We start from the raw sequence: 57,671 nt of genomic DNA on the forward strand, positions 1-57,671 counted from the left end.
TCGCCCAGGCGGGCGGGGTTGGCCGGGTTGGCTTGAGGTCTCTGCTGGCTGGTTCAGGTTCCCTCCCTTTGGCTGATCGAGGGAGCGGATGAATGCCAGTGGAGCGGATTGCGATGCGCGATGTGCGCGAGATTGTCAGATTGAGGATGGCGGGGCTTTCGACCCGCCAGGTGGGGATCCGGGTCGGGGTTGCGGCATCGACGGTGCGCTTGACGCTGCGGCGACTGGAGGCGGCCGGGCTCGATGGGCCAGGGGCTCTGGCGCTGTCCGAAGCGGCATTGGAAAGGCGCTTGTTCGACGGCGCGGTGGGCAAGCGGCCGGGGCATCGACGTGTGGATGAGCCGGACTGGGGGCGTATCCGCCGCGAGTTGCAGCGCAAGCACGTGACGCTGTCGATCCTGTGGGACGAGTATATTGCCGAGCACCCGGATGGGTATCGCTACAGCCGGTTCTGCGAGCTCTACCGGAGCTGGGAAGCCCGGCTACCGGTGACGATGCGCCAGACCCACGCATCGGGCGAGAAGCTGTTCGTCGATTATGCCGGCGACACGGTGCCGGTGGTGATCGACCGGCTCACCGGCGAGACGCGTGCGGCCCAGATCTTCGTCGCCGTTCTCGGCGCATCGAGCTTCACCTATGCTGAGGCGACCTGGACCCAGACCCTGCCGGACTGGATCGAGGCGCATAATCGCACTCTGGCAGCAATTGGCGGCGTGCCGGCGCTGCTGGTGCCCGACAACGCCAGGGTCGCGATCATCCGCGCCTGCCTCTACGATCCACAGGTCAACCGGACCTACACCGATATGGCGCGCCATTACGGCACGGCCATTCTCCCGGCGCGGCCGCGGCGGCCGCGTGACAAGGCGAAGGTCGAGGTGGCGGTTTTGCTGGCGGAGCGGTGGCTGCTGGGCAAGCTGCGCAACCGGGCATTTTACGGCCTCGCCGAACTGAATGCCGCGATCGCTGAATTCTGCCGCTGGCTGAACGAGGAGCGGGTCGTCCGTCGCCTGGGGGCGACAAGACGGCATCTGCTGGAAACACTCGATCGTCCCGCGCTGAAGGAACTGCCGGCCGAACCCTATGTGCTGGCGCAATGGCGGCGCCGGCGGGTCGGCATCGATTATCACGTCGAGATCGAGAAGCATTTTTACTCCGTCCCCTACCGGCACGCCCGCGCCGAGGTCGAGGCCCGGTTCACCGTGCGCACGGTCGAGATCTTTCTCCGTGGCGAACGGATCGCCGTGCACGCACGCAGGCCGGGTAACGGCAAACACACGACGATCGCCGAGCACATGCCCTCGAGCCACCGGCGTTATGGCGACTGGACCATCGCACGGATCCATCAGGAAGCCGCACGGCTTGGTCCCTCGGTCGCGACACTCTGCACCCTGATCCTCGAACGCCGGCCTCATCCGGAGCAGGGGTTCCGCGCCTGCATCGGCATCCTTCGCCTGGCCCGCAGTGTTGGCGCCGACCGGCTCGATGCCGCGGCCGAGCGCGCGCTCACCATCGGCACCCTGACCTACGGCTCGGTCAAATCCATCCTCGATAACCGGCTGGAGCGAGCCGCCGGCACCGCCAGTCCCGATCCCACCCCGATCCGCCACCCCAACATCCGGGGCGGCGGATATTTCCACTGATGACAAGGAGAAGCCTCATGCTGAACCATCCGACCCTCGATCAGATCCACCAGCTCGGTCTTGCAGGCATGGCCCGCGCGTTCACCGAGCTGCACGCCAATCCCGAAACCCCCAGCCTCAGTCACGCCGAATGGCTCGGTCTTCTGCTCGACCGCGAGATCACCGTCCGACGTGACAAGCGGTTGAGCACAAGGCTGCGCCATGCCAGGCTGCGCCATGACGCTGCAATCGAGGATGTCGATTACCGGAGTGCCCGCGGCCTCGATCGGGCTCTGTTCCAGAAGCTGATCCAGGGTGAGTGGATCGACGCGCACGACAATCTCGTCCTGAGCGGGCCGACAGGGGTCGGAAAATCGTGGCTGGCCTGTGCCCTCGGTCACAAGGCATGTCGCGATGACAGGACCGTGCTCTATCAGCGCGCCCCCAAACTCTTCGCAGAACTCGCGGTCGCCCGCGCCGAAGGGCGTCACGGCCGGATGATCCGCACCCTCGGTGCCGTCAATCTACTGATCCTCGACGACTTCGGCCTTGCTCCACTCGACGCCGGCGCCCGTCACGACCTGCTCGAGATCGTCGAGGATCGCTACGGCCGCCGCGCCACCATCATCACCAGCCAGATCCCCCCGGCGCATTGGCATGAGCTGATCGGCGATCCGACCTACGCCGACGCCATTCTCGACCGTCTGCTCCACAATGCCCACCGCATCGAACTCACCGGCGAAAGCCTGCGCAAGATCCGCAAGCAAACCCCAAAAACCGCTTGACCCAACGAGAACAGGAGAGCAACGAAATCAACAGCCACAGAGACCGCTACCCGGGCGAATAAATCTCGGAATCCCCGGGCGAATAAACGTCGGAATCGTGGGCGAATTAAAATCGGAATCCATGGGCGAATTCTCCGGAATCCGCATATGGCAGTGGTGGGTGAGGCGATCGAGGAGCGCGGTGGTCATCTTGGCGTCGCCGAAGACGGCGGACCATTCGCTGAAGCTCAGGTTGGTGGTGATGACGACGCTGGTGCGCTCGTAGAGCTTGCTGAGCAGATGGAACAGCAAAGCTCCGCCTGAGGCGCTGAAGGGCAGATAGCCAAGCTCATCGAGGATGACGAGGTCGGCATGGATCAGACGGCCGGCTGTTGATTTCCGCTGAGATCTGACCCGGGAAGGCCGGATTTTTCCACTGAGATTTGACCCATGTTTGACTGTTTCCCCGTCTGGAAGAGGCGGGGGCGAACGGAGTGTTGGACATGGCGTTTTTGAGCATTATCCGCCGGTGGCATAAGCGTGAGCATGTGCCGATCCGAGAGATTTCCCGGCGCACAGGCGTGTCGCGGAACACGATCCGCAAATATCTTCGGTCTGATGTGATTGAGCCGAAGTTTCAGGTTCCGGACCGGCCGAGCAAGCTTGATCCTTATGCCGAGAAGCTTTTGGCGTGGCTGCGCCGTGAAGCTGGCCGGCCGCGCAAGCAGCGGCGGACGGTCAAGCAGCTATACGGTGATCTCGTCAGCCTGGGCTATGACGGTTCCTACAATCGTGTGGCGGCCTTTGCCCGGGCTTGGAAGGGGGAGTGCCAACGGCTGCAGCAGACCGCCGGCCGGGGAACCTTCGTGCCCTTGGCCTTTGCGCCTGGCGAGGCGTTCCAGTTTGACTGGAGCGAAGATTTTGCGATCATCGGTGGCGTCCGCGTCAAGTTGCAGGTGGCGCACACCAAACTGTCGCATAGCCGGGCGTTCATTGTTCGGGCCTATCTGCTGCAGACACATGAGATGTTGTTCGACGCGCATAACCACGCCTTCCAAGCTCTCGGCGGCGTACCGCGGCGCGGGATTTACGACAACATGCGCACCGCCGTTGACAAGGTCGGCCGTGGCAAGGAGCGCAGCGTCAACGCCCGCTTCCTGGCGATGACCAGCCATTATCTCTTCGAGGCCGAGTTCTGTAATCGGGCCGCCGGTTGGGAGAAGGGGCAGGTTGAGAAGAACGTCCAGGATGCACGCCACCGCCTGTGGCAGTCCATGCCTCCGTTCGAAAGCTTGGACGCCCTGAACGACTGGCTGGAGCGGCGCTGCCGGGAGCTGTGGGAGCAGACCGCGCATGGCAACGAGCCGGGAACCATTGCCGATGTCTGGGCCAGCGAGGTTGAGAGCCTCATGCCTGTGGGCCGTCCGTTCGATGGGTTCGTGGAACACACCAAGCGGGTCTCCTCGACCTGCCTGATCCACTTGGAGCGTAACCGCTACAGCGTGCCGGCCTCTTTTGCCAACCGGCCGGTCAGCCTGCGGGTCTATCCCGACAGGCTGGTGGTGGCGGCGGAGGGGCAAATCATCTGCGAGCATCCGCGCATCATCGACCGGACGCACAACGGCCCAGGGCGCACTGTGTATGACTGGCGGCATTATCTGGCGGTGATCCAGCGCAAGCCGGGCGCCTTGCGCAACGGTGCGCCGTTCCTGGAATTGCCCGATGCCTTCAAGCGGCTGCAGCAACATCTCCTGCGCCGTCCTGGCGGTGACCGGGAGATGGTGGAGATCCTGGCCCTGGTGCTGCACCATGACGAGCAGGCGGTGTTGGTGGCGGTGGAACTGGCGCTGGAGGACGGCGTGCCGTCCAAGACGCATATCATCAACCGGCTCCACCGGCTGATCGACGGCAAACAGGCTCCGCCTCCGGTCATCACCGCGCCACAGGCACTGACATTGGCCAATGAACCCAAGGCTGACGTCGAGCGCTACGATAGCTTGCGCCAATCTGAGGAGGCCCGCCATGCGTCATGATCCCGCCACCGGCGCGCTCGTCATCATGCTGCGCAGCCTCAAAATGCACGGCATGGCACAGGCCGTCGATGAACTGGCCCAGCAGGGTGCCCCGGCCTTCGAAGCCGCCATCCCGGTACTCTCCCAGTTGCTCAAGGCCGAGACCGCTGAGCGCGAGGTCCGCTCCATGGCCTATCAGTTCAAGGCCGCCCGCTTCCCGGCCTATCGCGACCTGGCCGGCTTCGACTTCGCCAGCAGCGAGGTCAATGAGGCCCTGGTCCGCCAGTTGCATCGTTGCGACTTCATCGAACCCGCCGACAATGTCGTGCTCGTCGGCGGCCCGGGCACGGGCAAAACCCACATCGCCACCGCGCTCGGCGTGCAGGCCGTCGAGCATCACAAAAAGCGCGTCCGCTTCTTCTCCACCGTCGAGCTGGTCAATGCTCTGGAGCAGGAAAAAGCTCAGGGAAAGGCTGGGCAAATCGCCGGCCGTCTGATCCATGCCGACCTCGTCATCCTCGATGAGCTTGGCTATCTGCCCTTCAGCGCCTCAGGCGGAGCTTTGCTGTTCCATCTGCTCAGCAAGCTCTACGAGCGCACCAGCGTCGTCATCACCACCAACCTGAGCTTCAGCGAATGGTCCGCCGTCTTCGGCGACGCCAAGATGACCACCGCGCTCCTCGATCGCCTCACCCACCACTGCCATATCCTCGAGACCGGAAATGACAGCTTCAGGTTCAAAAATAGCTCCGTGCAGAAATCCCAAAAACGAAAGGAGAAAAATCCAGCCTTGACCCCATCATGAAACTCAAATCATAAACTATGGGCGGGTCAAATCTCGATGGAATTCCCGGGTCAGATCTCAGCGGAAATCAACAGCATCGGGCAATTCCAGGAACGGCGCACCGTTGCGCAAGGCGCCCGGCTTGCGCTGGATCACCGCCAGATAATGCCGCCAGTCATACACAGTGCGCCCTGGGCCGTTGTGCGTCCGGTCGATGATGCGCGGATGCTCGCAGATGATTTGCCCCTCCGCCGCCACCACCAGCCTGTCGGGATAGACCCGCAGGCTGACCGGCCGGTTGGCAAAAGAGGCCGGCACGCTGTAGCGGTTACGCTCCAAGTGGATCAGGCAGGTCGAGGAGACCCGCTTGGTGTGTTCCACGAACCCATCGAACGGACGGCCCACAGGCATGAGGCTCTCAACCTCGCTGGCCCAGACATCGGCAATGGTTCCCGGCTCGTTGCCATGCGCGGTCTGCTCCCACAGCTCCCGGCAGCGCCGCTCCAGCCAGTCGTTCAGGGCGTCCAAGCTTTCGAACGGAGGCATGGACTGCCACAGGCGGTGGCGTGCATCCTGGACGTTCTTCTCAACCTGCCCCTTCTCCCAACCGGCGGCCCGATTACAGAACTCGGCCTCGAAGAGATAATGGCTGGTCATCGCCAGGAAGCGGGCGTTGACGCTGCGCTCCTTGCCACGGCCGACCTTGTCAACGGCGGTGCGCATGTTGTCGTAAATCCCGCGCCGCGGTACGCCGCCGAGAGCTTGGAAGGCGTGGTTATGCGCGTCGAACAACATCTCATGTGTCTGCAGCAGATAGGCCCGAACAATGAACGCCCGGCTATGCGACAGTTTGGTGTGCGCCACCTGCAACTTGACGCGGACGCCACCGATGATCGCAAAATCTTCGCTCCAGTCAAACTGGAACGCCTCGCCAGGCGCAAAGGCCAAGGGCACGAAGGTTCCCCGGCCGGCGGTCTGCTGCAGCCGTTGGCACTCCCCCTTCCAAGCCCGGGCAAAGGCCGCCACACGATTGTAGGAACCGTCATAGCCCAGGCTGACGAGATCACCGTATAGCTGCTTGACCGTCCGCCGCTGCTTGCGCGGCCGGCCAGCTTCACGGCGCAGCCACGCCAAAAGCTTCTCGGCATAAGGATCAAGCTTGCTCGGCCGGTCCGGAACCTGAAACTTCGGCTCAATCACATCAGACCGAAGATATTTGCGGATCGTGTTCCGCGACACGCCTGTGCGCCGGGAAATCTCTCGGATCGGCACATGCTCACGCTTATGCCACCGGCGGATAATGCTCAAAAACGCCATGTCCAACACTCCGTTCGCCCCCGCCTCTTCCAGACGGGGAAACAGTCAAACATGGGTCAAATCTCAGTGGAAAAATCCGGCCTTCCCGGGTCAGATCTCAGCGGAAATCAACACATGGCGACGTGAGCGGTTTCCTGAAATCGCCAGGCAGGCCAAGTCCTGTGGCGGCGAGGTCTTTTTCTGGGACGAGTCCGGCTTTCGGGCCGACGCCGTGCATGGCAAGACCTGGGGCGTGAAGGGACAGACGCCGATCGTCGAGCGTCCGGGCCAACGGCAATCGATCAGCGCCGCCTCGGCGGTGACAGCCCGCGGCGGGTTCTGGTATTGCACTTATGAAGGCGGCCTGAATGCTGAGTTGTTCGTAGCGCTGCTACGCCGGATGATGCGGCACCGCACGAGGCCGGTGCACCTGGTCCTCGACGGGCTGCCTGCCCACAAAACAGCGCTGGTGAAAGCCTACGTGGCGTCGACCAATGGAATGCTGACGTTGCATTTTCTGCCAGGCTACGCCCCTGACCTGAACCCAGATGAACTGGTCTGGAGCCACATGAAGCGGACGGGCGTCGCCCGGACTCCGCTACGCCAAGGCGAAAAGCTTCAGGACAAAATCGAAGCCCAACTCGCCGCCATCAAGCGCAAACCACGTCTCGTGCAATCATTCTTCAAAGCACCAACTGTCGCCTATATTACCGACTGCTGAGTAATATTAACCGATACCTGAATCCTATGCCAATTCGACAAAGTCTGATTGATCACCCTGGCGTTGCACCCGAAAGATCGGGTTGCGCATCAAATCTCGCGCTGTGACTTGGATGGCGAACGGGAACAAGGCTGGGTGGTCGATGAGATGAGAGAACGGCAAACCCTTCCCGTGCGCCAGCAAGACGGCGTGTAGAAGCAACTGGCCGATGTCATCTCCCAGACTAATTCGGTAGGCCGGGCCAACGATGGCCCCATGCTCTTCGCCGGCCCGAAGCAGCCCCCAGTGAGTCAAAGACCGGAGTACATGCTGAATGGTGCGCTCAAGCGTAGAGCGATCTCCCCAGGTCTCAGTCATGCGTCGTTTGATTTGCGATCGATTAGCTTGGCCATGTAGTTTGATCAGTTTCCCGACCTGGGTCGCTACATCGAAAAAGAAGGGATGAGTGCCAGCAACCATCGCCCAATGGATCCCGATCCGCTTTTCGCCAGACGCACTGGTCACGCATTGCAACGCGGCACGCTTTAGGGGTTCAGACGGTATTGGCACGGACACCCAGATCCGGGTCAAAACAGTGAGAGTCTTTCCGCGACTGCTATTGTTGGTCGTGCCCGATTCAACACCTTCCAGAAATTCCCAGAGAAATTTCCTCGTGGCATCTGGCGACTCTCCAGTCAGCACTCGGGCGACAGCGGCGTCCAGCCACTCAGCAGCAATCGTTCGGTCAAACCCGATTCTTCGTCTTTCGGGCATGCTCATTCCGCCTTTGCGATGGTGATAAACGGAACAATCACCTCCTCAATACATATCCCGCCATGCGCCACTGTTCGCTTTCCCTCGCCGATGAAAGCACGGAGCGCTGGAGCAACTAGAGCAAGGTAGTCCTCAGGCAATCCGATGCATGGCCATTCCAGTGAGCCCGGATATTTCTCACCGACATTCGACCGCAACAGCGCGTCCGAGAAAACATGCACGCGTTCGCCACGTTCATCGGCGGTCGCACCCACATTTGGTTTACCGATACCTACGCCCTCGACGTTTCCGTGATCAGCGGTCAGGATCAACTCAAAGCCACGTTCGAGCATCGCGTCCAGGAGCCGCCAGAGGGATCCTCGCTTCGCCCAATGTCGGACCCCCGCGTGCATCCCATCGGTTCCATTGACGATGCCGTGGAGCATCTGATCAATGGTCCCGACGACGATGCCGGCGACTCTGCATCTGGGCTGATCGATCTTTTCAATTACCCTTTTTATGAACGCATCGTCGTCTTCAAGGGTACCCTGGCAGGCATAGACGGCGTCGCCCTTGCGAACGCCGCGATCGTCCCAGAACCGCGTCCAATGCTGCTCTTCCTTGCGCGTCGTATCCAGGCTTTGGCCGAAAAAGAAGGGCGGATCACCCGCGAAGATTGATTGACGAGATACAGAGGTCAGCGTCGGCACCCAGGCGAAGAGGCCGAATTCCTCCGTGAGCCATTTTCGTGACGGCATCTCCTGGCGGACAACTGCCCACTGGTCCATGGCGAGGCCGTCGATAACGATCACGGCAAGCTTCCGCGCCGGCCCCTTCGCCGCCATCCGATGGGCCATGTACCGCGGTATCTGATGAACCATGGCCGGCCGCGGTAGATACGACAGACTGTGCAGGGCGCCATAGTGCGCTACCATCCATTCCTGGAAGCGCTGCTCGATCTCGCGGTGTGCCGTCTCGAACCGTGATTTGTCCTCTGGTGGCAAATCCTCGGGCAGTGACCAGCGGAGCGCCACGACCTCGGCCCATCGTGTCGCGGCTTGAATCCACACCTGGTGATCGCTGTTAGGCAACGGGCTATCAGCCTGCAGAAGCTGCAGGAGTTTTCGGAAGCGCGAAGTCAGGTCCGCGCCTGTAGACCCCGCGACACCAACAGCCATCCATGACCCTGCGACGAGTGAACGGGAGATGCCGTCAACTGGCGTCAGCAGGCCATCGGTAAATAGGTTATCGACATAGACACGAACGTCGTCGTGGTCGAACGGTAGATCCACGGGACCGGAGAACTGAAGACCGTAGGGCTCGGCTTCTTCGCGCAGTCCGCTTGGCGGCAATGCCAAGCGCTGACGTACGAATATCGGCCACCGTTCCTGCAAAAACTCCAGGAAATTTGCTCGATTTGGGACGATCTGATCGAGCGGCCATTTCAGCCATCGATCCGTTGATCGCAACAAATGGATCAGTCGGTCGTCCAGAGACTTTGGAATGATCTTCCCGCTATAATGCCGTCGCAGGAGCGCACGAAGGAGCTCCGCGTCATCCTGGATCTGCGCAGGATCGAGTCGGAATACGTGGCGCAGCAGAAAGTCACGCGTGGCGTTCTCACCCAGGGGCTCGGGTTTGAAAAGTTGCTGGGCCGCGGAAACTGCATCGAGGTCACCCCGATCCAACTCTGACAGCACATGCGGAGCTAAGGACGGGAACAGTTCCGCAAGACTGAACGAGAGCAGACGGCGGTCGCGTTTGGCCTGCTCAAGGAGGTCGAACGGAAGGCCACTCACATCCGATCGCGTCGCTCGCAAAACGACAACGAGGTTGGTGTCCCTCCCATTGTCCCAAACCTCACGAAAGCGCCGCTCATAGGCGTAGCGGAACGCGACGTGATCCTCGAACGGGACAATCTCGAATCCGCGCTGGCGAATACCGTCAATAACGCCCTGCTCGGTCAGCAGCTCATCCGGGTCGGCGACGACGGTGAGGCGTGCGACCGTGGCGATGTCGGGCGTGAACTGGGCAAGTATGGGATCTCGCCAGGTACTGGCGGCGGCATGAGCGATCATATGCTCTTGCCTATCGGTGACACGCGGGCCATCAGAACGGCCGCGAGATCCGGTAGAGCGGTTTCCCTCACTGAAAGCTCTCGGGTCCAGGCCTGCTCCTCGTCAGCCAAAATTCGGAGCCGGTAATTCCGGACCTGTGGCAAGCCCAAACGCTCAATCGCACGTCGACGCGACGCAAACGCGTGGCTACCCTTCTTGCGCTCGCGAAGGATACTGAGCTGGTGAGCCGCCAAAAGTTCTTCGAAGACCGCTGCCCCTTGCGTTTCGGCGGCGCTCCGGCTGGCGTTGTACGCCCGCAACGCAGGCGCGTCGGATAGATCGTCGGCCGCTTGGCTCAGCCCAACCGGAAGGTCGATCAGACGGTCCCAAACCGTTCGCGCAGTCGGACCAAACACACGACCATCGTCGCTCACGAACAGCGCGAGGAAACGCTGCTCCCGCCCGCCGGCTGTGTGCAGGCTGATCCGCCACAACGACCAGACGCCAGTTGTTTTGTCGGAGACATCTGGAATCACAACGGAGGGAATCGGTTGCCCTGGCGCAAAGACGGGCAGGCTGTTTATCAGGCCGCGAACCCGCTCATCTTCGAGAGAAATCAGCGTCGCGCCTGGCCGATCGGCATCGTCCCGATTGAATACGGCGCACGGGCTCGTGTCGCCATTCGGCCACCGCAGATCAAAGCCGACAGCGGCGGCGGTCGCGGACGCCACGGTCGGCTCCTGAGTGCGGAGGAATCCGAGCGTCAGCCTTTCTGTCCAATACGGCATTTGGTGATTAGCGATATGCTGCGCGGCCGATGGGTCCAGCTTTTCGGTCGCATTCAGCAGACTGGAGCCTGCACGCGCTTCCTCCGCCCGTCGCCTGATCTCGTCCGCGACACCCGCCGCGCGTTGTTCGGCATCTTCCGGCGCTATCATGGCTTGGGCAAACAGAGCCTCGAAAGGCACACCGCCATCCTCGGAATCGAGCACGTCGGCGAGTTTGTCGACACCAAATTCCTCTAGGATTCTTGCCAGTTTCTCTTCCAGAACCTCACGGACGCGTAACTCCACCGTGTCCGCGAGCGCGAAGTTCATCGCCCGCACGATGTGCTTCTGACCGATACGATCGACACGGCCGATCCGCTGCTCGATCTTCATCGGGTTCCACGGCAGATCGTAATTCACGATCACGTGGCAGAATTGAAGGTTGAGACCTTCGCCACCAGCGTCCGTTGAGATGAGGATTTGGGCGTCGCCGGCAAACTGCCTTTGCGCCTGTCGGCGCTCCTCCAGACCCATCCCGCCGTTGAGCACGACGACGTTAAACCCGCGCCGTTCCAGGAAATCGGCGAGCATGGCCTGGGTCGGAACGAACTCCGTAAAAATCAGAACCTTCAGGAGCGGATCGTTTTCCTCACGCTGTTGCTGCTGGATTCGCTCAAGCAGTGCCACCGCCTTCACGTCTGGGCCGCTGGCCTCACAACGGCGGGCGGCCGACAGGAGCAGTTCGACCTCCTTTCGCTCATCCTTCAAGCCCTTCAGGCGCGTCTTCAGAATGGTGTCGAGCTGTTGCTGGCCGTCGAGAGACGACCACTCCTCGGCCATGTCTTCGGGAAACAATGAAAGCTGCCCCTGGGGTAGCTCGAGCACTGTAAGCCGTCGTTCCAACGCGGTTCGGATCGCCGCCGTGCTTGAGGTGATCAAGCGCTGCATAAGGATCATCAGGAAGCCGACGGCCGTCTGCTTTTCCTTGATGGCGCGGTTGTAGCCGTCGCGCACATACTCGGTGACCGCCTCGTAGAGAGCCCGCTGCTCTGTGTGCGTGGCATCCCACTCGATTGGCACGAGCTGCGTGAAGCGCGGCTTGAAAAGCGGGTTGCCCGCGGCGTCAATCGCGCGACGTTTTTCAGTTCGAATGACAAAGGGACCGACGGCTTCCCGCGAAATCGCGTCATCTCCCGGCAGCATATCCGGATCGAGAAACCGAATGAGCCTGCGGAACGCATCGGACTTGCCTTGGTGCGGTGTCGCCGAAAGCAGCAGCAGATATGGCGCCGCCTGCGCCAGCGCGTCGCCTAACTTGAACCGGGCAACCTGTTCAGTGCTACCGCCAACCCGATGCGCTTCGTCGATGATGATCAGGTCCCAACCAGCCGAAACCAAATCCTCGAACCGCTCACGGTTATAGCGGGCGAGTTGCTCCTGGCTCCAACCGCGTCGAGCGTCCATCGGCTTCACCGAGTCGAGCGGGCAGATCACCTGGTCGTGCATGCGCCAGAGGTTTTCATTTTCGTCGATAGCGCCAGCTTGCCGCAACGCGGCCAGGCTGCTCGGAAGGATGAGGCGAAAGTCCTCCCCAAAATGCCCTTTCATTTCCGACTGCCACTGCAAGACCAAGCCAGCGGGCGCGACGATGAGAATCCTGCGAACGAGCCCCCGAATTTTCAGTTCGCGCAGGATCAGGCCGGCCTCGATCGTTTTGCCGAGACCGACTTCGTCGGCAAGGAGATAGCGGATGCGGTCGCCGGAGATCGCCCGCTGGAGCGCCAGTAGCTGGTGCGGCAGCGGGATGACGGTACCTTCCAACGGCGCGACCAGCGCGTCGCGCTCCAAAGCGTCCGCGATGCGCGCACCGGCGCTGACATAGGAAAGGCGATCAAGCGGATGGGACCCGCCCGCTTTCAGCGGGATAAGGCGCTTCTGAAGAACCCTGACCGCCGTGTCCCGGCGCGGCAGCCACACCAGACAGCTCGCCTGACCCCACAGCGTTTCCGTATCGACAACGCGGCAGGGTTCATCGTGATCAATGCTGTGCCACCACTCGCCAGCTTGCATGGATCACCTCACTCATCACCGAGGCGCATGCTCGCGACATCGTAGTACATCAGCAGCTTTTCGTCTTCTTGCAGGACGTTTTCTGGAAGCTTGGCGGCGACACTGACAATCGTCTTGTAGTCCTGACCGTCATATGCGGCTTTGAAGCCCGCACGAACGGCCTCGGTACGGAACATCTTCAGTTTACGTTCCTTCGCTTGCTTATATGCCTCGAACTCTTTCAGGAGAGTTTTCTCGCGAAGCTTCTCCAAATCGCCTTGCTTCCCTGGATCGGGCACGTACCAGCGATCTGCAGCCTTCGCGGTCAGTGTGGGATCTTCTTTGGCGAGATTGCGGAGCTCTTTGAAGTTTGTGGACAGGTAAGAATGGATCTGACTCGGGACCGGTCCGCTGCCGTCGTAATGGATACAATTCTGACGAAGAATTTCCTTAAGCTCGACCGTCTCCTCGTGTTTTGCCCAATTCTGGATTTCGCGCATGAATGCAGGCTGGAGATCCTGGAAGCTGCGCGGCTTGTCCTGAAGCTCGCGACGCACCCATTGGATGGCACTCGCCTCGTCGATGACAAAAAGGCTGAGCTGGCGAAGCTCGGCCGCGGTATTTCTCTTGCGGTCATACTCAGCAACCTGTGTCGGCAGGAAGTACATGCTATCCCGCTCGGGATAGCGTTGGGTCAGCCCAGACAGAAACTCCGAGGTCGAAAGCGGCACAGACAGTTGCCGTTGAACATGAAATGCCACCATCCGATCGTGAAGTACCTGCGCAGTGCGTTCGGCAATCACATCCGCCACGCCCGCCACGCTGGAGAAAACAGGAACGTGTCCAAGATGCTCAGTAACGAAGGCCCAAGCGTTTTCTGGCAACGCCTCCCCTAGGGCAAAACGCCCAGCCAAAGCCTCCGTCGGCTTGTAGGCTGAAATGACAAGGTCCTGTTTGACTGCCGTGCTCGTGACTTGCCGATAGGAGCCTTGCTGCTTGTCGAGAGTCCTGACATCCGCGACAACGAAGCCGGCGGTTCCCATAGCCTCCTGTATTGCTCGCCAGACGGAATTTGCTGAATTGCTAAAGACAACCGTCATCCAGCGGCCGGGCTTCAAGACTCTCGCATACTCATCGAAGCAATCTCGCATAAGCGCTTGGTAGTCGTTAACGTCTTTCTTCTTCGCTTTATCGACTATTGCTTCCGGCTCCGGCTCCGTAATAACTCGATGCCATGCTTCGACTAAGTAATTTAGGTCTGAATAGTAAATGTTCTCGCCAAATGGTGGATCCGTGAAAATATAATCGATTGAGTTCTGTTGGAGCGGGATAAGGGCGCAGGTGCCCGTCTGCGTAGCTACAAAATATTGCCTGCTACGAAGGCCTGAAAATGTAGTTCCTAGGCGCTTCGCCTTTCCCCCCAGGACATACCATGGGCTTGGCTCTGAATTCTGAGAAGCGACGTAGTACACTCCAGTCATATACTGATTTACTTGGGAAAATCCCGTGGGGCGATATCGATTCAAGATAGACATTGTCCAGATGGCTTGCTCGACAAAGTAGAGAAGCATCGACCGAAGACGCCGGTTTTGTTCAGCATTGGCATTGCGCCAAAGGGATGCGAGAGCTTGCGCAGCACGCGGCATGAAAAAGTGATGCACATGAGTGACGCCGGCGGAGTCCATGCGGGCGCGCTCGTGAGTCATATGCATGTAAGGCAGTGGTTGGGTTGGCACCTCCGCGGGCAAAGGCATGGCTGCTATTCGATCAAGCACCGCAGCGTCAGCAGGTGTCGGAGCCTTTTCGTACCTGGCGCTGCCGATTGAATAGTCGATCAGGGCAGCTCGACGCTTGGGTGTCTTGATGGTCTTTCCAATCACCGGATCGACCCTTGTCTCATAGAGCTTTTCCAGGCGGCTCTTTGTCAGCTCAGCATTGCAGTGCGGACAAGGAAAGTGATCATGGACACGCTTAGTGGAAGGATCGAGAGCCTCTTCGACGAAGTTCACCTCACCGGCACATTCCGGGCAGGTGAAGACCTCGCTCCAGACCGTGAAATTGATGCGGCCCTTGGACTTTCCGTCGGTGTGAAGTGTCTCGTACATCCAGCCGAGTTCCTTCTCGACCTCGGCAAGGACGCGTTCCGCGGCTCTGGAAAATGCAGCGACGTCGAAAGGCAATGTGTAGTTCGCAGCGATGAAGCTGGCAGCCGGACCGAGATCGTTTAGAATTGCGCGGCGCGCGCCCCATTTTGGTTTCGGTTGCCCTTGTTGCGACCACTCCGCCTCGATCTGCTTGCGGTACTCCGCCGGTGCAGAACCGCACCATTGGGCAGCCACACCAGTCATGCCTGAGCCAGCAAAACCATCCAGCACGACATCGCCCGGATCCGTGTAGTGGAGGATCGAGGGAACGATCGCTAGGTGCGGAACCTTTGTGTGGTAACCGTGTGCCTTGTAGAGCGCATCGGTCTTCCCGACGCTTGTGTCGACTGCAAATGGGTCACGTTCGTAACGCTCTTTCGGATCATAAGTCTTACCGTACAAGCGCACGAAGTCGGCCAGGAAGGGATTGGGACACGCTGTATACCAAGGCGGATCAGACATCCGGATGATGTCCTCGTCGGCTCCCTTTGGAAACCCGGGGGTCTTCCTGAATTCAGGGTCGGTCAGTTTCTCGCGAAGGCGCTCGGTGAAAAAGGCCCGGCGTGCGTCTTCGCTATCAAATGTCATCCCGAGGCATTCGACCTTGCCCCTTTCCAGAACCTGCTGCTCCGCTGACTTTTCGACCAAGCGGAGTTGTCCAGATCCTTCAACGAAAAGTTCGCCGGTCCGAGGTGATTTGCCCCTAGTGGTCATTTGGAAGCTACCTCAGCCTTGAGTTGACGACCAACGATCTCGGCACCGACGGGGGTAAGCGAGTAGCGTTGTCTGGGATGGCGCGGGTTGTCGGGAAACTGCGGCTGCAGCAACCCGCCATCTATTAGGGGTTGCAGGTGGAAGGTCCGAAACTGGGTACGATGGGTCACGCCTAGCAATTCCATCAACTCGGTTTGGCGGCGGGGCGTGTCGCACGCCGACAGAAGCTGGCGCTGCTGCGCGGTGAGTTCGTCAACCGGGCGAGACGGCCGGCGACCACTCTCTCCCCGCGCGCGAGCTTGGTCACTGACTAAGCTCGCCGAATTCTCGGCGGCTTGGTCACTGACCAAGCTGCTGCCTGCTGTCGACTTGGCCATGCCGGGGATGGGCCAGCGATCACGGAGATGCTGGGCGAGTTCATAGCATGCGCCGTCCGACCGTTCGATCCGGGCCGCCAGCACCTGCGTCTCCAGGCGCGCCAGAACCGCCAGCGTGTCGGCGCTCCCCATACCAAGCGAAGCCCGAAATTCCGGCAAGGAGACCTGCGGCTGGCCACACAGGATTGCCAGCGCGTGCGCCTCGGCGTCTGAGAGCCTGGCACCCAGCGAAGCCTGAAATAGAAGCTGCCTCTCCGACATCAGCTCCTTCGCCAGGAGCGACAGGCGGAAGCTGTACGATGGGATATCGTTTATGATCTCCGGCGGCACCCTGCCGCGGCGGCGCCAATCGCTGAAGATCGCGCCAATTCCCGTGCCCGCCTGTTCGCTCAAACCGACGCGGCGGAACATGGCGACGATCAAAGGATTCCGGACGTCCTTGGCGCCTGGCTCAAGCAAATCGGCCTTGTGCGCGCGCGTGCAGCCCGGATTCTCGAAAACCACCCGGTCTGGGTGGAATGCGATCGTGGCGGCCCGCGTCGTCTCTTCAAAATCTTGATGCATCAGGAGATTGATCGCCGCCTCACGGAATGAAATGAAGTCTTCCGGGCGATCCTGCCGCGCCATTGTCCCCAGTTCGATCGAGAATGGCTTGGAGGCGTTCTGCGCGTAGCGATCGGCCAGTTGTTCCCAACAGGTCCAGAGGTTCTCCTCGCAGACGAGCCGATCAAGCCAGCGCCGCTCCGGAGCCGGTGCATCCCACGGGTAGTCCGCCCAACGGCAATCGACCAAGGGCCGCGGCATCATCGTGCGCAATGCGGCGCCGGTGCCGAACAGCAAGATCGCCGCCCGTGTCGGCCGAAGCCCGACTTCACGCGCGACCGCCAATGCCCAATGCTCCAGGAAGTGAGCATTATCATATGGGATGCACGGGTGGTTGGGGTGCTGGGCCTGGAAGCGCTGCCGGTATCGTTCCAGGGTCGCCGCATCCAGGCTGGCTCCGAGGTCGAGGTCAACAACCTCTGACTCATACGACGGGCCGCCGGCAGCTCTCAGGAAGCGCCGAATATCGTCCTCGTTGCATCTTTGGTCCCCGGCGCCACGCCGGATATAGCTTCGGCGGATGTCGCCATTGAGGTAAACTGGCTTATGCTGGCGCGGCGCTTCCGGTATATAGAAGACGAGCAGCTTGCCAGACTCCGTCTCGATGACGTCGTCGCTGGTCACCATCTGATAGCTGATTTTCTCGCGCGAGCGCAGCGCGCTGAGCAAGTCATTCTGCACCTTGTCCAGGGCAAGGACGCCGACGACCTCGAAGTGCTCTCGCTGCTGCTGCACCCCAAAAACCAAATGCCCGCCTGCTGTGTTCGCGAAGGCCGATATCGTCTCGAATGCATCGCGCGGAACTTCGTTCTGCGCCGCCTTCACTTCGAGGTCCGACCATTCGTACGTGTTGATGCGGGCTAGCAAAGCGGATCGAGATAGCTTCATTCGATCACCACGCGGACTTTCGAAAGGTCCTTGCCCTTGGTGAGAGTGGCGACGTAGCGGTCAAACCGCTCGCGAAGATCCCCGACGGTGCACGGTAGCCCCCCCTCGGACAGGGCCACTTGAAGTGCCGCGTTGCCGAACGTCACCTTCTGCAACCCGCTCAGCACCTCCTGCAAAGCCTTCAAAAAGGCTGGGTTCACTGGATCAGGAAGCTGCTTGCTCTTGAGAAAGCTCTGGAGTTCTCCCTTGCCGGCGGCATCGCTGACAAGTTCAATATTTGCAGACACTGTGGGATCTTCGAGGTTGGAACGGAGCGTGTCCGTCCAGCCGCGAACCAACGCATCCAGCACCCCGTCCAGGTCCGTCAGAGTCTTCTTCGAGGTCGCGCCACCAGCAGGCTCTTCCCCTGGCCGGAAGCCGCAATGCGGGCAAAGCGGATCGCTGTCGAGGTCTGGACGGCTAAGCTGGAAACAGGTCTTCAGGGCAAACAGCCGGTTTTCGAAATCCCGCAGCTGCTGCGTTGGCATCATGTCCACGCCGGCGATTTTCTGAAGCTGCGCCAGACGCGAATCCTTCGCGAGGCCGGCCTTCCGCTTATCGTCGTTGGCGCCCAGGCGCGCACGCTCATGCGCCGCCAGATAGGCATCCTGATACTTCGACTTCAGATCTCCCAACGTCTGAGTGAGAAGCCTTTTGAAATCCGACTCCGAACGCTGTTTCGGGCTGGCAATCTTGGCTGTCAGATCGGCGCGAACGGTCCGCACCGTGTCCTGCCAGGGATGGCTGGCATCCAACAGCGCCTCTGCTTTGCCCAGATATGATGTCAGTGGACTGGTCTGCTGCAGGAGAACGCCGAGCTCGTCGACCTCGCGAGCCAGCTCTATCGCCGGCTTCTGACCCAACACAGCGGCGGAATCATGCGGGAAGTTTTTCAGCTTCCCGGACGTGTTGAACGGCTGCAGGGATTCAAGGAAGCCCTTGAGACTTCCGAGCCGATCCTTCCAATCCTTCTGCTCCTGCTCCGACAGGATCGGTCGGCCCCAAAAGACCAGCTCTGCAACGCGCGCCTGTGAGGCGACCACCTTCCCGAGAAGCTCGGCCGCCCGCTGCTGAACTTTGGCTACTCCGTCGTCCCGGTTTGCGGGATTGACGATGAGCCCCTTTGGCACGTCGAGAAGATCGCACAGATCCTGGAGCGGCCCGAGCGGCAGGTCCCGCGGGCGATCGATGTGCTTGAATTCGGTGACCTCTCCGATTCCGATCTTTGCGAACTGGTCGATGCCAGCCGCGTCGATCTTTTTCCCGGCAAGGCTGAGGACGATGTCCCCGCTATGGACCAAGGCGGCTAGAACCACACTTAGAAATTCCGGCTCGATCCGAAACTTGGTCCAATAATCGACGCCGGACTCCGAGGCGATCAATTCGGACCGATTGAGCACCTGGCCTTGGCCTTTTTGGCTCAAAACGTCGAGCACGTTCTTGCCATAGCGCGAATTGCGCGGCTTCAGCGTTTCGCCGTCCAGCAGCTCCAGCGCGTCCAGAATCGCCGAGCCCTGTTTGCTCTTCACGCCACCGGCAATCCAACGCAGCGCTTCCTGCGCGGCCTGATCGCGGTTCTGGCGCGTGACCAGCACGCTGAATATCGGGTACTCAGGGCTCTTATCCGCGAAATGCGGCGCCAGCAACGCCGAACCGGCAGTGTTGACGTAGTCTCTTACCGTCGCGTTCGGCGGCAGCTTGCCACGAACGACCTCCAGTAACGTCTTTGATCGCCCCTGATGCACGACTTCGACGGCGGTCGGTACATGCTCGCGCAACCAGGCTGTCAGTGCGCGGAGCTGATCCGTTGCCTTGTCTTCATAGATCTTCTTGTTGCTGCCCGAAGCAGCGGCAGCCTGTTCCCGCGCGCCGGCATACAGACGAAGAGCGCGTTCGAACGCATCGTCTCGGTCCTTCAGTTTGAAGAAGACCTCGTCTGCCTTTTTCTCATCCTTGAAGTACGGCGCATCGAACGGCTGCAGGAAATATAGATAGAAATCGCGAGCGGGTTGCGCCGTCGAGCGCTCATTGGGAGCCCCGAAGAACAGGTAGCCGCTGCGGCCGGCACGCCGTTCCCGCCACTCGATCTCGTGTTCCCAGATGCGATAGCCGGTGACATAGGGCGGAGCATCAGGATCTTCGAGAACAACTCGCCGCAGCGCGTCAAAATAATATCGATCAAGTTGCGCGTCGCCGAGGGTCTCTGCACGCTTTTCGATGAGAGAGTCGAAATCGACATCCTTCTTCAGATCAAGAAAATACTGGCCGTTCTCCTTGTTGAAGCTGAGAAACTGGCCACTGACCGTACGAAGAAGCTCCTTTAAAACGGTTTCGACGAGCGTTCGCAGAAACTCGGCGTCCTTCTCTGGCACCGGCAGCATGAGGCAAAGATCGTCTCTCAGCTCCTCAGCCGTGGCTCCAATCGGCGCATAGATATCGGCCGTCGTCAGGCGATGGACGGAAAGCGCGTGAACGATCCGGATAGCGGCGGCCTTGTATTGCGGCCGGGTGAACGCCTGCTGGACGCGCGCATCGAGCACGCCGCTGCGATCGATGACTTCTTTGATGGCGGGATCGGATCGGAATGACGGGTTGTCCCGGAGCACACCCCAGTATGAATCGTAGGCAATGAGCCCGGTGTCATTCTTCGGAACGTCGTTGTCGATGATGCGCCGAATGGCGGCGCTAAGTGTCTTCAGCACCTCACGCTTCTCGGCCACATAAACGCGCTCAAACGTGTCGAGATAGGCAGGGTGGATCGGGAACAGGCGGACGAATTCCTCCATCCGTTCGTTCATTGAGCCATACAGGGGCGCGAACTGCTTCAGATGCTCGCGGATCAACGCCTGCTGCTTGGCATCCTTTTTGAGGATTCGCTCGGCGACGACGAACGCGACGTCGTCGCGGGCGATGCGAACTTGCTCGAACCGATCCTTCACGCGTCGCAGAGTGTCTGCCACGAATTGGAACCGCGGATTGTCGAACAGGCTCTCCTGGACGCCGGCAATAAAGCGGAACCGCGACCCCTTGCAGACCTCGCCAAGCTCTCGCAGGAACGAGAGGTCGAGGCTCAGCGCCTGATCGGCTCGCGACCGCAGATAATCGAGCAGTTCATCGAGAACGAGGATCAGGCCGCGGTCGGGATGAACGGCCTGAAACGCCGCCATCATCTCCTCGAAGGCAGACTTGTTTTCGTGACGGTCATCGGTGGAGGGAAACTCGTAGGTAACACCCAGCCCACTCAGGCCGTCCTCCAAAACTGAGCAAACGATGTCGCGCAGTGACATGGTAGTGGACCCAATCTCGGCACGGATCACACGAAAGCGGCCAGCTATTTCGGCGGCCTGCTGAGCAACCTTTTGATTGGTTAGCCGTGCGGCGAGGTCCGGATGTTCAGCGATCGCCGATACAACGGCCATCAAGTGAGATTTACCCGTTCCGTAGTTGCCGACGACAAGGATTCCCTTGTTGTCGGCCGGCTTAGTGAACTGCAATTGGGGAAAAACCAACTCCCCGAGCAGCTCGGCCATACGGTCAGAAATCACGAACGTCTCAACCAATCTGCGGGCGTCTGTCGCAGAATCCGCTTCGCGAAGCTGAACGACCGTTTCAATCGGTTCAAATTGAATGAGGTCCGAATACTTCATGCCATCTCCTCCCCGCGCGTTTCCGCTTCGGCCTGATCGCTGTCACCGGCGTTGACGATCACCGCTTGGGGTGTCTGATATCTGCGCGCCTCCGGATGGCCTGGCTCCGCATAGGTGAGGCACGCCCCATCGAAACCGCCTGGCCAAGCGGCTATTATCGCTCTGTTCCGCGACAGAAATTGCAAAAGCCGAAGTGGGTCCTGCGCCAATTCCTCGGCGAAGAGCATCTCGATATTGTCGAGCAGGACCACATCTGATTGTTCCGATCGAACCATATCGTCGAGAATATTTGCGACGCGCGTGGCTCGTTGACGATGCGTCAATTCAAGAAGCCGTTCTGAAAGTCGCAGATTGACATTGACGCGCGGCCAACTGTGCTGGGCCGCCAGCTCGGTCAGCATTGCAGTCTTTCCTGATCTGGCAGGCCCGACCGCCAAAACGAGCTTGTAGTAGGCGTCCCTTGTTCGTGGCAGCACTTCCTGAATCTGTGATGCGAGGGGCGTGGGCATTCAGCTTCCTCCCTCGCTGCGAGACGCGGCCTTCTGTTGCTCGATCCACCGATCGAGGTCGACACGCTTGAATCGCCACTGACCGCGGACTTTGAAGGCCGGAAGCTGAGCCTTCTGGGCCATCGTGTAGACCGTCTTTTCAGCGACCTTCAACAAGATGGCGACCTCGGGCAGCGTTAGAATCTCGTCCGGCATAGACCGGCCCTCTCATCAGAACGGATGGCAGAACCTGCCAGAGTTTAGCAAAAGATGCTAGGCTTTGGATTGGCGGGATTTACCCCTCCGCAAAAAGTCGAATTTGCTTCCGTCGCTCGTTGAGCGTTGTCTCCACCGACGGCCAACCGTCCGATTCCTACGCCAGAGCCGCACCCGGCACTACGCGGCCAACTCAACGCTTCCCATGATCAGCGACTATCGGTTTCCATTGGCATCAGACGCCAATCAAGGAGACACCGTCATGGCCGCGATGATCGAGCAATCCATCAAACGGACCATCCGCCGCGGCGAGCTGCGCCAGATCGTGCCGCTTGCCGACTCGACCATCTACGAGATGGAGCAGCGTGGCGAATTCCCCCGCCGCTTTGCCCTCACCACCCGATGCGTGGTCTGGGATCTCAGCGAAGTGGAAGCCTGGCTGGCCGACCGCCGACGGGCCACGGAAAGCGCCTCGACGCGGCGCGCGCCTCACCCGGACGTCCGCAAGCGCCGAAGCCGCCCCGTCAAAGCGCCGGGTCAGGAACCAGCATCGGCATCGACGGCGGAATGAGAACAGGGAGATGTTTTCGTCCCGCCACCCAGGCGTCGATGATATCCGCCCACTCCTGCATCATGTGCCGCCGCTGAGGTTCGTATTCCGCCTTGTTGTAGACGCCGCGAGACGACCGGCCGTCCTCATGCGCTAGGCACTTTTCGATCCAGTCACTGTTGAAGCCGATCTCGTTCAAAAGCGTGGAGCCGGTCCTGCGCAGGTCGTGAACGGTGAAGGGCTCCAAGGGTAACCCCTCGGATTTCGCGCGCTCCACAACGGCATATGTGATCCGATTGAACGTCGCCCGCGACATCGGGGCATCGGCGTCATAGCGCGACGGCAGCAGGTAGCGGGAATTCCCGGCACAGGTTTTCAGCGCGATCATGATGTCGAGGGTTTGCCGAGACAGATAGACGTTGTGGGCCTTGGACCTCTTCATCCGTTCTTTGGGGATGCTCCAGACGGCATTCTCGAAATCCACTTCGTCCCAGGTTGCGTCCTGCAGCTCGCTCTTGCGCACCATGGTGAGGAGGAACAGGCGCATCCCAAGTCGGATCGTAGGAAGCGTGGCCACATGTTCAAGCTGCTTGAGCATGATGCGTATCTCAGTCGGAGACAGCGATCGGTCCTTTGCCACAAAGGTGGCGATCGACGCCGGCCCGACTTCGTCGGCCGGATTGGCAACCTTCTCCCCGTGCAAAATCGCAAAGCCGTAAATCTGTTTGATGATGTCGCGGACATGGATGGCCGTCGCCGGCGCGCCGCGTTCGACGATCTTCGCGCAAAGCGCTCGCAGATCATCAGGCGTGATCTCGTGCAGAAGGCGATTTTTGCAGGTCGGGACCAGCTCCCGTTCGAAAATGGCTCGGCGCATCGCACGGGTGCTGTCGGCCATCGTCGCCGTGGAAAGCCACCTCTCCCCAAATTCGCCGAAGCTCTTCGCCTCTTTGATCCGCCGTTTCGCACGCTGTTTTTCGTGGGCGGGGGAATTACCCTCCATGATCGAGCGCCGCGCATCGATCGTCATCTCACGGGCGCGGGCCAGGGATAACTCGGCGGGGCCGTACTGGCCGAAAGTGACGGTCTCGCGCCGACCGTTCAGCCGATAGTCGAGCCTGAAAGTGACCGTTCCTGACGGTGCGACGACGACGTACATGCCGTCGCGATCTGCCACCTTATACGGTTTCTCTTTAGATTTCAGGTTCTTAAGGGCCACGTCCGTCAGCATCGCTCTCACCTCTGAGAAAAATACCGTCAGGCCTTTTTTGACGGCTGTATTTTCTATTTCCCCCTTTTTATCAGTGACTTACGAGGAAAAAAATACCGTCAAACGACCTCAACGGGTTGACGGTATCGCGAGTTTTGGACGTGAGCAAGAGGTGATGATACCGTCAGAGATGCCGTCAAATTGGAGCGCTGCCTCCAAAATGACGGCGATTGATCCTGACAGGTATTTTTATTTATTTCAGTGGTTTAGTGCGATTTTTCGATTGTTGGCGGATGCCGCCGAAAGGCCCTAAATCATTCCCACTCGATTGTGCCGGGTGGTTTGCTAGTGATGTCGTAGGTAACGCGATTGATGCCGCGAACCTCGTTCACGATCCGTCCTGCAACCCGGGTGAGGAAATTCATGTCGAACGGATACACGTCCGCGGTCATGCCATCGGTGCTGGTGACTGCGCGCAGGGCGCAGGCGAAGTCGTAGGTGCGGCCGTCGCCCATCACGCCGACGCTGCGCACCGGGAGCAGGGCCACGAAGGCCTGCCAGATCGCGTCATACAAGCCGGCGTTGCGGATTTCCTCAAGATAGATCGCATCCGCCTTCTGCAGGATGCGCACCTTGTCGCGATCGACCGGACCGGGAATGCGGATCGCAAGGCCGGGGCCGGGGAAGGGATGGCGGCCGACGATGGTTTCGGGCAGGCCAAGCTCGCGGCCAAGTTCACGGACCTCGTCCTTGAAGAGTTCGCGCAGCGGCTCGACCAGTTTCATCCGCATCCGTTCGGGCAGGCCGCCGACATTGTGGTGCGACTTGATGACGGCGCTGGGCCCGCCGCGTGCGGAGACGCTTTCGATCACATCCGGATACAGCGTGCCCTGGGCGAGGAAATCCGCGCCGCCGAGCTTCTGCGCCTCTTCCTCGAACACCTCGATGAACAGGCGGCCGATCGTCTTGCGCTTCACCTCCGGATCGGAAACGCCCTCAAGGGCTGCGAAGAAGAGGTCCGACGCGTCGCGATGCACAAGCCGGATGTTGAAACGATCACGGAAGACGCGCACGACCTCGTCCGCCTCGCCGGCGCGGAGCAGGCCATGGTCGACGAAGATGCACACAAGCTGCTCGCCGATCGCCTCGTGGATCAGCGCCGCCGCGACCGAGGAATCGACGCCGCCGGACAGCCCGCAGATGACCCGCCCGGCGCCGACCTGGGCGCGGATCGCATCGCGCGCGGTTTCGCGGAAATTCGCCATCGTCCAGCCGCCCGCAAGGCCGCAGACCTTGTGCGCGAAATTCGCGAGCAGGCGGGCGCCGTCCGGCGTGTGGACGACTTCGGGGTGGAACTGCACGCCGTAGATTCGCCGCGCATCGTCGGCGATGGCGGCGAAGGGGGCGCCTTCGCTCACCGCCACGGCGCGGAAGCCGGGCGGCAGCGCCGTTACCCGGTCGCCATGGCTCATCCAGACCTGGGCGCGTTGGCCTTTGGCCCAGACACCCTCGAACAGCGCGCAGTCTTCGACGATGTCGATGAAGGCGCGGCCGAACTCGCGATGGTCAGACCCTTCCACCGCGCCGCCCAGCGCATCGCAGATCGCCTGCTCGCCATAGCAGATGCCGAGCACCGGCACGCCGGCCCCGAAAACCCCGGCGGCGGGTTTGGGCGCGACCGCCTCGATGACGCTCGCCGGGCCACCGGAGAGGATGATGCCCTTAGGTGCGAAGGCCGCCATGCGCGCCGGGTCGGCGTCGAAGGGCCAGATTTCGCAATAGACGCCGGTCTCGCGCAGGCGTCGCGCGATCAGCTGCGTCACCTGGCTGCCGAAATCGAGGATGAGGATGCGGTCTGCGGAGGATGCGTCGGACATGACGCCTCAACAGCACGCCACGCGGCCGGGTTCAATCCCTCCGGGCCGCGCGGCGCTCACGGCTGCCGCTCGTCAGGCGACGTGTTCGGCGAAGAAGGCGAGGCTGCGATGCTCGGCGATCTCGTTGGCGCGGGGGTTGAAGCTGGGGCGGTCGTGACAACCGAAGCCGTGCTCCGCTCCCGGGTAGACGAAAATCCCGACATCCGGCTGCGCCTTGCGGATCAACTCGACATCCGCGAGCGGAATGCCCTTGTCCTCGGCGCCGAAATGCAGCTGCACCGGGCAATTCGGCTTTTCCGACCGCGTGGCCGCGATGCCGCCGCCATACCAGCCGATCGCGGCCTTGAAGCTCTTGCTCCGCGTGGCGCCCCACCAGGCGATTGTGCCGCCCCAGCAATAGCCGATGATCCCGGTGGGTCGCGGTGAAAGGGCCGCGGCCGAGGCTTCGATATCGCGCATCACGGCCTCTTCCGTGATTTCCGCGCGCAGGGCGAGGCCCTTGTCGCGTCCTTCAGCGTCGTAGCCGAGTTCGACGCCGCGCTCGACCCGGTCGAACAGCGCCGGAGTGATGACGCGGTAGCCGAACGAGGCCAGGTGATCCGAAATCTGCCGCATGTGCGAATTCACGCCAAAGATTTCCTGCACGATCACGATGCCACGCCGCGCCGCGGTGTCGCCAGCGGCGTAGGCCTGGAATTTGTGTCCGCAAGAGGCGGTCAGGTTGATCATCTCACCCATCATCATGCTCCGTCCGTTTTGGCGAACCGCGCGAAATCCCGCGCGAGGCGCTCATAGATTGGCCGTTTGAACGGCACTGCCAACGCGGGGATATCGGAAAGCTCGATCCAGCGCCATTCATCGAATTCGGGATGCCTGTGGGCGTCGAGGCGGATCATCTCGTCGCTGCCGACAAACCGCAGCGCGAACCACCATTGCTTCTGGCCACGATGCCGGGCGCCGAATTTCGCCACCACTTCAGGCGGAAAGTCGTAGCTGAGCCAATCCCCGATTTCGCCGATAACCTCGACCGCCGCGGTGCCGATCTCCTCGTCCAGCTCGCGCAGCACGGCGGCAGCGGGATCTTCGCCTTCGTCAATGCCGCCCTGGGGCAGCTGCCACTGATAGGCGGCATCGCGGCCGAGATCGGCCCGGCGGGCGACCAGCACCCGACCGGCACGGTTGAACACCGCGGCGCCGACATTGTGCCGGTAGGGCAGGGTGGTTGTCTCCGTCATTTTGTCTTCCGCGGCGCGATCAGGGCGCTCACCGGCACGAGAACCAGCCCCTGCGCCTTCAGGCCGGCGCACCATTTCGTCAGGATGTCGATATCGCTTGCCGTCGGCGACGAAATGACGCCGAGAGCGCTGCCCTGAACGACGGCGACACCCGCCAGCTGGTTCAGGGACTGCAACTGGTCCGCTCCGCTCATCTCGGGATGGATCACCACATCCGCTCGACGGCCAGGGATGCCGGGCGGGAGTTTTACCCCCTCGATGCGGTCACCATGAACAGGCCAGTGGTTTGCAGATGCTTGCCGAGCCACTGGCTGTTCATGGCCTGAGACAGGAATGTCTCATCGGTCGTCATCCCGATTTCGTCGGTGACGCCTGCGTAGCCGGCCGCGCGGGAAAGTGCCCAGTCAAGCCGCCTCTGGTTGACCGAATCAAGCTCGCTGCCGTGCAGGGCCTCGTCGCCCTCGGTCACGGTAGGTTCCCGGCTCGTCTCCATCGGCAGCCCAAGCAGCGTCTCGTGCCCCGCCTTGCGCGCTGCCGCCGCCACGTCTTGCGCATGGGGGCCATAGGGCGTGAGCGCCAGCGAAACCGAGGGCGGCAGCGACGTAACGGCATCGAGGCTGGGCTTGAGCGCCTCACCGATACCGCCGACGAGAATGGCCACGCGATGCAGCCCGTTGGAAAGATGGGCCGGGGCCGCGTAATACGCCATCGGCTTGGTCTTGCCGGATTGCCGCGGGATCATCCATGCCGGATTGGCCGGGGATGCCACCAGCAGTTTCGGGTTGGGCGGCGGGATGGCCCCATGATAGAGATGTCGCACCAGCTCGGGCCGGGCCGGCTTTGCCGGCTGCGGCGGCCCCAGTGCGGCCAGTATCGCGCCACCGATGACAGTCGCAAGGCCAGTGCCCGCCCAGAAACGCCCGACCGAGCGCGCGATTCGGATCGCGCGCATTGGTCAGTGCGTCGTGCCGCTCTTCGGCGCCGCCATGGCGCGGACGAGCTTCAGAGCCATCTGCAACTGATAGTCGGTTCCCGGCTTTTTCAGCTCGAGTTTGGGCCAGCCCACCGGTGGCCGCGCCGCGATCGTTTTCGCAACCGCTGGCAGCACCAGCTTGGGCGGCAGGATCGGCGCCTTCAGGCCCGAAGGATTGCGGAAGGCGTGCGGCATGTTCGATTCACGGATCTTCGGGAAATGATCCTTCGGATTGTTCGTTTCATGCACGACGAGATCGGGTTCGACGCCGTAATCTTGGAGCGACTTGCCGGAGGGTGTGTAATAGAGCGCGGTGGTCATCCGCAGCGCGCCATGGCCAGGAATGGTGAAGATGGTCTGCACCGAGCCCTTGCCGAAGGTGCGGGTTCCCATCACCACCGCGCGGCGGTTCTGCTGCAAGGCCGCGCTGACGATTTCAGCGGCCGAGGCGGTGCCGGAATTCACCAGCACGACGATCGGCTTGCCGCCGGTGATGTCGCCGTCATGCGCGTACCAGACCTGGTCGTCGGACTGATGGCGGCCATGGGTGGACACGATTTCGCCGGTATTGAGGAAATCATCGGCCACGGCGATGCCCTGGTCGAGCAGGCCGCCGGGATTGTTGCGCAGATCGAGGATATAGGCATTCACCTTGCCGTGGCCTTCGGCCTTCAGCTTGGCCACGCCGCGGCGGATGTCGCGGTTCGCGTTCTCGGAGAAGCTGGCGAGGCGCAGGTAGCCGACATCGCCGTAGAGCGCGGTCTTGACCGCCTGGACGTGAATGATCGCGCGAGTCAGGGTGACGTGGACAGGCTTGTCGACGCCCGCACGCTTGATCGTGAGTTCGATCTTGCTGCCCGCCGGGCCCCGCATGCGATTGACCGCCTTGTCCAGCGTCATGCCGATCATCGGCTTGCCGTCGATCGCGACGATCAGGTCGCCGGGCTTTATGCCCGCCTTGGCGGCCGGCGTGCCATCGATCGGGCTGATCACCTTGATGAATCCGCCCGCCTCGGAAACCTCGATCCCGAGACCGCCGAACTGGCCCGATGTCTCGGCGGTCATGTCCTTGTACTGGCGGGCGTTCATGTAGGCGCTGTGCGGGTCGAGCCCGCTCAGCATTCCGTTCATCGCGTTATAGACCAGTTTTTTCGATGATTCCGGCACGACGTAGTCGGCCTTGATCCGCTGGAAAATATTTTCGAACAGGCCAAGCTGGCGATAGGTTTCGTCGTTCTGCGGTGTACCGGCGACTGCGCCGTGGATAACCGGATCCACCATTCCAACGCCGACCCCCGCCGTAAAGGTCGCCATGATCAACAGGGAGGTCCTGAGCTTCATCTACGCCATCCTCATCGTATCTCTCACCAATAGTGCGGCTGGCCCGGAAGTCCATAGCCGGAAATGGGCGGGTCAGCGGTTCGCTGTTCCGGCACCGATGCGCTCAGCCGGATCGACTGCCTTTCCGTCATGCCGCAACTCGACATAAAGCCGCGGCTGATTTCCGGGGTTGTGCGCGTCGAATGCCGGCATGCGACCAACCGGCTGGCCGGGCTCGACATGCTGGCCTACCGATACATCGAACCGCTCGAACCCCGCCATCACGAAATCGTATCCAGCCCCGCAGTCTATGATCATCAGCTTACCATAACTCGCGAAGGGACGCGCGAACACCACGCCGCCGCCGCAAGGCGCGCTGACCACGGCGCCGGGTGATGCGGCGAAGGTGTCGCCGGTTGCCGGGCCGGTCGCCGTGGCGCTGGCAAAAGCGCGGATCAGCCGGCCAGCGACGGGGGCGTTCGCGAGGATTTTCGGCGGCACCGAAGGCGAGATTCGCGCGGCGGCTGCGCGGGCGGCCGCGGCCTGGGCAGCCGCGGCGCGGGCCTGCTTGAGGCGGTTGATCACGCCGACGAGGTCATGTGCCTGGCTTGCGGCCTTGGCCGCCTGCCGGGCTTCCGCATAACGGCGGCGCCCAGCCCGGGTTTCTGCCGCGGTGGTAGCCGCGATGGCCGCCTGCAATGCCGCATCGCCGGCCTTCTGCCGTGCGATGGCCGCGACCAGCCGGGTCTTTTGATCTTGAAGTTGCAGGGACAATGCCGTGTAGCGCTGCTGTGCCGCCTGCAGGGAGCGCGCCCGGGCGGCGATCTGCCGGGTCATTCCCTGCATTGCCAGGGCGCCTTCGGCGGCCTTGCCCGGCGCCGAACCGGCGGCAATGAGGGTTGCCGCTGGCCGCCGCGCGAGTCTGATGATGATTGGCAGCAAGGGTGCGATGGCTGCGGACGATGCCTCGATGTCCGCTCGCGCCGCCTCTGTTTTGGTCGCCAGATCGGCCAGCCGGCTGACGATCTCGGCGGTCTTGTCTTCGGCGGCCCGCAAGGCGGCATTCGCAGCGATTTCCTGGGTCAGCAGTCCCTGCCGCCGCGCCGCCGCGGCGGCTTCCGCCCTGGCCGCCGCGGCTGCCGCGGCGCGATGGCGTTGCGCCGCCGCGTTCGCCTGATCGAGACGGTTTCGGGCCGTGCCCAGCTGATCAGCCCGCGCTGTGCCGGCAGCAAGTATCGCGGCCAACAGCGCGGCGGTCGCGGAACGGCGGCGCGCGGCCAAAGGCATCAGGCGCCGATCAGGCTCCGCCCGGTCATCGCCTCCGGTTGGGGAATCCCAAGCAGGGCGAGAAGCGTGGGCGCGAGGTCGGCAAGGCGGCCATCATGCAGCTTCGCCGCCGCCGGCCCGCCGGCCAGCAGCACCGGCACGCGGTTGAGCGTGTGCGCGGTGTGCGGGCCGCCGGTTTCGGGGTCGCGCATCATCTCGCAATTCCCGTGATCGGCGGTGACGATCATCGTCCCGCCCTGGGCGCGGATCGCCGCCTCGATTCGGCCGAGTCCGGCATCGACCGCCTCCACCGCCTTGATCGCGGCGGGGAGCGAGCCGGTGTGGCCGACCATGTCGGGGTTGGCGAAGTTGAGGACGATGAGGTCGAAGCGGCCGGAGTCGATGGCGGCGACGACCTTGTCGGTCAGTTCCGGCGCCGACATTTCCGGCTGCAGGTCGTAGGTCGCGACCTTGGGCGAGGCGACGAGGATGCGTTCCTCGCCCTCGAACGGCGTTTCCCGCCCGCCGTTCAGGAAGTAGGTGACGTGAGGATATTTCTCGGTTTCCGCCGCGCGCAGCTGGCGCTTGCCGGCGCGGGCGACTACCTCGCCGAGCAGATCGTCCATCCGCTGCGGCGGGAACAGTGTGTGCATGAAATGCGCAAGCTCATCGGAGTAGGTCACCATGCCGAGGGCGGCGGCGAAGCGGATGTGCCGGGCGTGATCGAAGCCATCGAAGCCCGGATCGAGCAGGGCGGAGAGGATCTCGCGCACGCGGTCGGCACGGAAATTGGCGCAGAACAGGCCGTCGCCGTCGCGCATGCCCTGATAGCCGCCGATCACGACCGGTTTGACGAACTCGTCCGTCACGCCGCCCGCATGGCTCGCCCTCACCGCTTCGGCGGGATCGTCGGCGTGGTTGCCCTTGCCTTCGGTGAACAGGTCGAAGGCGAGGCGGACCCGCTCCCAGCGGTTGTCGCGATCCATGGCGTAATAGCGGCCGATTACTGTGGCGATCTCCGCCCCTTTCGGCAGCGCGCCGCCCAGCCAGGCGAGGCAGTCCGGCGCGCTTTCCGGCGCCGTGTCCCGCCCGTCGGTGATGGCGTGGACGAAGACGGGAATCCCGGCCTGCGCGACCGCGCCGGCGAGGGCGGCGATGTGGCGCTGATGCGCATGCACGCCGCCGGGGGAGACCAGGCCAAGCAAGTGGCAGGCACCGCCCGATTCGCGCAGCGCGTCGATGAAGCGGCGCAGATCGGCGTTCTCGGCGAGCGAACCGTCCTCGATCGCGCTGTCGATCCGGGGCAGTTCCTGCATCACCACCCGGCCCGCGCCGATATTGGTGTGGCCCACTTCGGAATTGCCGATCTGCCCCTCGGGCAGGCCGACATCGCGGCCGCAGGCGTTGAGGAAGGCGTGCGGCGATTCCCGCCAGAGACGGTCGAAATGCGGCGTGTTCGCCTGGGCCACGGCGTTGTCCGCGCGATCCTCGCGCCAGCCGAACCCGTCGAGTATCGTCAGCATCACCGGCCTGGTCATCGCATTCTCCCTCATCTGCCGCCCGCAGATGGACCGAGGCGCTTGCGCGGGTCAAGCGCGGTTCCGATCCGGCGCCGGCACCTTTATATAGGGCGAATGCTGATCGATTCTCATTGCCATCTCGACTACTTCACCGAGGCCGAGCGCCCCGCCGTCATTGCTCGCGCGCATGAGGCCGGGGTGGAACGCATGGTGACCATCGGCACCTCGCTGCGCCAGTCGGAAACCGCGATCGCCATCGCCGAGAGCGATCCCAGCGTGTTCGCCTGCATCGGTGTGCATCCGCACAATGCCGGCGGCGAGGCGGGCGTGCCCAGCCCGGAGACAATCGCCGAGATGACGCTGCATCCACGGGTGATCGGCATCGGCGAATCCGGGCTCGACTATTTCTACGACAAGGCGCCGCGCGCGGTTCAGGCGGAGAATTTCCGCGCCCATATCCGCGCGGCGCAAATGACCGGCCTGCCGCTCGCCATCCATGCCCGCGACGCGGATGACGACATCGCCACCATGCTGGAGGACGAGCACGCGAAGGCGCCTTTCGCCTTTCTGCTTCACTGCTTCTCGTCGGGCCGGAAGCTGGCCGAGCGGGCGCTGGCGATTGGCGGTTTCTTCTCTTTCTCCGGCATTCTCACCTTTCCGAAATCGGCCGAGCTGCGTGAGATCGCGCGCGATATTCCGCGCGAGCGGCTGCTGGTGGAAACCGACTCGCCCTATCTCGCCCCGGTGCCGTTCCGCGGCAAGCGCAACGAGCCGGCGCATACCGTCCACACCGCCAAGGTGCTGGCCGAGGTGAAGGGCATGGGGATGGCCGAACTCGCCGATCTCACCACCGCCAATTTCAACCACCTGTTCGCCAAGGCTTCATGAGGTTCACGCTCACGCTGCTCGGCACTGGCGGCTCGGCCGGGATACCGCAGATCGGCGGCCCGGACGGGGCTGGCGATTGGGGGCAATGCGACCCGGCGGAGCCGCGCAACCGCCGCACGCGCGCCAGCGTGGTGTTCACCGCCGAAGATGGGCAGCGAATCCTCGTCGATACCGCGCCGGAAATCCGCGTGCAGCTGACCGAACAGCGGATTGACCGGATCGACGCGGTGATCTTCACCCATTCGCATGCGGACCATATTGCCGGGCTCGACGACATCCGCATCCTCAACCGCCTCCGCGGCACTCCGATCGACGCCTATACCGACGAGCGCACCTGGGTGGAACTGCGCCAGCGGTTCGACTACGCGTTCCGCCCCTGGGAGCCGCCCGGCTTCTTCCGCCCGGTTTTGCAGACGCACACGATCCTCGCGGGTGAAACGCGGACCATCGCCGGCCTGCCGGTGCGCTTCATCCGCCAGGATCACGGGTTTATTCCCTCGCTCGGGCTGCGCGTCGGTACTGTCGCCTACTGTCCGGACGTGGTGCGCTTCACGCCCGACCAGTTCGCCCTGCTTGAGGGCGTGGACACCTGGATCGTGGATTGCTTTACAAAGCGAGGACCACATCCCACCCACGCCTATCTCGGTCAGGTGATCGACTGGGCGAAAGCGCTGCGGCCGCGCCGCACCATACTCACCCATATGGGACTCGACATGGATTACCGCACGCTGTGCGACACGCTGCCCGCCGGCTTCGAGCCCGCCTTTGACGGCATGATCATCGAGGGAGACGCGCCATGACGCATGAAGAGAAGCTCGACCGGCTGGCCGAGGTCGCCGTCCGGATCGGCGTCAATGTGCAGACGGGCCAGGAGCTGATCGTCAATGCGCCGATCGAGGCGCGCGACCTGGTCGACCGGATCGCGACCCATGCCTATCGCGCCGGCGCGGCGCTGGTGATTCCCTTCTTCGCCGACGATATGATCCAGCGCGCCCGGTTCCGCGAGGCGAGCGAGGACAGTTTCGATTTCGCCCCGGCCTGGCTGTACGAAGGGGTCGCCAAGTCGATCGGCGAGGGGGCGGCGATGCTGACCGTGGTCGGCACCGACCCGATGCTGCTCGCCGATTGCGACCCGGCGCGGATCGGCCGCGCTCAGCGCGCGATGGCGCGGGCGATGAAGCCGGTGCGCAGCCTGATCAGCAGTTTCGCCACCAATTGGTCGATCCTGTCCTTCGCCACGCCGGGCTGGGCGAAATCGGTCTTCCCCGACGATCCCGACCCGGTCGCGCGTCTGTGGGATGCCATTTTCGAGGTCAGCCGCATCAACGAGGCCGATCCGGTCGCCGCCTGGCACGCTCATGTCGCGACCTTGCGTGCGCGGTGCGACGTGCTGAACGCCCGCCGCTTCGCCGCGCTGCGCTTCAGTGGCCCCGGCACCGACCTGGAAGTCGGCCTCGCCGACGGGCATCTCTGGGCGGGCGGGTCCGCGACATCGAAGGATGGCACGGCCTGCATGCCGAACATGCCGACCGAGGAAGTCTTCACCATGCCGCATCGCGACCGGGTGAACGGCACGGTGCGGGCGAGCAAGCCGCTCGTGCATGGCGGTGCGCTGATCGAGGACATCGAGGTGCGGTTCGAGGCGGGAAGGATCGTCGAGGCGAAGGCGAAGCGGGGCGAGGACGTGTTCCGCGCCCTGATCGCGACCGACGAGGGGGCGAGCCGCCTCGGCGAGGTGGCGCTGGTGCCGGATGCTTCCCCGGTATCGCGTTCGGGGGTGATCTTCCGCAACACGCTGTTCGACGAGAACGCGGCCAGTCACATAGCGCTCGGCCAGGCGCTGGCGCTCAACATGGAGGGCGGGTGCGATGCCGGGCGCGGCGCCAACGAAAGCCTCATCCATGTCGACTGGATGATCGGCTCGGCGCTGATGGATGTCGATGGCTTGAACGCCGACGGCTCGGTCACGCCGGTGATGCGCGCCGGCGCGTTCGTGATCTGAGCGCCGGCCGGCGCTCAGAGCCGGCGGACGGTGTAGGCGGCTTCCAGCGCCTCGGTGATCGAGCGGCCATGGGCAGCGTCGCGCGCCTCGAACATCACTTCGAGATGCGCGGCCTGGACGGTCGGCGAGGCGAACTGGCGCTGGTGGACGACTTCGATGATGTTGCCGCCCTGATCGCCGATGCGGGCGGCGATGTCGGCCAGCACGCCGGGACGGTCGGGGATTTCCATCAGCACCTTCACGATCCGCCCATCGCGCATCAGGTTGCGCAGCAGCGTGTTGGCAAGGACGCGGGTGTCGATATTGCCGCCGCAGATCGGCAGGGCGAGCCGGCGGCCAGCGAAGCGCTGCGGGAAGGTGAGCACCGCGGCGAGGGCGGCGGCGCCGGCGCCTTCGGCGACGATCTTGCCGCTCTCGGCCAGCATCGCGATCGCCTGTTCGACCGCGGCTTCCGGCACGACCAGAACCTCAACTTTTTGTTCCTTCAGCAGCGCGAGCGGCAACTGGCCGATATCGCGCACGGCGATGCCCTCGGCGATGGTGGCGCCGCCAACCTTGATTTCCTGCCCCGCGAGCGCCTGGGCGAAGCCGGCATAGCTTTCGACCTCGACGCCGAGGATCTCGACCTCCGGCCGCAGCGCCCGCGTTGCCACGGCGCAGCCGGCGATGAACCCGCCGCCGCCGGTCGGGATCACCAGCGCGTCGAGGTCCGGCAGATCCTGGAGGATTTCGAGGGCGAGCGTGCCCTGGCCGGCGATCACGTCGGCGTCGTCATAGGGGTGGACGAAGACCAGCCCCTCGCGGGCGGCGAGTTCGTGGGCGTGGGCGGCGGCCTCGGCGAGGGTTTCGCCGTGCAGCACGACCTGCGCGCCCCAGGCCCGGGTGCGGGTGACCTTGGTGGTCGGGGTGAAGCGCGGCATCACGATGGTGGCGCGGATGCCGGCGAGCTGGGCGTGGCGCGCCACAGCCTGGGCGTGGTTGCCGGCCGACATCGCGATCACGCCGGATTTGCGCTCGGCCGCCGTCAGCAGGGCGATGCGGTTCGCGGCTCCCCGTTCCTTGAAGGCGCCGGTCGCCTGGAGGTTTTCAAGCTTGAGATGGATGTCGGCGCCGGTCGCGCGCGAAAGGGCATCCGCGCGCACCAGCGGGGTGCGCAGCACCGCGTCGGCGATCCGGCCGGCCGCCGCCTCGATATCGGCGAGGGTGACCAAGGCTTCAGCCGAACCGGACGGCGAGGATCTCGTAGCTGCGGTCGCCGCCGGGAGCCGGCACCGAGACGGTGTCTCCCGGCTTCTTGCCGATCAGCGATTTGGCCAGGGGCGAGGTCACGGAAATCCGCCCGGCCTTGATGTCCGCCTCGTGAACGCCGACGATCTGGTAGGTGACCTCCTTGTCGGACTCCTCGTCGACGAGTTCGACATGGGCGCCAAACTTGATCGTGTCGCCCGACAGGGTGGACGGATCGATCACCTCGGCGGCGGAGATGATCTCCTCGAGTTCGGCGATCCGCCCTTCGATGAAGGACTGGCGCTCGCGCGCGGAATGGTATTCCGCGTTTTCCGACAGGTCGCCGTGGCTGCGGGCCTCGGCAATCGCCCGAATGATCGCCGGCCGCTCCTCGGACTTGAGGTGGCGCAGCTCGGTTTCGAGATTCTGCAGTCCGGGCCCGGTCATCGGGAATTTTTGCACGGCAGTTCCTTCAGTCAGGTTAAGCCATCCGACAGGGGGATGAGCGAAAAATGCGCGGGCCAGGACAGCCCGGCACCACGGTCATCGAAACGATTGTGCAAAATACGACTGAAGTGGCGCAACTTCAAGGCTACCCGCCGCGAGGGCAGCGATGGCATGCGAGGCCGCCCGCGCGCCGGCGATGGTCGTGTAGTGCGGCACCCCATGGTTCAGCGCCTGGCGGCGGATGTCGAAACTGTCCGCCACGGTCTGCGCGCCGGAGGCGGTGTTGATGACGAGCTGCACCTCGCCGGAGCGGATCGCGTCGACGCAGTGCGGCCGTCCCTCCAGCACCTTGTTCACCGCCCGCGCGGCGATGCCGGCCTCGGAAAGATGCGCGGCGGTACCCCGCGTCGCCATGATCTCGAAGCCGAGATCGATGAAGCGGCGGGCAATCGCGAGGATCGCCGGCTTGTCGGAGTCCCGCACCGAGAGGAACACCGTGCCGGCCTGCGGCAGCTTCACCCCGGCGCCGAGCTGCGCCTTGGCGAAAGCGCGGGCGAAGCTGACATCGAGGCCCATTACCTCGCCGGTCGACTTCATCTCGGGGCCCAGCAGCACGTCGACGCCGGAGAAGCGGGCGAAGGGGAACACCGCTTCCTTCACCGCAACATGGCTGCGCATCACGCTGTCATCGAGCCCGAATGAGGCCAGCGCCTCGCCGGCCATCACCCGCGCGCCGATTTTTGCGACCGGCACGCCCGTCGCCTTGGCGACGAAGGGCACGGTGCGCGAGGCGCGCGGATTGACCTCCAGCACATAAACGTTCTCGCCCTGGATCGCGAACTGCACGTTCATCAGCCCGATCACGTTGAGCGCCTTCGCCATCGCCTCGGTCTCGGCGCGGAGTTCGGCGACGATGGCGGGGGAGAGCGAATAGGGCGGCAGCGAGCAGGCGGAGTCGCCGGAATGAATGCCGGCCTCCTCGATATGCTCCATCACGCCGGCGACATAGACGCTCTGGCCATCGGCGATGCAGTCGACATCGACCTCGATCGCGTCGTTCAGGTAGCGGTCGATCAGCACCGGGTTGGTGCCGGAGACCACCACCGCCTCGCGCATGTAGCGGCGCAGGCTGGCGATGTCGTAGACGATTTCCATCGCCCGGCCCCCCAGCACGTAGGAGGGGCGGATGACGACGGGGAAGCCGATCCGCTCGACGATCGCCTCCGCCTGCTCGGCCGAGCGGGCCAGCCCGTTTTCCGGCTGGCGCAGGCCGAGCGAGCGCAGCAGGTCGTGGAAGCGTTCGCGGTCCTCGGCGGCGTCGATCGCGTCGGCCGAGGTGCCGAGGATCGGGATACCGGCCTCGGCGAGGGCCTGGCTGAGCTTGAGCGGAGTCTGTCCGCCATATTGCACGATGCAGCCGAGCAGCGTGCCTCGCTCCTGTTCACGGCGGAGCAGGGAGAGCACGTCCTCGGCGAAGAGCGGCTCGAAATAGAGTCGGTCCGAGGTGTCGTAATCGGTCGAGACGGTCTCGGGATTGCAGTTGACCATGATGGTCTCGAACCCGGCCTCGCGCAGCGCATAGGCGGCGTGGACGCAGCAATAGTCGAACTCGATGCCCTGGCCGATCCGGTTCGGGCCGCCGCCGAGAATGACGACCTTGCGCCGCTCGCTTGGCTCCGCTTCGCAGACCGGCGCGCCGAAGCCGCCTTCATAGGTCGCGAACATGTACGACGTCGCCGAGGCGAACTCGCCGCCGGTGCTGTCGATGCGGCGATAGACCGGGGTGACGCCAAGGGCGAGGCGCGCCTTGCTCACATCCACCTCGCTCTGGCCGGTCAGGCCAGCGAGGCGGCGGTCGGAGAAGCCGAGCGCCTTGAGCGCGCGCATGCCGATCTCGTCGCCGGGTAGGCCTTCGGCGGCGACGCGGCGTTCGGCCTCGACGATGTCCTCCATCTGGCGGAGGAACCAGGGGTCGAACTTGCAGGCGGCATGGATTTCCTCGACCGTCAGCCCGGCGCGCAGCGCCTCGGCGGCGATCAGCAGCCGGTCCGGCCGCGGGGTGGAGAGCGCGGCGCGGAAGGCGTCCCGCGTGCCATCGCCCGGCTTCTCGACCGGATCGAGCCCGGCGAGGCCGGTTTCCAGGCTGCGCAGCCCCTTCTGCAACGCCTCGGGGAAGGAGCGGCCGATCGCCATCGCCTCGCCGACCGACTTCATCGAGGTCGTCAGCAGCGCCGGCGTGCCGGGGAATTTTTCGAAGGTGAAGCGGGGGATCTTGATGACGACATAGTCGATCGTCGGCTCGAAGCTCGCCGGGGTGACGCGGGTGATGTCGTTACGCAGCTCGTCGAGCGTGTAGCCGACGGCGAGCTTCGCCGCGATCTTGGCGATGGGAAAGCCGGTCGCTTTCGATGCCAGCGCCGAGGAGCGGGAGACGCGCGGGTTCATCTCGATGATGACCATGCGCCCGTCGGCCGGGTTGACGCCGAACTGGACGTTCGAGCCGCCGGTATCGACGCCGATCTTGCGCAGGCAGGCGATCGAGGCGTCGCGCATCAGCTGGTATTCGCGGTCGGTGAGCGTCAGCGCGGGAGCGACGGTGACGGAATCGCCGGTATGCACGCCCATCGGGTCAATATTCTCGATCGAGCAGACGATGATGCAGTTGTCCGCCTGGTCGCGGACCACCTCCATCTCGTATTCCTTCCAGCCGAGCACGCTCTCCTCGATCAGCACCTCGGTGGTCGGCGAGGCGTCGAGCCCGCCGGCGACGATTTCGATGAATTCCTCGCGGTTATAAGCGATGCCGCCGCCGGTGCCGCCGAGGGTGAAGGAGGGGCGGATCACCGCCGGCAGGCCGACGAGGTCGAGTGCGGCGCGGGCCTCCTCCATCGTGTGGGCGATGGCGCTGCGCGGACTTTCGATGCCGATCTCGGCCATCGCGTCGCGGAATTTCAGCCGGTCCTCGGCGCGGTCGATCACCTCGGCGCGGGCGCCGATCAGCTCGACGCTGTGCTTCTCCAGCGTGCCGGCCTTGGCGAGCGACATTGCGGTGTTCAGCGCCGTCTGCCCGCCCATGGTGGGCAGCACCGCATCCGGCCGTTCCTTGATGATGATCTTCTCGACCATCTCCGGCGTGATCGGCTCGATATAGGTGGCATCGGCCAGTTCGGGATCGGTCATGATCGTGGCCGGGTTGGAGTTCACCAGGATCACCCGGTAGCCCTCCTCGCGCAGCGCCTTGCAGGCCTGGGCGCCGGAATAGTCGAACTCGCAGGCCTGGCCGATGACGATGGGGCCGGCGCCGATGATCAGGATCGACTTTATGTCTGTACGTTTCGGCATGGTCAGCCCTCCATCTTCGCGACAAAGCGCCGGAACAGGTGATTGGCATCCGATGGGCCAGGGCTGGCCTCGGGGTGGTATTGCACGGAGAAGCAGTTCTTCGCCGGGCAGGCGATGCCCTCGTTCGATCCGTCGAACAGGGAGCGGTGCGTCACCGTCACGCCCTCGGGGAGGCTCGCTTCATCGACCGCGAAACCGTGGTTCTGGCTGGTGATCTCGACCTTGCCGGTGGCGAGTTCCTGCACCGGCTGGTTGGCGCCGCGATGGCCCCGGGCGAGCTTGTAGGTTGTCGCGCCGAGCGTGTGGGCGAGAAGCTGGTGGCCGAGGCAGATGCCGAACAACGGCTTGCCGGCGTCGAGCACGCCGCGGATCGCCGGCACGGCGTATTCAGCCGTTGCCGCCGGATCGCCGGGGCCGTTGGAGAGGAACACGCCATCCGGCTGATGGCGGAGAATATCCTCGGCCGAGGCGGTGGCGGGGACGACGATGACCCGGCAGCCGGCGCTTGCGAGATTGCGGAGGATGTTTCGTTTCGCGCCGTAATCCACGGCGACAACGGTGAATTTCGGCGTGTCCTGCCGGCCGAACCCGTGCGCGAGATCCCACAGCGTTTCGGTCCATTCGTAGCTCTGGGTGCAGGAAACCTCGCGCGCGAGGTCCATGCCCTCCAGTCCGGGCCAGGCGCGGGCCCGATCGATCAGGGCGGGAATATCGAAGCGGCCGTCCTCGGGATAGGCGATCAGCGCGTTGGGCGGGCCATCGTCACGAATGGTGCGGGTGATGGCGCGGGTGTCGACCCCGGCGATTCCGGGCAGGCCCATGCGGCGGCACCAGGCGGCCAGCCCTTCGGCGGCGCGCCAGTTGGAGGGCTGGGTGATGTCGCGGTTGATCACGAGGCCGCGGGCGAAGCTTGCGCTCGCCTCGATATCCTCGGGATTGGCGCCGACATTGCCGATATGAGGAAAGGTGAAGGTGATGATCTGCCCGGCAAAGGAGGGGTCGGTCAGGGTTTCCTGATAGCCGGTCATGCCGGTGGAGAAGCAGAGTTCCGCGGGCACGCCGGCGGAATGCGCGCCGAAGCCGCTTCCCCAGAACACGCGCCCGTCGCCCAATACCAGAGCCGCGGTTGCGCCGTCCGGTTTCGTGGTTTCGGATTCCATTGAAACGTCTCCTGAAAGATCGGCCAGGGACAGGCCGGTGGCGGCGATCACCGCCGGCCAGTGCCGTGCGGGAATCGCCCCGGCGCTGCGCCACTTCCGCACGGCCTCGGTCGAAACCTGGGTCAGCCGGGCCGCCGCATCGGCGCCGCCCAGCAGGTCGATGATTTCGTCTGTGGTTTTGGGCATGGACGCCTCATGCCGGATTTTTTCTCCAAATTCAACTTGATTTTCCCCGTCGGCGAGATGGACGGAAATTATTTCCGGCCATCGACATTTTGCCGTGCTCTTCCGCGCGGGCCATCTCCTCGGCTAGAGAGAGACCATGATCTCCGAGCGCGCCGCCGGCGCAACCCCCGCGATGGCGCAGTGGTTCCGGGCCAAGGCCGATTATCCGGACGCGCTGATCTTTTTCCGGATGGGTGATTTCTACGAGCTGTTCTTCGAGGACGCCGAGGCGGCCTCGGCGGCGCTCGACATCGCGCTGACCGCGCGCGGCACCCATCAGGGCGAGCCGATCGCGATGTGTGGCGTGCCGGTCTCCCAGCGCGACACCTATCTTACCCGTTTGATCCGGCGGGGATTCCGCGTCGCGGTTGCCGAGCAGGTCGAGGCGCCGGAGGCGGCGCGGGCGAGAGGCGGCAAGGCGCTGATCGAGCGCGCTGTGGTCCGGCTCATCACCCCCGGCACGATCACCGAAGAGGCGCTGCTCGATTCAGGCCGCGCCAGCCTGTTGCTCTCGCTGGTGCCCCGGGATGGGCGGGTCGGCGCCGCCTGGCTCGACGTCTCGACCGCGTCGTTCGAGACCGCCGATCTGGCGGGGAGCGAACTCGCTGCGCTGCTCGGTCGTTTGGACCCGGCGGAAATTCTTTCCGGAGCGGATGTCGAACTTGGCGCGCATGAAGGCCGGCGCACCGATGCTGGCCCGGCGCCGGCGGCGGAGCTGGCCCGGCGCGATCTCGCCCGGCTGTTCGACGTGGCCTCGCTCGACGCCTTCGGCGCCTTCACCGACCAGGAGGCGCAGGCGGCGGCGGTGGCGCTGCGCTATGTCGAGCGCAGCCAGGCCGGCACGCTGCCGCGCATCGCCCGGCCGGTACGTGCCGGCGAGACCGGGCTGCTGGCCATGGACGCGGCGACCCGCGCCAGCCTCGACCTGCTGCGCACGGCCGATGGCGGCGAAGCTGGCAGCCTGTTCGGCGCGGTGAGGCGCACTGTGACCGCTGCGGGGGCGCGGATGCTCGCCGGCTGGATCGCCGCGCCGCTCGATGCGATCGGCCCGCTGCGCGCCCGGCAGGCCGGCTGGCAGAGCCTGCTCGACGCGCCGGGCACGCTTGCGTTCCTGCGCGGATCGCTGCGCGGCGCGCCGGACCTCGCCCGCGCGCTCGCGCGGCTCGGCCTCGCGGGGCGGAAGGCGGGCAGGCTGTCGCCGCGCGATCTGGGCCAGGTGCGGGATTCGCTCGCCGCTGCGCGCGCCGTGGCCGAGGGACTGGCGCCAGCGGTCGCCGCCGATCCCGCGCACCCATTATCGGATGACGTCGCGAGGCTGGCAGCGGGGCCGGAGCTGGCACCGCTGCTGGAGGCCGCGCTGGTTGAAACACCGCCGGCGCGGATCGGCGACGCGCCGGCGATCCGCGCGGGGTTCGACGGTGAACTCGACGCCGAGCGCCGGCTGCGCGACGACACGCGGCAGGTGATCGCGGCGCTGCAGACCGAGCTTGCCTCGCGCTATGGCGTCGCCAGTCTCAAGGTGCGGCATCACAACCAGCTCGGCTATGTGCTGGAGGCGCCGGCGGCTTCGGTCGAGACGCTGCGGGCGTTTCCGGAGCTGATCCTGCGGCAGGGGCTGGCTTCGGCGGCGCGCTTCACCCATCCCGAATTGTCCGACCTCGACCGGCGGATCGCCGAGGCGCATGAACGGGCGGCGGCGCGGGAGGCGCTGGTGCTCGACCATCTGCTCGCCGCGGTGATGCGCGAGGAGGCGGCGCTGGCGGCATGCGCGGCGGCGCTGGCGCGGCTCGATGCGCTGCAATCGGCGGCGACGCTGGCCGAGAGCGGGCGCTGGTGCGCCCCGGAGCTTTCCGAGGATGCGGCGTTCGACATCGCCGCCGGGCGGCATCCGGTGGTGGAGGCGGCGCTGCCTGGCGGCACGCGCTTCATCGCTAATGATGCCAACCTCTCGCCCGACCGGCGGCTAATATTGCTGACCGGGCCGAACATGGCCGGCAAGTCCACCTTTCTGCGGCAGAACGCGCTGGTCATCGTCCTGGCCCAGGCGGGGCTGCCGGTGCCAGCGGAGCAGGCGCGGATCGGGCTGGTGGACCGGCTGTTCTCCCGCGTGGGCGCCGCCGACGACCTCGCCGCGGGGCGCTCGACCTTCATGGTCGAGATGATCGAGACGGCCTCGATCCTCAACCAGGCCGGGCCGCGCAGCTTCGTCATCATCGACGAGATCGGCCGCGGCACCGGCACGCGGGATGGGCTCGCGATCGCCCAGGCGGTGCTGGAGGCGCTGCACGGCTCCATCCGCTGCCGCAGCATCTTCGCCACCCATTTCCACGACCTGGTGCAGCTCGGCGCAGCGCTGCCGCGGTTGCGGCCCTGTACCATGCGGGTGAAGTCGTGGCGGGGCAGCGTCGTGTTCCTGCACGAAGTAATCGAGGGCGCGGCGGAGCGGAGCTGGGGCGTGCATGTCGCGAAACTCGCCGGGCTGCCGGAGCCGGTGATCCGCCGGGCCGAGGCGCTGCTGCGCGCTGCCGAGCGCGGTGGCGGCGAGGCCGGCGCGCTGCCGCTTTTTGCCGCGGTGGGCGAGGCGCCTGCGCCGCAAGCGGAATTGCCGGTGGCGGATGGCTGGCATGCGGCGCTCGCGGAGGCTGATCCTGACCAGCTTTCGCCGCGCGCGGCGCTGGAGCTGATCTATGCTTGGCGGCGAAAGTTCCTTGGCGACAGGGCGGATGGCGCGGTAGAAAAGGAATGACATGTCGAACTCCACCCAGCCGCCGCGCGACTTTCCGCCCGTCATGCAGGCGGCCATGATCCCGCCACCACCGCAGGAGGTGGTCATCGGCCGCCCCGATATCGGTGCCGAACTCGCGCGTGCGCTGCCGCGTGGCAACCCGCCATCGCGGGATGACGCGCTCGGCATCGTTCGCCGTCAGCTTGCCCGCCTGCAAACCCATGTACAGACCCGCTTCGAGCGGGGCGACATGTCCGGCCTTGCGGCGGCTCGTCTGCTTTCAGGGCTGATGGACGAGCTGCTTGCCGCTCTGATCGGCTACGCGGTCGATCTGCTGCCGGTCGAGGAAGGGGATCGCCTCGCGGTTGCCGCGACCGGCGGGTACGGCCGCGCCACGCTTGCGCCGTTCAGCGATATCGATCTGCTGTTCCTGACCGATAGCGAACCCTCCGCGCGGGTGCTCCGTGCGGTGGAATTCATCCTGTATTTCATGTGGGATCTCGGGCTGAAAGTCGGGCACGCGACGCGCTCGACAGCCGATTGCCTGACCGAGGCGCAGGGTGACAGCACGATACGCACGTCGCTGCTCGATGCCCGCTGCATCGCGGGCGACCGGCCGCTGTTCGCGCATTTCCAGCAGGCCTTTCGTCACGATTGCGCCGCCGGCAGCCCGGCAGGCTACATCGCCGCGAAACAGGCCGAACGCGCCGCCCGCCACAAGCGGTTCGGCGACACGCCCTTCATGGTCGAGCCGAACATAAAGGAGGGCAAAGGCGGGCTGCGGGATCTGCAAACGCTCTACTGGCTTGCCCGCTACGTGTTCGGCACATTCGCCATGACCGAACTGGTCGGCGCTGGCGCGCCTGGCGGAGGCATTCTCAGCGCCACGGAGGCACGCGCCTGCAAGCGGGCCTGGGACTATCTCTGGACCGTACGCTTTCACCTGCACTATGTCGCCGGCCGCGCCGAGGAGCGGCTGACCTTCGACTTGCAGCCGGTGATTGGCGCGCGCATGGGCTATACGCGGCACGGGCGGCAGGATGGCGTCGAACGGTTCATGCGGCACTATTTCCTGGTGGTTCGCGAGGTGGCGCGGGTGACCGGCGTGCTGGAGCCCGCCGTGGTGCGCGCAGCGCTCGGGCCGCCCGCGATCGCGCCGGCAACCGATGCAGCACTGCTCGATGCCGGCTTCGTGTTGGCGGACGGCAAGGTCCTGTTTGTCACCGGCCGCGAACCGCTGGCCGAACCCATCCAGCTGCTGCGTATCCTGCAGGTCGCGCGCGATCGGGGGCTGAAACTGCATCCGCTCGCCCTTCGGGCGATGATCCGTGGCGCGCGTCGCACCGCGGAATTGCGCACCGACCCGCGCGCCGCGGCACTGTTTCTCGATCTTCTCTGCGGCGATGGCGAGGCCCGGCAGGATGGCGCCCAGTGGCTTGCCATTCTCAACGAAACTGGCGCGCTCGGGCGCTATCTGCCCGACTGGCGGCGGATCGTCGGGCAGATGCAGTTCGATTCCTACCATGTCTATACGGTCGACATGCATACGATCCACGCGATCGGGGTGCTGAATGCGATCGAGCGCGGCGAACTTTCAGAGATCGTGCCGGTGGCGAGCGGGCTGGCGCATCACGTGCAGTCGCGCCGGGCGCTCTATGTCGCGCTGTTGCTGCATGACATCGCGAAGGGCAGGGGGGGCGATCATTCCGAGATCGGCGCCGAGCTGGCGCTGACCATCGGCCCGGCGCTCGGGCTCGATCCAGAGGAAACCGAAATGGTCTCCTGGCTCGTGCTGCACCACCTGTTGCTGAGCCAGACAGCGTTTTCCCGCGACATCGATGATCCGAAGACGATCCTCGACCTCGCCGATGTGGTGCAGTCGCCCGAGCGGCTGAGATTGTTGCTGATCCTGACGGTGTCGGACATCCGCGCCGTCTCTCCCAAGGTCTGGAACGGCTGGAAGGCCACCTTGCTGCGCGAGATCTATGCTCGCGTTGCCGAGGTGCTCGAGGGGGGGCTGGCGACGACCGAGCGCGACGCCCGTGTGTCCCGGGTCAAGCAGATGGTGGCCGAACTGCTCTCCGACTGGCCGGATTCCGAGCGCGATGATTTTCTCAACATGGGGTATCCCGGCTACTGGCTTGGCTTCGATCCCGAGAGCATCGCGCGGCACGGCCGAATGATCCGCGATGCGCGGCACAGGGACGCGCCGTTGACCGTCGCCGCGGAACCGCTGCCGGCGCGCTCGGTCACCGAAGTCGTGGTCTATACCGCTGACCATGCGGGGTTGTTCAGCCGTATCGCCGGGGCACTCGCGGTCGCCGGGGCGACGATCGTTGATGCGCGCATCCACACATTGACTGACGGCATGGCGCTCGACACGTTCTGGATCCAGGATGCCGGGGGCGGATCGCTGGAATCGCCGCATCGGCTGGCCAAGATTTCAGCCGTGATCGAGCAGGTGATGTCTGGCCGGCTGCGCCTCGCCACCGAGATCGAGAAGGCAACGAACAGCGTTGTCGGCGGCCGGATGCGTGCGATTCACGTGCCGCCGCGCGTCGTCGTCGACAACAGCGCGTCGAATCGGCACACCGTCATCGAGGTGAACGGCCGCGACCGGCCGGGCCTGTTGCACGATGTCACCGCTGCGATCACCTCGCAGGGCCTGCAGATCGCCTCGGCGCATATCACCACCTATGGAGTCCGCGCGGTCGACGTGTTCTACGTGAAGGACGTGTTCGGTCTGAAAGTGCAGAACGAGCGCAAGCTCGCACAATTGCGCGGCGTACTCATCGAGGCGCTGGCCGGCCGCCCCTACGAGGTCACCGCAGCGTCTTGAGCGGCTGAACTCCAGCTTGATCAGCCCCGGCGCTACCGGGCAGGCAAAATTCTAGTGCGCGAAATTTTTATTTGACCAGGAAATTTCGACTGCGACATAATTGCTCCGTAATGGGAAATATCCTGTCCATATCGGCTTAAAGCAGCCAAATTCGGGATGAACAAAGGGGAGCGAGATGACCTTCAAGATATCCTTTCGAAGACTGGCGATGGGCGCAATCGTGGCCGCATTCGCGGGGTCGGCGCCGGTAAGAGCGCAGGCGCCAGGAAGCCTTTACGTGTTTGGCGACAGTCTGAGCGACAATGGCAATATTCCGCGGTTGACCGGCGTTCCCTATCCACCACCGCCCTATGTCGGCTTCCGATTCTCTAACGGGCCGGTCTGGGCGGAATACCTTCCGGGGCTCACCGGGCTGAACTTCAAGCCCTCGAATGATTATGCGGTAGGCGGCGCTTTTGCCGGACCACTGGTGGCCAATGGCGTGACCTATAACAATCTCGCCAATTTTCCGACCACATTGCTGCCCGGCCTACCCAACGAATTGCAGGAAATCCAGGGTTTCGCCGCATCGGGTGGGCATTTTTCCCCCGCCGACGTGGTTGGGATCTGGATTGGTGGGAACAATTATTTCGCAACGGAGGCGCTGGTCGGCGCGGATCCGGCGCTTGCGCAGCAGATCGTCAGCCAGAACGTGACGACCGTGCTCGCCCAGACCGGACAGGCGATCCGGCAGGTGGCCGCGCTGGGGGCGCGGCAGATCGTGCTGCAAAATCTGGTGCCCTTTGGCAATGTGCCGACGGTGAATGGCACGCCGCAACTGGTGGCGCTCGGCGACGAGATCATCGCCGCGCATAATGCCGGGCTTACGACCCTGGCCGCGCAGATGCACGCCTCGCTCGGGATCAATATCCTGCTGATCAACCAGCAGCAGATCTTCTCCGAGATCAGCGCCGATCCGGCAGCCTATGGCTTCACCAACGTGACCGGCGCCTGCTTCGCCTCGGCCAGTTCCGCCTGCGCCTATGCGCCGGCCTCGGTGCAGAACCAGTATCTCTGGTGGAATGTGCACCCGACCACGCATGGGCACCAGGTGATCGCCGAATATGTCGCGAGCGCACTGAACGGGTTCCAGTCACTGTCGGTGCCGGCGCGGCTGCTCGATGCCGGTGCGGCGGCCTTCGCGCGGACGATCAACTCCAGGATGGATTCGCTGCGGCAGGGAGCCGGGGGGCTGACGGTCGCTCTCGCCGGCGCCCCGATATTGGCCGATGCCGCGGCGGGCGATACTGGGCCGATGGAACTGCCGGGCAACGGGCATGCCCTCTCGGTGTTTGTTGCCGGCGGCTATGGATTTGGAGCGCGCGCGGCGGCGCCGGGTAGCCTCGGCTTTCATGACCAGATCGGCACGGTGACCGCCGGCGCGGATTACCGCCTCACTTCCCATCTCGCCGCGGGCCTCGCCTTCGGCTATGCGCGCGAACACGCAACGGTGAACGAGGGCGAGCGGCTGGATGCCGATGCCTACCAGTTTGCCGCTTATCTCGCCGCGCAAAGCCGCCATCTCTATCTCGACGCGCAACTTGATTACGGTATCGACCGGTTCGGCCGAATCAGCCGGCCAGGCGTGCTGGCGCCGATTACCGCGTCGCCAAGCGGCCACACGCTCGGCGCCACGGTGCGGACCGGCTACATGATTCGACGGGGCGTCGTGGCGTTCGGACCGACAGTGGGACTCGATGCGACCGAAGCGCATGTCGACCCGTATACCGAGCGCGGCGATCCGGCCCTGACCATGGCGGTGGGCGGTCAGGATTTCGGGCGTGTGCTGTTCGATGCCGGACTTGCGGCTTCGATGTGGGGGAGGCTGGGCGGCGTTGCGATTCGCCCGCATGGTTCGATCGGCATGCAGGCCTCGATCGCCGGCGCGCCGGGGCAGTTCGCCAGCGTTTTCACCGACGAGCCGCTGGTCGGTCTGACCACGACCTATCCGCAGCTCTCGACCATGTGGGGCGTGGCTGATGCCGGCATTACCGCGCGCCTCGCCGGCCGACTTTCGGCAACGGTCGATCTTGCGACAACCTTTGCGCGGCGCGCCGGCGAGCAACGGATGGCCAGCGCCGGGCTGAGCTTGCGATTCTGACACCGTGCGCTCAGCCAGTTTGCCGTTCTCGCTTGTCGCGGACGGCAAAGCGCGCTAGTCCGCGCCGATCGGCCATGCGCGGAATTGAACGCGTCTGGCCTGCTGGTCCGGTTCGGGCGGGCGTGGTGGAACTGGTAGACACGCCAGATTTAGGTTCTGGTGGCGCGAGCCATGGGGGTTCAAGTCCCTCCGCCCGCAGACAGGGTCGATCTGCCGTGCCCGCACGGCACGTGGGAAATGGCGTAACGTAAGGATTGGTTTGGACATGCAGGTTACCGAAACCCTCACCGAGGGGCTGAAACGCGGCTTTACCGTCGTCGTGCCGGGCAGCGATCTCAGCGAGAAGCGCGAGAAGCGCCTCGCCGAGCTGTCGAAGACGATGCAGATGCCGGGCTTCCGCCCGGGCAAGGTGCCGCTGTCGATGGTGCGCAAGCGCTTTGGCGACGCGGTGGCCGCCGAGGTGATGGAAGCTTCGGTGAACGAGGCGACCGAGCGGATGATCAACGACCGCAGCCTGCGCCCGGCGGTGCAGCCGAAGGTCGAGGTGGTTCGTGCCGACGCGGATTCCGATCTGGAATTCACCGTCGAGCTCGAAGTGCTGCCGGAGGTGGCGATTCCGGACCTGAAGGCGATAAGCCTGACCAGGCCGAAGGCGCCGGTGACCGAGGCGGAGATCGACGAGGCGATTGCGCGCTTCGCCGAGCAACGCGCCGAGGCCGAAATCGTCACGGAAGACCGCCCTGCGGCAACCGGCGATATTCTCACCGTTGATTTCCTCGGCAAGCGCGATGGCGTGCCCTTCGAGGGCGGCGCCGGCACCGACACCGATATCGAACTGGGCGGCTCGGGCTTCATTCCGGGCTTCGCCGAGCAGATGGAGGGCATGAAGGCCGGTGAGACGAAGGTGATTACCGTGACCTTCCCCGAGCAGTATCATGCCGCCGAACTGGCCGGGCAGGAAGCGACGTTCGACATCACCGCAAAGGCGCTCAAGCGCCGTGTGGCGCCGGTGATCGACGACGCGTTCGCCGAGGCCAACGGCTTCGAGACCCTTGCCGAGTTCCGCAAGTTCTTTGCCGACCGGCTTGAACAGTCCCGCGCCGGCGCCTCGCGGTTGAAGGTCAAGCGCGCGCTGCTCGACATGCTGGCCGAGCAGGCCGATTTCCCGTCGCCGGCATCGCTGGTCGATGCCGAGTTCGGCGAGATTTGGCGTCAAGTCGAGGCCGAGAAGCAGGCCGGGCGGCTCGATGAGGAAGATGCCGCAAAGGACGAGGAGACGCTGCGCGCCGATTATCGCGCCATCGCGGAACGCCGTGTGCGTCTTGGCCTGCTGGTGGCCGAGATCGGCCGGACCAACAATGTGCAGATCACCGAGCAGGACATGCGGCGCGCGATGATGGCCGAGATGCAGCGCTTCCCCGGCCAGGAAAAGATGATCATGGAGTTCTACCAGAAGAACCCCGGTGCGCTCGACCGGCTGCGCGGTCCGATCTTTGAGGACAAGGTGGTGGACTACGCGCTCGAGCTTGCCACGGTCACGGATGAAGAGGTTACAGTCGAGGCATTGTTCGCCGACTCCGACGACTGAGCTTCTTTTTTTTCCGGGGGTGGACGGAACCCTGTTCCCGGCTCATCTTAGAAGCCTGAGGGGGCGGCGCCGGCCGTGATACGGCGGCCGTCGCCCCCGGCAGGACAGGATTTCATGCGGGTGCGGTGCGTCCGGCCCTGACTTGGAGACAGATGCCGATGGATCGCGACCCCACCGAGATCTACATGAACAGCCTTGTGCCCATGGTGGTCGAGCAGACCGCGCGAGGCGAGCGCGCTTATGATATCTATTCGCGGCTGCTGAAGGAGCGGATCATTTTTCTGACCGGCCCGGTCTATGATCAGGTTGGTTCGTTGATCGCCGCACAGCTGCTGTTCCTGGAAAGCGAAAATCCCTCGAAGGAAATTTCCTTCTATATCAACAGTCCAGGCGGCGTTGTTTCAGCTGGGCTCGCAATCTATGACACGATGCAATACATCAAGTCGCCGGTGACGACGGTTTGTATCGGACAGGCCGCCTCGATGGGAAGTCTGCTTCTGACCGCCGGTGAAAAGGGGAAGCGCTTCGCGCTGCCGAATTCGCGGGTCATGGTCCACCAGCCTTCCGGCGGTGCGCAGGGTCAGGCGGCCGATATCGAGATCCAGGCGCGCGAAATTCTCACATTGCGCCGGCGCCTCAACGACATCTACGTCACGCATACCGGGCAGACGCTCGAGGCGATCGAGCAGGCACTTGAACGAGACAGGTTCATGTCCGCCGACGAGGCAAAGGCGTTCGGCCTGATCGACGAGGTTGTGACGAAGCAGCCGGCCAAGGACACGAAATAAAGGCATAACTGCATCACCCGACGGCCAGCCGTGGTGGCACAGCATCGCAATGCTTGTGCCGGCGGGACTTGAGGTCTACTCTTGGTCCCTTGATTGATGCGCCGGCCTTCTTGCCGGCGCCGCTGGAGCATAGATGAGCACGAAGTCCGGAGACTCGAAGAACACCCTGTATTGCTCGTTCTGCGGCAAGTCGCAGCACGAAGTCGTCAAGCTTATCGCAGGGCCGACCGTATTCATTTGTAATGAATGCGTCGAACTGTGCATGGATATCATTCGCGAGGATAACCGGACGCACCTCGTGAAAACCCGCGATGGCGTGCCGACACCGCGCGAAATCTGCAAGGTGCTGGACGATTACGTGATTGGGCAGGATTACGCGAAGCGAATCCTGAGCGTTGCTGTACACAATCACTACAAGCGACTCGCTCATGCACAGAAGAACAACGATATCGAGATCGCAAAATCCAACATCATGCTGGTCGGCCCGACCGGCTCGGGCAAAACGCTGCTCGCCCAGACCCTTGCGCGGATTCTGGATGTGCCATTCACCATGGCGGATGCAACGACGCTGACCGAGGCCGGCTATGTTGGCGAGGACGTCGAGAACATCATCCTGAAGCTGCTTCAGGCGGCGGATTACAATGTCGAGCGTGCCCAGCGCGGTATCGTCTACATTGACGAGGTCGACAAGATCAGCCGCAAATCCGACAATCCATCGATCACCCGCGATGTTTCGGGGGAGGGCGTGCAGCAGGCGCTGCTCAAGATCATGGAGGGCACGGTCGCTTCGGTTCCGCCGCAGGGTGGGCGGAAGCACCCGCAGCAGGAATTCCTTCAGGTCGATACCACCAACATCCTGTTCATCTGCGGCGGGGCCTTCGCCGGGCTCGAAAAGATCATCGCCCAGCGGGGGAAAGGGTCTGGAATAGGATTTGGCGCCGATGTGCGCGATCCTACCGAACAACGCACCGGCGCGATCCTGCGTGAGGTGGAACCTGAGGATCTCTTGAAGTTCGGGCTCATTCCGGAATTCATCGGACGCCTGCCGGTTGTCGCCACTCTGGAGGATCTTGACGAGGCGGCATTGATTGAAATCCTTACCAAGCCGAAAAACGCGCTCGTCAAGCAATATGGCCGTCTGTTCGAGATGGAAGGGGTGAAGCTCAACTTCACCGAAGACGCCCTGAAAGTGGTCGCATCACGGGCAATCCAGCGCAAGACCGGGGCGCGCGGGCTGAGATCGATCATGGAGAGCATCCTGCTGGAGACCATGTTCGATCTTCCGGGGCTCGAGTCCGTGGAAGAGGTGGTGATCAACGGCGAAGTCGCCGAGGGGCGCGCCAATCCGCTGTTTTTGCATGGCAAGGAACGCGCTGAAACCGGCTCCTGAACGAGTCGGTCCGGTGCGCCGTCCGGCTCCAGGACCTGAAATATGCCGGGGCATTGCGGCAACCCCGGTGTGGAACAATATCTATCTCGTGGCCGGATCGCCCGGCACCGTGCACTGTGCCGATTGAGGGCAGGGCACGCCGCTTATCGAAAGGTAGTCTGATGTCAGAGACCGAACCGAAAAAGACCAAAACCGCTCTTGTGAAAGCGCCGCTCGACGGCGATCGTCTGGCCGTACTTCCGTTGCGGGACATCGTCGTGTTTCCGCACATGATCGTTCCGCTCTTCGTCGGTCGCGAAAAATCGGTTCGCGCGCTCGAAGGGGTGATGAAGGACGACAAACAGATTCTGCTCGTGGCGCAGAAAAACGCCCAGCAGGACGACCCCGCCCCGGGCGATATTTATGAAGTCGGGACGATCTCGACCGTATTGCAGTTGCTGAGACTCCCGGACGGCACCGTCAAGGTGCTCGTGGAAGGCGTGCGGCGCGCCCGGATTACTAAATTCCATGAGATCGACAGCCATTTCGAGGTTACGGCCGAGCCGCTGGATGAAGTCGTCGTCGGGGGCAAGGAACTCGAGGGGCTGGCTCGGGGCGTGGTCTCCCAGTTTGAACAATACATCAAACTGAACAAGAAGATTGCGCCGGAGGTTCTTGTTTCCATTAACCAGATCGACGATCCGTCGAAGCTTGCCGATACGATTGCTAGCCATCTTGGACTGAAGATCGCCGACAAGCAGGAGCTGCTTGAAACCGGGGCTGTGGCCGAAAGGCTGGAGCGGGTATTCGCCCACATGGAATCCGAAATCGGCGTCCTCCAGGTGGAAAAGCGGATTCGCAACCGCGTGAAGCGGCAGATGGAGAAGACCCAGAGAGAGTATTATCTCAACGAGCAGCTCAAGGCGATCCAGAAGGAGCTGGGCGAGGGTGACGAGGGCAAGGACGAGACCGCCGAGCTCGAGGAGAAGATCCGGACCACCAGGCTTTCGAAGGAAGCGCGCGACAAGGCGATGGCCGAGCTGAAGAAGCTCAGGACCATGAGCCCGATGAGCGCGGAGGCGACTGTGGTGCGCAACTATCTCGACTGGCTGCTGGGCATACCCTGGAAGAAGCGCGCCAAGATCAAGAACGACGTGATCGAGGCCGAACGTATCCTTGATGCCGATCACTACGGTCTCGACAAGGTCAAGGAGCGGATTCTGGAGTATTTAGCGGTCCAGTCGCGCAGCCCGAAACTCCGCGGTCCGATTCTCTGCCTTGTTGGCCCTCCCGGCGTGGGCAAGACGTCTCTCGGCAAGTCGATCGCCAAGGCGACGGGGCGCAATTTTGTCCGGATGTCGCTTGGCGGAATGCGGGACGAGGCGGAAATACGCGGCCACCGTCGTACCTACATCGGATCGATGCCCGGCAAGGTCATCCAGGGGATGAAGAAAGCCAAGACGTCGAATCCGCTGTTTCTGCTCGACGAGATTGACAAGCTTGGCGCCGACTGGCGCGGTGACCCGACTTCCGCCCTGCTCGAAGTGCTGGACCCGGAGCAGAACGCCTCCTTCAACGACCATTATCTTGAGGTCGACTACGATCTTTCGGACGTGATGTTCGTGACCACGGCGAACTCGCTACGGATGCCGCAGCCACTGCTCGATCGTATGGAGATCATCCGTATCCCGGGATATACCGAGGATGAGAAGGTCGAGATCACGAAGCGGCATCTGATCGCAAAGCAGGCCGAGGCACATGGGCTCAAAGCCGGTGAGTGGAGCGTATCCGACGATGCGATCCGTGAACTCGTGCGGACCTATACCCGTGAGGCGGGTGTTCGTAACCTTGAGCGCGAAATTGCCAATCTTGCCCGCAAGGCGGTAAAAGACATTGTCACGAAGAAAGTGACAAAAGTTGCGGTTACCCGGAAGAATCTCGAAAAATTCGCTGGTGTTCCGCGGTTCCATTATGGCGAGACCGAAGCGGAAGACATGGTGGGCGTGGTCACGGGCCTTGCCTGGACCGAAGTTGGCGGCGAGATCCTGACCATCGAAAGCGTGCTGCTGCCTGGCAAGGGCAACGTCAAGCAGACGGGCAAACTCGGCGACGTGATGCAGGAAAGCGTGTCAGCGGCCATCTCCTATATCCGCTCACGGGCGATCAGCTTCGGGATCAAACCGCCGATCTTCGAAAAACGTGACATCCACGTCCACGTTCCCGAAGGCGCGACCCCAAAGGATGGCCCCTCGGCGGGTATCGCGATGGCGACCTCGATCGTCTCGGTGCTCACGGGAATTCCGGTGCGCAAGGACATCGCCATGACCGGCGAAATCACGTTGCGCGGGCGGGTTCTGCCCATCGGAGGGCTGAAGGAGAAGCTGCTGGCGGCGCTCAGGGCCGGCATCACCACGGTGCTGATCCCGAAGGACAATCAGAAGGATCTCGCAGATATCCCTGATAACGTGAAGAAATCGCTGAAGATCATCGCGGTGTCTCATGTTGACGAGGTCATTGCCCAGGCGCTGGTGCGCAAACCCGAGCCGATCGAGTGGGAGGAACCGGTTGAGCCGGTTGCGCCGGCTCAGCCCGGTGCAACCACCGGTGCGGTTCTGCCTCACTAGCATATCGCGTGTATTTTGAGGCCGGTTTTCCATTCGTCTTCGTTGACGGAGGGAAACCGGCCCCATTAGTGTGCGGCGTTCGGCGGAATGCGTGGCCGGGAGCCGATTCGTTTTCTTGACCGCCCACTTCCGTTTACACCAACTGGGAGACTGACCCGTGAACAAAATGGATCTCGTCGCAGACGTTGCGGAGAAGACCGACCTTACCAAAGCCAAGGCCACCGAAGTGGTGGATGCGGTGTTTGCTGCTATCGAGGATGCTCTGAAGCGCAAGGAAGAAGTGCGCCTGGTCGGTTTCGGCACGTTTGGCACGGCCGAACGGAAGGCGGCGACAGGTCGCAACCCGCGCACTGGAGAGGAAATCCAGATCGCAGCGTCGACCTCGGTCAAGTTCAAGCCAGGCAAGACCCTCAAGGATGCTGTGAACTGACACTGAAACAGGCCGATCTCTGTGTCGGCCTGAACTGATTGCCAAGCCCCTGCCAGCGGACTGGCAGGGCGCCGCTATGGGCGGTTAGCTCAGAGGTAGAGCGTCTCGTTTACACCGAGAGGGTCGGCGGTTCGATCCCGTCACCGCCCATTCATCGCCCCCTTTTCCTCTGCGACATGACCCGAGCGACTCGAGCCGATTCGGCTTCTGGGCCGTTGGTGTGGTTCATCCTGACGCATAGCAGTGTCGCATAAATATCTCCGGAAACAGCAAAAGTCCGCATCATCGCACCCTCGAATCCGCACGGGCGGCAGTGCTGCAGGCATGTTGGGGCGTTTGCCGGGAGGTTCGTGCATTTGCGGCAGGAGCCGGTGGTGCTGTGAGGGCGCGAAAGCGGGTTGGCCTTCGATGACGGACAAGACAACCTCGCCACCAGAGCTTGACGCGCATCGGTCGCCGCTATACGGAACGTCTCACAACGCGGGTGTAGCTCAGTTGGTTAGAGCGCCGGCCTGTCACGCCGGAGGTCGCGGGTTCGAGCCCCGTCACTCGCGCCATTTTGCCTTGGTTCAGGCATCATGGATGGACAGAACATAAGGAGGACACGACCTGAAACAGCCTGAGTCATTCGGGTTGCGGTGGCGTGTTCGGCCTGCGGCGCTCTGATCTGATGGTCTGCCGCGACTTGGCGGGTAATGCTGGATATGCAGGGGACAATCGCGATGCATGCGGATCTGTCGGTCTACTTCCCCATCCTGGTTTTCCTCGGCATAGCAGGTCTTCTTGGCGGCGCGTTCGTTGTCGGTTCACTTCTTGTCGCCCGCCAAAATCCTTACGGTGAAAAGCTGAGTGCCTATGAGTGTGGCTTCGCTCCGTTCAGTGATGCCCGCCGCAAATTCGATGTGCGGTATTACCTCGTGGCAATTCTCTTCATCATATTCGACGTCGAAATCGCGTTCCTGTTCCCTTGGGCAGTGAGCCTGTCGCGGATTGGCGCGCTGGGGTTCTGGTCGATGATGGGGTTTCTGGCAATCCTGGCGATCGGGTTTATCTATGAGTGGCGCAAGGGAGCGCTTGACTGGGAATAGCCTGGCTCTGCTTGTGCCTGACCCTGATGAGACGAGTGACAAACCGGCCGCATCGGCCCAAGCGGAAGGCATGACATGAACGCCGTGCAACAGCCTGACATTGCCTGGAATCGAGAGCATCTGAATCCCGGAGCCGAGCAGGACGCCGTGGTCCGTAGCATCACGGGGGAAATCGCCGGCAAGGGGTTCGTTGTTGCCAATCTCGACCGGCTGGTGAACTGGGCCCGAACCGGCAGCCTGTGGCCGATGACCTTCGGCCTCGCCTGCTGTGCCGTCGAGATGATTCACGCCTATATGCCACGCTGGGATCTCGACCGTTTTGGGATCATCCCGCGCAATTCGCCGCGCCAGAGCGACGTGATGATTGTTGCCGGAACGCTGACCAACAAGATGGCTCCGGCCCTGCGCAAGGTCTACGACCAGATGCCGGAGCCTCGTTGGGTGATTTCGATGGGCAGCTGCGCCAATGGCGGCGGATATTATCATTATTCCTATTCCGTCGTGCGCGGCTGCGACCGGATCGTTCCGGTCGATATTTATGTGCCGGGCTGCCCGCCGACGGCTGAGGCGCTGGTGTACGGAATTACCCAGTTACAGAAGAAAATTCGCCGGACGGGGACGATTTTCCGTGAGTGAAGAGAACCAGACAGAGGCGCCGGCCGTCGCGGCGCCAGCCGACCCCTTTGGCGACCGGCTTCGCGCGGTTTCCGGCGTCAGTCATGTCATGCTCGAACGGGATGAGCGTATTATTGCGGTTGACCGGAAATCGCTCGCCACGGTGATGCGCATTCTCCGCGATGATCCGAATTTTGCCTTTGAGCAATGCATGGACGTCTGCGGTGTCGACTGGCCAGAACGGGCCGAGCGGTTCGATGTCGTCTATAATCTGCTGTCGGTGACCCGAAATGATCGGTTGCGTGT

Annotated in this window: 40 protein-coding genes, 3 tRNA genes and 3 pseudogenes (1 of these 46 running past the window's edge); 23 read left to right on the forward strand and 23 right to left on the reverse strand. The window is 63.4% G+C overall.

Annotated features, from left to right (window positions below; all coding sequences use genetic code 11):
- The first annotated feature begins 113 nt into the window (after positions 1-113).
- Both istA (ACIDOCELLA78_RS81920) and istB (ACIDOCELLA78_RS81925) read left to right on the forward strand, forming a co-directional pair.
- Positions 114-1,640 (forward strand): IS21 family transposase, encoded by a 1,527-nt coding sequence (istA, locus tag ACIDOCELLA78_RS81920; protein WP_201727680.1) that lies wholly within the window; start codon positions 114-116, stop codon positions 1,638-1,640.
- Between the two features lie 17 nt (positions 1,641-1,657).
- A complete protein-coding gene (istB, locus tag ACIDOCELLA78_RS81925) occupies positions 1,658-2,404 on the forward strand; it encodes an IS21-like element helper ATPase IstB (RefSeq protein WP_201727488.1) in 747 nt (248 codons plus the stop codon).
- A gap of 144 nt (positions 2,405-2,548) precedes the next feature.
- Here the strand turns inward: istB (ACIDOCELLA78_RS81925) and ACIDOCELLA78_RS81930 are convergent.
- Positions 2,549-2,773, reverse strand: a pseudogene (locus tag ACIDOCELLA78_RS81930) (ATP-binding protein); the annotation flags it as partial.
- Positions 2,774-2,886: 113 nt separating this feature from the next.
- Between ACIDOCELLA78_RS81930 and istA (ACIDOCELLA78_RS81935) the strand changes: the two are divergent.
- A complete protein-coding gene (istA, locus tag ACIDOCELLA78_RS81935; RefSeq protein WP_201727588.1) occupies positions 2,887-4,416 on the forward strand; it encodes an IS21 family transposase in 1,530 nt (509 codons plus the stop codon).
- On the forward strand, positions 4,406-5,200 hold the full coding sequence (gene istB / locus ACIDOCELLA78_RS81940) for an IS21-like element helper ATPase IstB (protein ID WP_013641220.1): 795 nt from the start codon (positions 4,406-4,408) through the stop codon (positions 5,198-5,200). Before istA (ACIDOCELLA78_RS81935) ends, istB (ACIDOCELLA78_RS81940) begins: the two co-directional genes overlap by 11 nt.
- Positions 5,201-5,272: 72 nt before the next feature.
- On the opposite strand, the pseudogene istA (ACIDOCELLA78_RS81945) reads toward istB (ACIDOCELLA78_RS81940), so the two are convergent.
- Positions 5,273-6,496: pseudogene (gene istA, locus ACIDOCELLA78_RS81945) on the reverse strand (IS21 family transposase); the annotation flags it as partial.
- 100 nt (positions 6,497-6,596) lie between these two features.
- On the opposite strand from istA (ACIDOCELLA78_RS81945), the pseudogene ACIDOCELLA78_RS81950 reads away from it, so the two are divergent.
- Positions 6,597-7,196: pseudogene (locus ACIDOCELLA78_RS81950) on the forward strand (IS630 family transposase); the annotation flags it as partial.
- 24 nt (positions 7,197-7,220) lie between these two features.
- Here ACIDOCELLA78_RS81950 and ACIDOCELLA78_RS81955 read toward each other — a convergent pair.
- The 8 genes from ACIDOCELLA78_RS81955 to mads1 all read right to left on the reverse strand — a co-directional run bounded on the left by ACIDOCELLA78_RS81955 (position 7,221) and on the right by mads1 (position 21,917).
- On the reverse strand, positions 7,221-7,955 hold the full coding sequence (locus ACIDOCELLA78_RS81955) for a hypothetical protein (protein WP_214006266.1): 735 nt from the start codon (positions 7,953-7,955) through the stop codon (positions 7,221-7,223).
- A complete protein-coding gene (pglZ, locus tag ACIDOCELLA78_RS81960) occupies positions 7,952-10,006 on the reverse strand; it encodes a BREX-3 system phosphatase PglZ (RefSeq protein WP_201727591.1) in 2,055 nt (684 codons plus the stop codon). Before pglZ ends, ACIDOCELLA78_RS81955 begins: the two co-directional genes overlap by 4 nt.
- Entirely contained in the window at positions 10,003-12,822 is a 2,820-nt protein-coding gene (locus ACIDOCELLA78_RS81965) for a DEAD/DEAH box helicase (RefSeq protein WP_201727592.1), read from the reverse strand. The genes pglZ and ACIDOCELLA78_RS81965 overlap by 4 nt, the downstream gene beginning before the upstream one ends.
- 8 nt (positions 12,823-12,830) lie before the next feature.
- Positions 12,831-15,593, reverse strand: a complete 2,763-nt coding sequence (locus ACIDOCELLA78_RS81970; RefSeq protein WP_201727593.1) for a DNA methyltransferase — start codon at positions 15,591-15,593, stop codon at positions 12,831-12,833.
- A 62-nt stretch (positions 15,594-15,655) separates the two neighbouring features.
- The gene (locus tag ACIDOCELLA78_RS81975; RefSeq protein ID WP_201727594.1) at positions 15,656-17,506 is read right to left on the reverse strand and encodes an RNA-binding domain-containing protein; all 1,851 of its coding nucleotides are present in this window, start codon (positions 17,504-17,506) and stop codon (positions 15,656-15,658) included.
- Positions 17,507-17,523: 17 nt separating this feature from the next.
- On the reverse strand, positions 17,524-21,213 hold the full coding sequence (locus tag ACIDOCELLA78_RS81980) for a DUF6079 family protein (protein ID WP_201727595.1): 3,690 nt from the start codon (positions 21,211-21,213) through the stop codon (positions 17,524-17,526).
- Entirely contained in the window at positions 21,210-21,722 is a 513-nt protein-coding gene (brxF, locus tag ACIDOCELLA78_RS81985; RefSeq protein ID WP_201727596.1) for a BREX-3 system P-loop-containing protein BrxF, read from the reverse strand. The genes ACIDOCELLA78_RS81980 and brxF overlap by 4 nt, the downstream gene beginning before the upstream one ends.
- The gene (mads1, locus tag ACIDOCELLA78_RS81990) at positions 21,723-21,917 is read right to left on the reverse strand and encodes a methylation-associated defense system helix-turn-helix domain-containing protein MAD1 (protein ID WP_201727597.1); all 195 of its coding nucleotides are present in this window, start codon (positions 21,915-21,917) and stop codon (positions 21,723-21,725) included.
- Positions 21,918-22,179: 262 nt separating this feature from the next.
- Between mads1 and ACIDOCELLA78_RS81995 the strand changes: the two genes are divergently transcribed.
- On the forward strand, positions 22,180-22,488 hold the full coding sequence (locus ACIDOCELLA78_RS81995) for an AlpA family transcriptional regulator (RefSeq protein ID WP_249674934.1): 309 nt from the start codon (positions 22,180-22,182) through the stop codon (positions 22,486-22,488).
- On the opposite strand, the gene ACIDOCELLA78_RS82000 is transcribed toward ACIDOCELLA78_RS81995, so the two are convergent.
- The 9 genes from ACIDOCELLA78_RS82000 to gpmI form a co-directional block, all read right to left on the reverse strand.
- Entirely contained in the window at positions 22,442-23,698 is a 1,257-nt protein-coding gene (locus ACIDOCELLA78_RS82000; protein WP_201727598.1) for a tyrosine-type recombinase/integrase, read from the reverse strand. The genes ACIDOCELLA78_RS81995 and ACIDOCELLA78_RS82000 overlap by 47 nt on opposite strands.
- Before the next feature lie 293 nt (positions 23,699-23,991).
- Positions 23,992-25,554, reverse strand: coding sequence for a glutamine-hydrolyzing GMP synthase (gene guaA, locus ACIDOCELLA78_RS82005; protein ID WP_201727599.1), 1,563 nt, complete (start codon positions 25,552-25,554; stop codon positions 23,992-23,994).
- Between the two features lie 72 nt (positions 25,555-25,626).
- On the reverse strand, positions 25,627-26,292 hold the full coding sequence (locus ACIDOCELLA78_RS82010) for a dienelactone hydrolase family protein (RefSeq protein WP_201727600.1): 666 nt from the start codon (positions 26,290-26,292) through the stop codon (positions 25,627-25,629).
- A gap of 2 nt (positions 26,293-26,294) precedes the next feature.
- Positions 26,295-26,789, reverse strand: a complete 495-nt coding sequence (locus ACIDOCELLA78_RS82015) for an RNA pyrophosphohydrolase (RefSeq protein ID WP_201727601.1) — start codon at positions 26,787-26,789, stop codon at positions 26,295-26,297.
- On the reverse strand, positions 26,786-26,998 hold the full coding sequence (locus ACIDOCELLA78_RS82020) for a divergent polysaccharide deacetylase family protein (protein ID WP_283770798.1): 213 nt from the start codon (positions 26,996-26,998) through the stop codon (positions 26,786-26,788). The genes ACIDOCELLA78_RS82015 and ACIDOCELLA78_RS82020 overlap by 4 nt, the downstream gene beginning before the upstream one ends.
- Positions 26,999-27,036: 38 nt before the next feature.
- A complete protein-coding gene (locus ACIDOCELLA78_RS82025; protein ID WP_283770799.1) occupies positions 27,037-27,741 on the reverse strand; it encodes a divergent polysaccharide deacetylase family protein in 705 nt (234 codons plus the stop codon).
- Positions 27,742-27,744: 3 nt separating this feature from the next.
- Positions 27,745-29,103, reverse strand: coding sequence for a S41 family peptidase (locus ACIDOCELLA78_RS82030; RefSeq protein ID WP_201727602.1), 1,359 nt, complete (start codon positions 29,101-29,103; stop codon positions 27,745-27,747).
- Positions 29,104-29,175: 72 nt separating this feature from the next.
- On the reverse strand, positions 29,176-30,369 hold the full coding sequence (locus ACIDOCELLA78_RS82035) for a murein hydrolase activator EnvC (protein ID WP_201727603.1): 1,194 nt from the start codon (positions 30,367-30,369) through the stop codon (positions 29,176-29,178).
- Positions 30,369-31,886: a 2,3-bisphosphoglycerate-independent phosphoglycerate mutase gene (gpmI, locus tag ACIDOCELLA78_RS82040; protein WP_201727604.1), complete on the reverse strand. Its 1,518-nt coding sequence runs from the start codon at positions 31,884-31,886 to the stop codon at positions 30,369-30,371. The genes ACIDOCELLA78_RS82035 and gpmI overlap by 1 nt, the downstream gene beginning before the upstream one ends.
- Positions 31,887-31,982: 96 nt before the next feature.
- Between gpmI and ACIDOCELLA78_RS82045 the strand changes: the two genes are divergently transcribed.
- From ACIDOCELLA78_RS82045 to ACIDOCELLA78_RS82055, 3 genes are read left to right on the forward strand one after another with little or no spacing between them, the layout of a single operon-like run.
- Positions 31,983-32,756, forward strand: coding sequence for a TatD family hydrolase (locus ACIDOCELLA78_RS82045; protein WP_201727605.1), 774 nt, complete (start codon positions 31,983-31,985; stop codon positions 32,754-32,756).
- Positions 32,753-33,556, forward strand: coding sequence for an MBL fold metallo-hydrolase (locus tag ACIDOCELLA78_RS82050; protein WP_201727606.1), 804 nt, complete (start codon positions 32,753-32,755; stop codon positions 33,554-33,556). The genes ACIDOCELLA78_RS82045 and ACIDOCELLA78_RS82050 overlap by 4 nt, the downstream gene beginning before the upstream one ends.
- Positions 33,553-34,758 (forward strand): aminopeptidase, encoded by a 1,206-nt coding sequence (locus ACIDOCELLA78_RS82055; RefSeq protein ID WP_201727607.1) that lies wholly within the window; start codon positions 33,553-33,555, stop codon positions 34,756-34,758. The genes ACIDOCELLA78_RS82050 and ACIDOCELLA78_RS82055 overlap by 4 nt, the downstream gene beginning before the upstream one ends.
- 14 nt (positions 34,759-34,772) lie before the next feature.
- Here ACIDOCELLA78_RS82055 and ACIDOCELLA78_RS82060 read toward each other — a convergent pair whose 3' ends face one another.
- The 4 genes from ACIDOCELLA78_RS82060 to carA form a co-directional block, all read right to left on the reverse strand.
- A complete protein-coding gene (locus ACIDOCELLA78_RS82060; protein WP_201727608.1) occupies positions 34,773-35,969 on the reverse strand; it encodes a threonine ammonia-lyase in 1,197 nt (398 codons plus the stop codon).
- Positions 35,970-35,973: 4 nt separating this feature from the next.
- Positions 35,974-36,447: a transcription elongation factor GreA gene (gene greA, locus ACIDOCELLA78_RS82065; protein ID WP_201727609.1), complete on the reverse strand. Its 474-nt coding sequence runs from the start codon at positions 36,445-36,447 to the stop codon at positions 35,974-35,976.
- Positions 36,448-36,528: 81 nt separating this feature from the next.
- The gene (carB, locus tag ACIDOCELLA78_RS82070) at positions 36,529-39,774 is read right to left on the reverse strand and encodes a carbamoyl-phosphate synthase large subunit (protein WP_201727610.1); all 3,246 of its coding nucleotides are present in this window, start codon (positions 39,772-39,774) and stop codon (positions 36,529-36,531) included.
- Between the two features lie 2 nt (positions 39,775-39,776).
- On the reverse strand, positions 39,777-41,120 hold the full coding sequence (gene carA, locus ACIDOCELLA78_RS82075) for a glutamine-hydrolyzing carbamoyl-phosphate synthase small subunit (RefSeq protein ID WP_201727611.1): 1,344 nt from the start codon (positions 41,118-41,120) through the stop codon (positions 39,777-39,779).
- A gap of 136 nt (positions 41,121-41,256) precedes the next feature.
- Between carA and mutS the strand changes: the two genes are divergently transcribed.
- The 14 genes from mutS to ACIDOCELLA78_RS82145 all read left to right on the forward strand — a co-directional run.
- A complete protein-coding gene (gene mutS / locus ACIDOCELLA78_RS82080) occupies positions 41,257-43,905 on the forward strand; it encodes a DNA mismatch repair protein MutS (RefSeq protein WP_201727612.1) in 2,649 nt (882 codons plus the stop codon).
- A gap of 1 nt (position 43,906) precedes the next feature.
- Entirely contained in the window at positions 43,907-46,723 is a 2,817-nt protein-coding gene (locus ACIDOCELLA78_RS82085; RefSeq protein ID WP_201727613.1) for a [protein-PII] uridylyltransferase, read from the forward strand.
- A 277-nt stretch (positions 46,724-47,000) separates the two neighbouring features.
- Entirely contained in the window at positions 47,001-48,863 is a 1,863-nt protein-coding gene (locus ACIDOCELLA78_RS82090) for an autotransporter domain-containing protein (protein WP_249674943.1), read from the forward strand.
- A gap of 116 nt (positions 48,864-48,979) precedes the next feature.
- Positions 48,980-49,061 (forward strand) — tRNA-Leu (locus ACIDOCELLA78_RS82095).
- A 67-nt stretch (positions 49,062-49,128) separates the two neighbouring features.
- Positions 49,129-50,451 (forward strand): trigger factor, encoded by a 1,323-nt coding sequence (gene tig / locus ACIDOCELLA78_RS82100; RefSeq protein ID WP_201727615.1) that lies wholly within the window; start codon positions 49,129-49,131, stop codon positions 50,449-50,451.
- Positions 50,452-50,609: 158 nt separating this feature from the next.
- Positions 50,610-51,239, forward strand: a complete 630-nt coding sequence (clpP, locus tag ACIDOCELLA78_RS82105) for an ATP-dependent Clp endopeptidase proteolytic subunit ClpP (RefSeq protein ID WP_201727616.1) — start codon at positions 50,610-50,612, stop codon at positions 51,237-51,239.
- Positions 51,240-51,372: 133 nt separating this feature from the next.
- Positions 51,373-52,629, forward strand: coding sequence for an ATP-dependent Clp protease ATP-binding subunit ClpX (clpX, locus tag ACIDOCELLA78_RS82110; protein WP_201727617.1), 1,257 nt, complete (start codon positions 51,373-51,375; stop codon positions 52,627-52,629).
- Positions 52,630-52,790: 161 nt separating this feature from the next.
- A complete protein-coding gene (lon, locus tag ACIDOCELLA78_RS82115; protein WP_201727618.1) occupies positions 52,791-55,232 on the forward strand; it encodes an endopeptidase La in 2,442 nt (813 codons plus the stop codon).
- A gap of 166 nt (positions 55,233-55,398) precedes the next feature.
- Positions 55,399-55,662: an HU family DNA-binding protein gene (locus ACIDOCELLA78_RS82120; RefSeq protein WP_283770803.1), complete on the forward strand. Its 264-nt coding sequence runs from the start codon at positions 55,399-55,401 to the stop codon at positions 55,660-55,662.
- A gap of 78 nt (positions 55,663-55,740) precedes the next feature.
- Positions 55,741-55,812, forward strand: a tRNA-Val gene (locus ACIDOCELLA78_RS82125).
- 330 nt (positions 55,813-56,142) lie between these two features.
- A tRNA-Asp gene (locus ACIDOCELLA78_RS82130) sits at positions 56,143-56,219 on the forward strand.
- Between the two features lie 165 nt (positions 56,220-56,384).
- A complete protein-coding gene (locus ACIDOCELLA78_RS82135) occupies positions 56,385-56,750 on the forward strand; it encodes an NADH-quinone oxidoreductase subunit A (RefSeq protein ID WP_174504741.1) in 366 nt (121 codons plus the stop codon).
- Between the two features lie 75 nt (positions 56,751-56,825).
- Positions 56,826-57,386 (forward strand): NADH-quinone oxidoreductase subunit B family protein, encoded by a 561-nt coding sequence (locus ACIDOCELLA78_RS82140; RefSeq protein WP_201727619.1) that lies wholly within the window; start codon positions 56,826-56,828, stop codon positions 57,384-57,386.
- A protein-coding gene (locus ACIDOCELLA78_RS82145; RefSeq protein ID WP_249674945.1) for an NADH-quinone oxidoreductase subunit C crosses the window boundary here: on the forward strand, positions 57,379-57,671 show its beginning. The gene runs 349 nt beyond the window's last position; 293 of the gene's 642 nt are visible here — the first part of the coding sequence; it begins with the start codon at positions 57,379-57,381; its stop codon lies beyond the right edge, outside the window. The genes ACIDOCELLA78_RS82140 and ACIDOCELLA78_RS82145 overlap by 8 nt, the downstream gene beginning before the upstream one ends.

Source organism: Acidocella sp. C78, assembly GCF_907164655.1.

Excerpts from the sequence above, each read along its gene's own strand:
- guaA (WP_201727599.1), bottom strand. The coding sequence starts at position 25,554 with ATGTCCGACGCATCCTCCGCAGACCGCATCCTCATCCTCGATTTCGGC.
- tig (WP_201727615.1), top strand. The coding sequence starts at position 49,129 with ATGCAGGTTACCGAAACCCTCACCGAGGGGCTGAAACGCGGCTTTACC.
- pglZ (WP_201727591.1), bottom strand. The coding sequence starts at position 10,006 with ATGATCGCTCATGCCGCCGCCAGTACCTGGCGAGATCCCATACTTGCC.
- ACIDOCELLA78_RS82055 (WP_201727607.1), top strand. The coding sequence starts at position 33,553 with ATGACGCATGAAGAGAAGCTCGACCGGCTGGCCGAGGTCGCCGTCCGG.
- ACIDOCELLA78_RS81980 (WP_201727595.1), bottom strand. The coding sequence starts at position 21,213 with ATGAAGTATTCGGACCTCATTCAATTTGAACCGATTGAAACGGTCGTT.
- ACIDOCELLA78_RS81965 (WP_201727592.1), bottom strand. The coding sequence starts at position 12,822 with ATGCAAGCTGGCGAGTGGTGGCACAGCATTGATCACGATGAACCCTGC.
- clpX (WP_201727617.1), top strand. The coding sequence starts at position 51,373 with ATGAGCACGAAGTCCGGAGACTCGAAGAACACCCTGTATTGCTCGTTC.
- ACIDOCELLA78_RS82045 (WP_201727605.1), top strand. The coding sequence starts at position 31,983 with ATGCTGATCGATTCTCATTGCCATCTCGACTACTTCACCGAGGCCGAG.
- ACIDOCELLA78_RS82120 (WP_283770803.1), top strand. The coding sequence starts at position 55,399 with ATGGATCTCGTCGCAGACGTTGCGGAGAAGACCGACCTTACCAAAGCC.
- ACIDOCELLA78_RS82025 (WP_283770799.1), bottom strand. The coding sequence starts at position 27,741 with ATGCGCGCGATCCGAATCGCGCGCTCGGTCGGGCGTTTCTGGGCGGGC.
- ACIDOCELLA78_RS81955 (WP_214006266.1), bottom strand. The coding sequence starts at position 7,955 with ATGAGCATGCCCGAAAGACGAAGAATCGGGTTTGACCGAACGATTGCT.
- clpP (WP_201727616.1), top strand. The coding sequence starts at position 50,610 with ATGGATCGCGACCCCACCGAGATCTACATGAACAGCCTTGTGCCCATG.
- mads1 (WP_201727597.1), bottom strand. The coding sequence starts at position 21,917 with ATGCCGGACGAGATTCTAACGCTGCCCGAGGTCGCCATCTTGTTGAAG.
- ACIDOCELLA78_RS82140 (WP_201727619.1), top strand. The coding sequence starts at position 56,826 with ATGAACGCCGTGCAACAGCCTGACATTGCCTGGAATCGAGAGCATCTG.
- brxF (WP_201727596.1), bottom strand. The coding sequence starts at position 21,722 with ATGCCCACGCCCCTCGCATCACAGATTCAGGAAGTGCTGCCACGAACA.
- ACIDOCELLA78_RS81995 (WP_249674934.1), top strand. The coding sequence starts at position 22,180 with ATGGCCGCGATGATCGAGCAATCCATCAAACGGACCATCCGCCGCGGC.
- ACIDOCELLA78_RS82010 (WP_201727600.1), bottom strand. The coding sequence starts at position 26,292 with ATGGGTGAGATGATCAACCTGACCGCCTCTTGCGGACACAAATTCCAG.
- ACIDOCELLA78_RS82050 (WP_201727606.1), top strand. The coding sequence starts at position 32,753 with ATGAGGTTCACGCTCACGCTGCTCGGCACTGGCGGCTCGGCCGGGATA.
- istB (WP_013641220.1), top strand. The coding sequence starts at position 4,406 with ATGCGTCATGATCCCGCCACCGGCGCGCTCGTCATCATGCTGCGCAGC.
- carB (WP_201727610.1), bottom strand. The coding sequence starts at position 39,774 with ATGCCGAAACGTACAGACATAAAGTCGATCCTGATCATCGGCGCCGGC.
- ACIDOCELLA78_RS82000 (WP_201727598.1), bottom strand. The coding sequence starts at position 23,698 with ATGCTGACGGACGTGGCCCTTAAGAACCTGAAATCTAAAGAGAAACCG.
- istA (WP_201727680.1), top strand. The coding sequence starts at position 114 with ATGCGCGATGTGCGCGAGATTGTCAGATTGAGGATGGCGGGGCTTTCG.
- ACIDOCELLA78_RS82030 (WP_201727602.1), bottom strand. The coding sequence starts at position 29,103 with ATGAAGCTCAGGACCTCCCTGTTGATCATGGCGACCTTTACGGCGGGG.
- ACIDOCELLA78_RS82015 (WP_201727601.1), bottom strand. The coding sequence starts at position 26,789 with ATGACGGAGACAACCACCCTGCCCTACCGGCACAATGTCGGCGCCGCG.
- carA (WP_201727611.1), bottom strand. The coding sequence starts at position 41,120 with ATGCCCAAAACCACAGACGAAATCATCGACCTGCTGGGCGGCGCCGAT.
- ACIDOCELLA78_RS82035 (WP_201727603.1), bottom strand. The coding sequence starts at position 30,369 with ATGCCTTTGGCCGCGCGCCGCCGTTCCGCGACCGCCGCGCTGTTGGCC.
- istB (WP_201727488.1), top strand. The coding sequence starts at position 1,658 with ATGCTGAACCATCCGACCCTCGATCAGATCCACCAGCTCGGTCTTGCA.
- gpmI (WP_201727604.1), bottom strand. The coding sequence starts at position 31,886 with ATGACCAGGCCGGTGATGCTGACGATACTCGACGGGTTCGGCTGGCGC.
- istA (WP_201727588.1), top strand. The coding sequence starts at position 2,887 with ATGGCGTTTTTGAGCATTATCCGCCGGTGGCATAAGCGTGAGCATGTG.
- mutS (WP_201727612.1), top strand. The coding sequence starts at position 41,257 with ATGATCTCCGAGCGCGCCGCCGGCGCAACCCCCGCGATGGCGCAGTGG.
- lon (WP_201727618.1), top strand. The coding sequence starts at position 52,791 with ATGTCAGAGACCGAACCGAAAAAGACCAAAACCGCTCTTGTGAAAGCG.
- ACIDOCELLA78_RS82085 (WP_201727613.1), top strand. The coding sequence starts at position 43,907 with ATGTCGAACTCCACCCAGCCGCCGCGCGACTTTCCGCCCGTCATGCAG.
- ACIDOCELLA78_RS82135 (WP_174504741.1), top strand. The coding sequence starts at position 56,385 with ATGCATGCGGATCTGTCGGTCTACTTCCCCATCCTGGTTTTCCTCGGC.